The organism is Psychrobacillus psychrotolerans (genome assembly GCF_900115805.1).
In the GTDB taxonomy this organism is placed as follows: domain Bacteria; phylum Bacillota; class Bacilli; order Bacillales_A; family Planococcaceae; genus Psychrobacillus; species Psychrobacillus psychrotolerans.
This window is the reverse complement of the sequence record NZ_FOXU01000005.1, coordinates 1-57671: the sequence shown is the minus strand read 5'-3', so window position 1 is coordinate 57671 and position 57671 is coordinate 1. Positions and strand designations below refer to the sequence as shown.

At 36.7% G+C, this 57671-nt stretch carries 65 protein-coding genes, 6 tRNA genes, 1 rRNA gene, 1 pseudogene and 1 other annotated feature (1 of these 74 running past the window's edge); of the genes and pseudogenes, 15 read left to right on the top strand and 58 right to left on the bottom strand.

Features of this window, described 5'->3' with window-relative positions; translation table 11 throughout:
* The 8 genes and pseudogenes from BM260_RS11050 to BM260_RS11015 all read right to left on the bottom strand — a co-directional run.
* Positions 1-1327, bottom strand: partial view of an MATE family efflux transporter gene (locus BM260_RS11050; protein WP_245762704.1) — the 5' portion only. It extends 59 nt beyond the left edge of the window; 1327 of the gene's 1386 nt are visible here — the first part of the coding sequence; the start codon lies at positions 1325-1327; the stop codon falls past the left edge of the window.
* 160 nt (positions 1328-1487) lie between these two features.
* Positions 1488-1838 (bottom strand): hypothetical protein, encoded by a 351-nt coding sequence (locus tag BM260_RS11045; RefSeq protein ID WP_139219919.1) that lies wholly within the window; start codon positions 1836-1838, stop codon positions 1488-1490.
* A gap of 92 nt (positions 1839-1930) precedes the next feature.
* A complete protein-coding gene (locus BM260_RS11040) occupies positions 1931-2407 on the bottom strand; it encodes a glutathione peroxidase (protein WP_093537410.1) in 477 nt (158 codons plus the stop codon).
* Positions 2408-2412: 5 nt separating this feature from the next.
* A complete protein-coding gene (locus BM260_RS11035; protein WP_093537409.1) occupies positions 2413-2850 on the bottom strand; it encodes a MarR family winged helix-turn-helix transcriptional regulator in 438 nt (145 codons plus the stop codon).
* A gap of 19 nt (positions 2851-2869) precedes the next feature.
* On the bottom strand, positions 2870-3292 hold the full coding sequence (locus BM260_RS11030; RefSeq protein ID WP_093537408.1) for an organic hydroperoxide resistance protein: 423 nt from the start codon (positions 3290-3292) through the stop codon (positions 2870-2872).
* Positions 3293-3425: 133 nt separating this feature from the next.
* Complete coding sequence (locus BM260_RS11025) at positions 3426-3947, bottom strand: tubby C-terminal domain-like protein (protein WP_093537407.1); 522 nt, start codon at positions 3945-3947, stop codon at positions 3426-3428.
* A 181-nt stretch (positions 3948-4128) separates the two neighbouring features.
* Positions 4129-5031: an NAD-dependent epimerase/dehydratase family protein gene (locus BM260_RS11020; protein ID WP_093537406.1), complete on the bottom strand. Its 903-nt coding sequence runs from the start codon at positions 5029-5031 to the stop codon at positions 4129-4131.
* A pseudogene (locus BM260_RS11015) lies at positions 5028-5435 on the bottom strand (GDP-mannose 4,6-dehydratase); the annotation flags it as partial. The pseudogene BM260_RS11015 and the gene BM260_RS11020, both read right to left, overlap by 4 nt.
* Before the next feature lie 204 nt (positions 5436-5639).
* Between BM260_RS11015 and BM260_RS11010 the strand changes: the two are divergent.
* The 3 genes from BM260_RS11010 (at position 5640) to BM260_RS11000 (ending at position 7754) form a co-directional block, all read left to right on the top strand.
* Positions 5640-6011, top strand: a complete 372-nt coding sequence (locus BM260_RS11010) for a DUF4183 domain-containing protein (protein WP_093537405.1) — start codon at positions 5640-5642, stop codon at positions 6009-6011.
* 128 nt (positions 6012-6139) lie between these two features.
* Entirely contained in the window at positions 6140-6736 is a 597-nt protein-coding gene (locus tag BM260_RS11005; RefSeq protein WP_322788082.1) for a DUF1796 family putative cysteine peptidase, read from the top strand.
* Positions 6737-6788: 52 nt separating this feature from the next.
* Positions 6789-7754, top strand: coding sequence for a polysaccharide biosynthesis protein (locus BM260_RS11000; RefSeq protein WP_093537403.1), 966 nt, complete (start codon positions 6789-6791; stop codon positions 7752-7754).
* Between the two features lie 66 nt (positions 7755-7820).
* On the opposite strand, the gene BM260_RS10995 is transcribed toward BM260_RS11000, so the two are convergent.
* The 11 genes from BM260_RS10995 to BM260_RS10945 all read right to left on the bottom strand — a co-directional run bounded on the left by BM260_RS10995 (position 7821) and on the right by BM260_RS10945 (position 17212).
* Complete coding sequence (locus BM260_RS10995; RefSeq protein ID WP_093537402.1) at positions 7821-8723, bottom strand: DMT family transporter; 903 nt, start codon at positions 8721-8723, stop codon at positions 7821-7823.
* A 108-nt stretch (positions 8724-8831) separates the two neighbouring features.
* Positions 8832-10277 (bottom strand): magnesium transporter CorA family protein, encoded by a 1446-nt coding sequence (locus BM260_RS10990; protein WP_093537401.1) that lies wholly within the window; start codon positions 10275-10277, stop codon positions 8832-8834.
* Between the two features lie 121 nt (positions 10278-10398).
* The gene (locus BM260_RS10985; protein ID WP_093537400.1) at positions 10399-10614 is read right to left on the bottom strand and encodes a histidinol-phosphatase; all 216 of its coding nucleotides are present in this window, start codon (positions 10612-10614) and stop codon (positions 10399-10401) included.
* Positions 10615-10667: 53 nt separating this feature from the next.
* On the bottom strand, positions 10668-11132 hold the full coding sequence (locus BM260_RS10980) for a YndM family protein (protein ID WP_139219918.1): 465 nt from the start codon (positions 11130-11132) through the stop codon (positions 10668-10670).
* Positions 11133-11163: 31 nt separating this feature from the next.
* The gene (locus tag BM260_RS10975) at positions 11164-12102 is read right to left on the bottom strand and encodes a cytochrome c oxidase assembly protein (protein WP_093537398.1); all 939 of its coding nucleotides are present in this window, start codon (positions 12100-12102) and stop codon (positions 11164-11166) included.
* A gap of 6 nt (positions 12103-12108) precedes the next feature.
* Positions 12109-12528 carry a DUF2243 domain-containing protein gene (locus tag BM260_RS10970; RefSeq protein ID WP_245762719.1) on the bottom strand — a complete coding sequence of 140 codons (420 nt, stop codon included), beginning with the start codon at positions 12526-12528 and terminating at the stop codon, positions 12109-12111.
* Positions 12529-13008: 480 nt separating this feature from the next.
* Entirely contained in the window at positions 13009-13980 is a 972-nt protein-coding gene (locus BM260_RS10965; protein WP_093537396.1) for a hypothetical protein, read from the bottom strand.
* Positions 13981-14048: 68 nt separating this feature from the next.
* Positions 14049-14819 carry a hypothetical protein gene (locus BM260_RS10960; RefSeq protein WP_093537395.1) on the bottom strand — a complete coding sequence of 257 codons (771 nt, stop codon included), beginning with the start codon at positions 14817-14819 and terminating at the stop codon, positions 14049-14051.
* 41 nt (positions 14820-14860) lie between these two features.
* Positions 14861-15277 carry a hypothetical protein gene (locus tag BM260_RS10955; RefSeq protein ID WP_093537394.1) on the bottom strand — a complete coding sequence of 139 codons (417 nt, stop codon included), beginning with the start codon at positions 15275-15277 and terminating at the stop codon, positions 14861-14863.
* A gap of 836 nt (positions 15278-16113) precedes the next feature.
* Positions 16114-16671, bottom strand: a complete 558-nt coding sequence (locus BM260_RS10950; protein ID WP_093537393.1) for an isochorismatase family protein — start codon at positions 16669-16671, stop codon at positions 16114-16116.
* 22 nt (positions 16672-16693) lie between these two features.
* On the bottom strand, positions 16694-17212 hold the full coding sequence (locus BM260_RS10945; RefSeq protein ID WP_093537392.1) for a GNAT family N-acetyltransferase: 519 nt from the start codon (positions 17210-17212) through the stop codon (positions 16694-16696).
* A 338-nt stretch (positions 17213-17550) separates the two neighbouring features.
* Between BM260_RS10945 and BM260_RS10940 the strand changes: the two genes are divergently transcribed.
* Positions 17551-17841 carry a YiaA/YiaB family inner membrane protein gene (locus tag BM260_RS10940; RefSeq protein ID WP_093537391.1) on the top strand — a complete coding sequence of 97 codons (291 nt, stop codon included), beginning with the start codon at positions 17551-17553 and terminating at the stop codon, positions 17839-17841.
* Between the two features lie 41 nt (positions 17842-17882).
* Here the strand turns inward: BM260_RS10940 and BM260_RS10935 are convergent, their stop codons facing one another.
* Positions 17883-18431, bottom strand: coding sequence for a histidine phosphatase family protein (locus tag BM260_RS10935; protein ID WP_093537390.1), 549 nt, complete (start codon positions 18429-18431; stop codon positions 17883-17885).
* A gap of 215 nt (positions 18432-18646) precedes the next feature.
* Here BM260_RS10935 and BM260_RS10930 point away from each other — a divergent pair, with 215 nt between their 5' ends.
* From BM260_RS10930 to BM260_RS10920, 3 genes are all read left to right on the top strand, one after another.
* Complete coding sequence (locus tag BM260_RS10930) at positions 18647-19192, top strand: GNAT family N-acetyltransferase (protein WP_093537389.1); 546 nt, start codon at positions 18647-18649, stop codon at positions 19190-19192.
* 117 nt (positions 19193-19309) lie between these two features.
* Positions 19310-19693, top strand: a complete 384-nt coding sequence (locus tag BM260_RS10925; protein WP_093537388.1) for a potassium channel family protein — start codon at positions 19310-19312, stop codon at positions 19691-19693.
* A 146-nt stretch (positions 19694-19839) separates the two neighbouring features.
* Entirely contained in the window at positions 19840-20619 is a 780-nt protein-coding gene (locus tag BM260_RS10920) for an ABC transporter substrate-binding protein (protein WP_093537387.1), read from the top strand.
* A gap of 218 nt (positions 20620-20837) precedes the next feature.
* Here BM260_RS10920 and BM260_RS10915 read toward each other — a convergent pair whose 3' ends face one another.
* Together BM260_RS10915 and BM260_RS10910 are read right to left on the bottom strand one after the other, a co-directional pair.
* A complete protein-coding gene (locus tag BM260_RS10915; protein ID WP_093537386.1) occupies positions 20838-21143 on the bottom strand; it encodes a DUF3817 domain-containing protein in 306 nt (101 codons plus the stop codon).
* Positions 21144-21167: 24 nt separating this feature from the next.
* A complete protein-coding gene (locus tag BM260_RS10910) occupies positions 21168-21509 on the bottom strand; it encodes a zinc ribbon domain-containing protein YjdM (protein WP_093537385.1) in 342 nt (113 codons plus the stop codon).
* Positions 21510-21661: 152 nt separating this feature from the next.
* Between BM260_RS10910 and BM260_RS18435 the strand changes: the two genes are divergently transcribed.
* Entirely contained in the window at positions 21662-21811 is a 150-nt protein-coding gene (locus BM260_RS18435; protein WP_175454042.1) for a hypothetical protein, read from the top strand.
* A 173-nt stretch (positions 21812-21984) separates the two neighbouring features.
* Here the strand turns inward: BM260_RS18435 and BM260_RS10905 are convergent, their stop codons facing one another.
* The 3 genes from BM260_RS10905 to BM260_RS10895 form a co-directional block, all read right to left on the bottom strand.
* Positions 21985-23592 (bottom strand): thiamine pyrophosphate-binding protein, encoded by a 1608-nt coding sequence (locus BM260_RS10905; protein ID WP_093537384.1) that lies wholly within the window; start codon positions 23590-23592, stop codon positions 21985-21987.
* A 149-nt stretch (positions 23593-23741) separates the two neighbouring features.
* Positions 23742-24374, bottom strand: coding sequence for an FMN-dependent NADH-azoreductase (locus tag BM260_RS10900; protein ID WP_093537383.1), 633 nt, complete (start codon positions 24372-24374; stop codon positions 23742-23744).
* A 130-nt stretch (positions 24375-24504) separates the two neighbouring features.
* Positions 24505-25656, bottom strand: a complete 1152-nt coding sequence (locus tag BM260_RS10895; protein WP_093537589.1) for an MFS transporter — start codon at positions 25654-25656, stop codon at positions 24505-24507.
* Between the two features lie 98 nt (positions 25657-25754).
* Here BM260_RS10895 and yeiL point away from each other — a divergent pair, with 98 nt between their 5' ends.
* A complete protein-coding gene (gene yeiL / locus BM260_RS10890) occupies positions 25755-26420 on the top strand; it encodes a transcriptional regulator YeiL (protein WP_093537382.1) in 666 nt (221 codons plus the stop codon).
* Positions 26421-26573: 153 nt separating this feature from the next.
* Here yeiL and BM260_RS10885 read toward each other — a convergent pair whose 3' ends face one another.
* Entirely contained in the window at positions 26574-27629 is a 1056-nt protein-coding gene (locus tag BM260_RS10885; protein WP_093537381.1) for an LLM class flavin-dependent oxidoreductase, read from the bottom strand.
* A gap of 159 nt (positions 27630-27788) precedes the next feature.
* Between BM260_RS10885 and BM260_RS10880 the strand changes: the two genes are divergently transcribed.
* The gene (locus BM260_RS10880; protein ID WP_093537588.1) at positions 27789-28136 is read left to right on the top strand and encodes a winged helix-turn-helix transcriptional regulator; all 348 of its coding nucleotides are present in this window, start codon (positions 27789-27791) and stop codon (positions 28134-28136) included.
* An 83-nt stretch (positions 28137-28219) separates the two neighbouring features.
* Here the strand turns inward: BM260_RS10880 and BM260_RS10875 are convergent, their stop codons facing one another.
* The 5 genes from BM260_RS10875 to BM260_RS10855 form a co-directional block, all read right to left on the bottom strand.
* Positions 28220-28663: a GNAT family N-acetyltransferase gene (locus tag BM260_RS10875; protein WP_093537380.1), complete on the bottom strand. Its 444-nt coding sequence runs from the start codon at positions 28661-28663 to the stop codon at positions 28220-28222.
* Between the two features lie 27 nt (positions 28664-28690).
* Positions 28691-28885, bottom strand: coding sequence for a hypothetical protein (locus tag BM260_RS10870; RefSeq protein WP_093537379.1), 195 nt, complete (start codon positions 28883-28885; stop codon positions 28691-28693).
* A 32-nt stretch (positions 28886-28917) separates the two neighbouring features.
* Positions 28918-29373, bottom strand: a complete 456-nt coding sequence (locus BM260_RS10865; RefSeq protein ID WP_093537378.1) for a GNAT family N-acetyltransferase — start codon at positions 29371-29373, stop codon at positions 28918-28920.
* A gap of 113 nt (positions 29374-29486) precedes the next feature.
* Positions 29487-30074 (bottom strand): lipoprotein BA_5634 family protein, encoded by a 588-nt coding sequence (locus BM260_RS10860; RefSeq protein ID WP_093537377.1) that lies wholly within the window; start codon positions 30072-30074, stop codon positions 29487-29489.
* Positions 30075-30251: 177 nt separating this feature from the next.
* A complete protein-coding gene (locus BM260_RS10855; RefSeq protein WP_093537376.1) occupies positions 30252-31580 on the bottom strand; it encodes a TrkH family potassium uptake protein in 1329 nt (442 codons plus the stop codon).
* Positions 31581-31799: 219 nt separating this feature from the next.
* On the opposite strand from BM260_RS10855, the gene BM260_RS10850 reads away from it, so the two are divergent.
* Both BM260_RS10850 and BM260_RS10845 read left to right on the top strand, forming a co-directional pair.
* A complete protein-coding gene (locus BM260_RS10850; RefSeq protein ID WP_093537375.1) occupies positions 31800-32312 on the top strand; it encodes a methylated-DNA--[protein]-cysteine S-methyltransferase in 513 nt (170 codons plus the stop codon).
* A gap of 93 nt (positions 32313-32405) precedes the next feature.
* Positions 32406-32636, top strand: a binding site (T-box leader).
* 75 nt (positions 32637-32711) lie between these two features.
* A complete protein-coding gene (locus BM260_RS10845; RefSeq protein WP_093537374.1) occupies positions 32712-34073 on the top strand; it encodes a sodium-dependent transporter in 1362 nt (453 codons plus the stop codon).
* Positions 34074-34179: 106 nt separating this feature from the next.
* Here the strand turns inward: BM260_RS10845 and BM260_RS10840 are convergent, their stop codons facing one another.
* From BM260_RS10840 to BM260_RS10825, 4 genes are all read right to left on the bottom strand, one after another.
* Complete coding sequence (locus tag BM260_RS10840; RefSeq protein WP_407691712.1) at positions 34180-34749, bottom strand: YdhK family protein; 570 nt, start codon at positions 34747-34749, stop codon at positions 34180-34182.
* Between the two features lie 25 nt (positions 34750-34774).
* Positions 34775-37207 carry a heavy metal translocating P-type ATPase gene (locus BM260_RS10835; protein WP_093537372.1) on the bottom strand — a complete coding sequence of 811 codons (2433 nt, stop codon included), beginning with the start codon at positions 37205-37207 and terminating at the stop codon, positions 34775-34777.
* A 76-nt stretch (positions 37208-37283) separates the two neighbouring features.
* Positions 37284-37493, bottom strand: a complete 210-nt coding sequence (gene copZ / locus BM260_RS10830) for a copper chaperone CopZ (RefSeq protein WP_093537371.1) — start codon at positions 37491-37493, stop codon at positions 37284-37286.
* 15 nt (positions 37494-37508) lie between these two features.
* The gene (locus BM260_RS10825; protein WP_093537587.1) at positions 37509-37823 is read right to left on the bottom strand and encodes a metal-sensing transcriptional repressor; all 315 of its coding nucleotides are present in this window, start codon (positions 37821-37823) and stop codon (positions 37509-37511) included.
* 243 nt (positions 37824-38066) lie between these two features.
* On the opposite strand from BM260_RS10825, the gene BM260_RS10820 reads away from it, so the two are divergent.
* Together BM260_RS10820 and BM260_RS10815 are read left to right on the top strand one after the other, a co-directional pair.
* A complete protein-coding gene (locus BM260_RS10820; protein WP_093537370.1) occupies positions 38067-39014 on the top strand; it encodes a cation diffusion facilitator family transporter in 948 nt (315 codons plus the stop codon).
* Positions 39015-39044: 30 nt separating this feature from the next.
* Positions 39045-39359 carry an ArsR/SmtB family transcription factor gene (locus tag BM260_RS10815; RefSeq protein ID WP_093537369.1) on the top strand — a complete coding sequence of 105 codons (315 nt, stop codon included), beginning with the start codon at positions 39045-39047 and terminating at the stop codon, positions 39357-39359.
* Between the two features lie 55 nt (positions 39360-39414).
* Here the strand turns inward: BM260_RS10815 and BM260_RS10810 are convergent, their stop codons facing one another.
* The 4 genes from BM260_RS10810 to BM260_RS10795 all read right to left on the bottom strand — a co-directional run bounded on the left by BM260_RS10810 (position 39415) and on the right by BM260_RS10795 (position 42377).
* Positions 39415-40131: a ZIP family metal transporter gene (locus BM260_RS10810; protein WP_093537368.1), complete on the bottom strand. Its 717-nt coding sequence runs from the start codon at positions 40129-40131 to the stop codon at positions 39415-39417.
* 150 nt (positions 40132-40281) lie between these two features.
* Positions 40282-40701, bottom strand: a complete 420-nt coding sequence (arsC, locus tag BM260_RS10805) for an arsenate reductase (thioredoxin) (RefSeq protein ID WP_093537367.1) — start codon at positions 40699-40701, stop codon at positions 40282-40284.
* Between the two features lie 21 nt (positions 40702-40722).
* Positions 40723-42018: an arsenic transporter gene (locus tag BM260_RS10800; protein WP_093537366.1), complete on the bottom strand. Its 1296-nt coding sequence runs from the start codon at positions 42016-42018 to the stop codon at positions 40723-40725.
* Positions 42019-42032: 14 nt separating this feature from the next.
* Positions 42033-42377 (bottom strand): ArsR/SmtB family transcription factor, encoded by a 345-nt coding sequence (locus tag BM260_RS10795; RefSeq protein ID WP_093537365.1) that lies wholly within the window; start codon positions 42375-42377, stop codon positions 42033-42035.
* Between the two features lie 347 nt (positions 42378-42724).
* Here BM260_RS10795 and BM260_RS10790 point away from each other — a divergent pair, with 347 nt between their 5' ends.
* On the top strand, positions 42725-42991 hold the full coding sequence (locus BM260_RS10790) for a hypothetical protein (protein ID WP_093537364.1): 267 nt from the start codon (positions 42725-42727) through the stop codon (positions 42989-42991).
* Between the two features lie 311 nt (positions 42992-43302).
* Here the strand turns inward: BM260_RS10790 and BM260_RS10785 are convergent, their stop codons facing one another.
* From BM260_RS10785 to rrf, 19 genes are all read right to left on the bottom strand, one after another.
* Entirely contained in the window at positions 43303-44241 is a 939-nt protein-coding gene (locus BM260_RS10785) for a DNA/RNA non-specific endonuclease (protein ID WP_093537363.1), read from the bottom strand.
* A gap of 263 nt (positions 44242-44504) precedes the next feature.
* Positions 44505-46307: a glutamine--fructose-6-phosphate transaminase (isomerizing) gene (gene glmS, locus BM260_RS10780; protein ID WP_093537362.1), complete on the bottom strand. Its 1803-nt coding sequence runs from the start codon at positions 46305-46307 to the stop codon at positions 44505-44507.
* A gap of 420 nt (positions 46308-46727) precedes the next feature.
* Entirely contained in the window at positions 46728-48332 is a 1605-nt protein-coding gene (locus BM260_RS10775; RefSeq protein ID WP_093537361.1) for a gamma-glutamyltransferase family protein, read from the bottom strand.
* Positions 48333-48490: 158 nt separating this feature from the next.
* Entirely contained in the window at positions 48491-49003 is a 513-nt protein-coding gene (locus tag BM260_RS10770) for a type 1 glutamine amidotransferase domain-containing protein (RefSeq protein WP_093537360.1), read from the bottom strand.
* Between the two features lie 70 nt (positions 49004-49073).
* Entirely contained in the window at positions 49074-49685 is a 612-nt protein-coding gene (locus BM260_RS10765; protein WP_093537359.1) for an FMN-binding negative transcriptional regulator, read from the bottom strand.
* A gap of 148 nt (positions 49686-49833) precedes the next feature.
* Positions 49834-51186 carry a phosphoglucosamine mutase gene (gene glmM / locus BM260_RS10760; RefSeq protein ID WP_093537358.1) on the bottom strand — a complete coding sequence of 451 codons (1353 nt, stop codon included), beginning with the start codon at positions 51184-51186 and terminating at the stop codon, positions 49834-49836.
* A 33-nt stretch (positions 51187-51219) separates the two neighbouring features.
* Positions 51220-52494: a CdaR family protein gene (locus BM260_RS10755; RefSeq protein WP_093537357.1), complete on the bottom strand. Its 1275-nt coding sequence runs from the start codon at positions 52492-52494 to the stop codon at positions 51220-51222.
* Complete coding sequence (cdaA, locus tag BM260_RS10750; protein ID WP_093537356.1) at positions 52487-53320, bottom strand: diadenylate cyclase CdaA; 834 nt, start codon at positions 53318-53320, stop codon at positions 52487-52489. The genes BM260_RS10755 and cdaA overlap by 8 nt, the downstream gene beginning before the upstream one ends.
* A gap of 121 nt (positions 53321-53441) precedes the next feature.
* Entirely contained in the window at positions 53442-54068 is a 627-nt protein-coding gene (locus BM260_RS10745) for a zf-HC2 domain-containing protein (protein ID WP_093537355.1), read from the bottom strand.
* Positions 54069-54085: 17 nt separating this feature from the next.
* Positions 54086-54658, bottom strand: coding sequence for an RNA polymerase sigma factor SigW (gene sigW, locus BM260_RS10740; protein WP_093537354.1), 573 nt, complete (start codon positions 54656-54658; stop codon positions 54086-54088).
* Positions 54659-54865: 207 nt separating this feature from the next.
* On the bottom strand, positions 54866-55765 hold the full coding sequence (rocF, locus tag BM260_RS10735; RefSeq protein WP_093537353.1) for an arginase: 900 nt from the start codon (positions 55763-55765) through the stop codon (positions 54866-54868).
* A gap of 70 nt (positions 55766-55835) precedes the next feature.
* Entirely contained in the window at positions 55836-56426 is a 591-nt protein-coding gene (locus BM260_RS10730; protein WP_245762702.1) for a GNAT family N-acetyltransferase, read from the bottom strand.
* A gap of 105 nt (positions 56427-56531) precedes the next feature.
* Positions 56532-56604 (bottom strand) — tRNA-Ala (locus BM260_RS10725).
* A gap of 18 nt (positions 56605-56622) precedes the next feature.
* Positions 56623-56697: transfer RNA gene (locus BM260_RS10720), tRNA-Gln, on the bottom strand.
* 6 nt (positions 56698-56703) lie between these two features.
* A tRNA-Tyr gene (locus tag BM260_RS10715) sits at positions 56704-56787 on the bottom strand.
* A 20-nt stretch (positions 56788-56807) separates the two neighbouring features.
* A tRNA-Val gene (locus BM260_RS10710) sits at positions 56808-56883 on the bottom strand.
* Between the two features lie 132 nt (positions 56884-57015).
* Positions 57016-57088: transfer RNA gene (locus BM260_RS10705), tRNA-Thr, on the bottom strand.
* Between the two features lie 12 nt (positions 57089-57100).
* Positions 57101-57175: transfer RNA gene (locus BM260_RS10700), tRNA-Asn, on the bottom strand.
* Between the two features lie 403 nt (positions 57176-57578).
* Positions 57579-57671: ribosomal RNA gene (gene rrf / locus BM260_RS10695) — 5S ribosomal RNA — on the bottom strand; the annotation flags it as partial.

Genomic DNA, 57671 nt, shown 5'->3' with positions numbered 1-57671 from the left:
AACGTCTGCTTTTCCATCTAAAGAACATAATTGTAGCACGGGTCCATTCATCTGCTGCTATGGCTAACCAAACTCCAACTAACCCTAGATCGAGTACAAATATTAAAAAGTATCCTAACGGTAAACTCATCATTACCATTGACAAGGCTCCCACAAATACAGGAAAAGTTGCATCACCTGCTGCACGTAAAGAATTGATAATGACTATATTTATCGTCCGACCAGTTTCTAAAAGAAAACTTAATAATAGTACAGATGCACCTATCTCAATTATTTCTTTATTGTCAGTGAATAGTCCCATTAATGGATAGCGTAATACTATGACAATAGTCACCATTGTTACTGTAAAAATAACTGCCCATTTCACACTAAACCAGACGGATTTATATGCTTCCTCTTTTTCACTTGCACCTACAAGTCGCCCGACGATAATTGCTGTTCCCATTCCAATAGCAATTGCAAACAAGTATGTGAACATCGATATATTAACTGCATATTGTCTTGCAGCCAATGATTCGGCTCCTAAATAGGTCACATAGTACAGGAACACAATTTGACAACCCTGATACAAAATCTGCTCAAATGCAGACGGAAGACCGATCCGTAAAATTTTTGCAATATATTCTTTCGACAGAGTGAAATAATAATGCACTTGCACACGGTACTCCATTACCCGATAAAGCAACCAGAAAAAGACAAGCAAAGCTAGAAAACGACTTAATACAGATGAAATAGCCGCACCTTGTACTCCTAGTTCTGGAAAACCAAATTTCCCAAAAATTAATGCGTAATTTCCTATTACATGAAAAACATTCATACCAAGAGAAACAAGCATGGTCTGTTTTGTATATCCATGTACACGAATAATAGCTGCGAGAGCATTAATAATGGCTTGTAAAAAAATTGCTCCGCCAACAATTGTCAAATATTGATTTGCGTGTGCTAAAACATCGCCTTGCAAATTCATCGCAACCATCATTTTTTTGGAAAATAGAACAAAACCAATACTCAGGATTACTCCGACACATAAATTTAATGTCACTGCCAAACCTGATATCTTTGATGCTTCTACATAACGTTTCGATCCTAGATATTGAGAAACAACAATCGCCGCACCATTACCGACAACTTCTAATACCAATATTGCTATGTGAATATACTGATTTGCCGCGCCCACTCCTGATACTGCATCATCCGAGAGTGCACTGAGCATAAAAGTATCGGCTATTCCCATTAACATAAATAAAAATACTTCTAAAAATATCGGCCAAGTCAAAGTAAATAAGCTTAACTTTTCCCCTAAATTGTTCTTTTTAGTGACTACCACTGCTACTCCTTCTTTATCCTGAAATTTTTAATAAGAAGAATCTTACCATAGAAACTGATTTTCTCCTATTGGTTTTATTGACTTAATACTAAATTTCTCCTGATCCTTCATACAAAAATACACGTTTGACTATTGAGGAAGTCAAACGTGCAATTATCTATTATTCAATCCCTATATGTTTATGAATATACTCTTTAATCTCTGGAACAGATAACTCTATTTCATATGTCAAAAGATTATCCTTTACATAAGCTAATTTATTTCGCTCTACAGCATCAGATTGGATGTGTAAAATATTGTCTATATATAATATTCCTTCATTAGTAATCATTTGGTCATGGTCACTCAGCAAACCTTTGTTGTTTAGTGCTTCCTGAATACTAGTCAAATTATCTCCTAATGCCTTTGTTAAAACTTCCCCTAATCCGTCAGCATTTTTATCATTTTTTTCCAAGAAATTACAAACATAGTAAGCTAAAAGAATCTGTTCTTTCTCTACTAATCTCCCCATAGGTTTTCCCCATTTCATCTTTTTCACTATTATTCCTTTTTTCTCTCAAGATTAAACATAAAAAGTTAAATGGAGTCTTGTTTTGTTGAGGGTTATTCAGCAACTACTTTTGCAATGTCGGATTTTATCGATTCCGGACTATCCGTTGGTGCATATCTTTTTATGATATTACCATTTTTATCGACAAGAAATTTAGTGAAATTCCATTTGATGTTTTTTGACAATATCCCTTTACTATTAGATGTTAAATGTTGAAATAGTGGGTGCGCTTCTTTACCATTTAACTTAGTCATTTCATGCATTGGAAATGTAACACCATAGCTCATTCGACATGCTTGCTCGGCTTCTTCCGCGTTACCTAACTCTTGTTTAAATTGATTCGACGGGAATCCTAAAACAACAAGCCCTTCTTCTTTATACTCATTATATATTTTTTCAAGTCCATCAAACTGACCGCTTAATCCACATTTAGTTGCTGTGTTTACGATAAGCATTGGTTTTCCCTTATACTCATTTAATTCGTACTCTTGGCCGTCCGATTTTTTCACTTTAATATCATAGATACTCAAATTACTCACTCCTTAAGTTGATTTAGAAATGCATTTAACTCTTTAAGGTTAGTCATTAAAGTCTTGGCGTTAATATCTAAATAATTGCAGCTAGTAATTTTACTAATAATTGCCCGTTCGATTGGTTTTTCTTGCTCTAATGCCTTTTCTGTCAATGAAATGACGAATGCTCGTTTATCCTTGTCAGACTGCTCTTTGTTAAGCCATCCATTTGCAATCATTCGGTTAATAATTGGATTTAAGGTTCCAATTCCTAGACCTAATTGATTTCCGATATCCTTCACTAACAAGTTATTCTGTTCCCATAACGTGAGCAATACTAGATATTGAGAGAATGTTAAATGGAATGGCTCCAAAGTTCGTGCATACAACTTAGAAAAGTTACTAGATGCTTTATAAACCTCGAAGCATAGCTGCTGTTCCAACTTGGAAGGATTGTTCATGAAAATCACACCTAAATTATTATTTTACGATTATTTCTACATCAATGGAATTTTTTACTGCTTTTGAATATGGGCAGTAATCATGCGCTTTTTTCACATACTTTTCTTTCAACTCATGATCGTCTAACCCAAAAATCTCTACTTCTAGCTTCGCAGCTAATTTCACTCCGCCGTTTTCTTTGTCCGCAATCAATGAAATAGTAGCAGTAACTTCACTTTTTTCTACTTTTACTTTATCCTGTTCTAACACAAGCTCTAAAGCACTGTTAAAGCAAGAACTGTATCCCGCAGCAAAAAGTTGTTCTGGATTTGATGCTGTAGTCGCTTCCCCGCCTAAAGCTTGTGGTTTAGCAATGTCCAAATAAAATATATTATCTAATGAATGTACCTCACCTTGTCGTCCACCAGTATTTACAATAGTTGTTTCGTATAATGTTTTCATATTCTTTCCTCCTCTAGTTTGTATTGCGTTCCATCTAATTATCAGAATAAACTATATCGTGTACGATGTAAAATAATATGCATTACAAAAAAGTGTATGAAATTTTCCATCAGAAAATTCCACACACTTTTATTTAAGAACCTATAAACAATACACACTGACTAATCGCGATATAAAATCCGACATTATTTACAGGGGAGTTATCATTCACTTCAAGCTGAATTTTAAATAAATCATTAAGCTCTGCCTTCCACTTGGCGATCTCACTATCATTATAGATAAACTTAGACCAGTCTTCCATTTCCTTATCCAATTTTATCTGTACATTACCATCTGATATTAGTAAGTCTGGAACGAGCTCTTTCCATTTATCATAAGCAACTAAGTATTTATTCTCGTTAATATAGTCATAAACCTCAAAATAAACCCTACCTTTTCGAGATAGTTTTTTACACATGCAAATTAAATTCTCGTTACTATCGTAAACGTTATAGATAAGAAAGTAACGGTAATCCATTATTTTATCTAACCGTTTTTTTAAACCATTAGAATAATATCGTTGAAATATAAAAACAACTTCTCCTCTTTCATTGTAAACAGGGGTTTTCGGATTCTCTGCAATATTAACCGGTTGTTCGTATGTATAGTTAGCCATGTTTATTCCTCCTGTGAAAATTACTACATAACTCGACTAAATTATTTCCCGGGAAACAAATCCCTATTAAGGTCTAATAGATTTAGGCCCTTCTGAATCTATATGTAACAAAGCAATGCTCATGAATCATATTAGCTCATGAGCATTCAACAACATTATCTGCACTTATAGATTTTATCATCTATGCTAGCGATTTACGCTGGTAATTTAGAATATCTTCCATTGATTTATCGAAGGGGATAAAAGATGACATATTTTCTACTATAAGATTAGAAGAATGCATAATCTCTTTTTCTTCTAATTTATCTTCAATAGACTCCACTGTGAACTCAACACTAGAAATGGCCTGCAAACTACTAGTAATTTCTTTTAGGTATCTTGGCAGTCCCGAGGTTATATTATGCATACTACCAGATTGACTTTTATTAAAAATAATTTCATATCCACTAACTGCATCACGCACATCTAGAAAATCGCGTTGGGCCAACAAATTGTTTATCTTGAGAACTTTTTCTGACCCTAGTAATTCCATTTCTGCAACTTTTTTAGCTAAAATAGAGCAAACCCCGTTTGATTTTCCTGGACCTATTAAATTTGACGGATTCGCAATGACGATATCCATTTCATATAATAACTGCCAAGACCTTGCTACTAGTGTTTGTAAGGTTTTACTTAAGCTATATGGATGTTCTAAAGTTGTAATATCATTTATATCAAATTGAAGAGTAGACCCTACGACTACAACCCTACATTCAGGAATTTCGTGTCTAATCGCTTCCAGTAAATAAGCTGTGGACATTGTATTTACTTCTAAAGAAGCGATTGGATTTGTCCAGGATGAGGGTACATGGTTTTGCCCTGCCAAATGGAGGACTCTGTCTGGATTGTGCTTTTTTATCAAGTCCATTATTTCATTTCTATTTGTTAGATCACACGGTTCGATTTGTATTTGACTACCTTTTATAGTAAATGGCTTTCTAGAAACTCCAATTACTTCGTAGCCAGCTTGTTGAAAATGACGACAGGCATGAATACCTGTAAAACCAGTAGCCCCTGTTATTAATAACTTCGTCTCGTTGGTCATTCCATTAGCTCGTTCTCAAAATATGCACTAGAGTCACTTTCTAAATGCTTATTGAATGTATACGTTTCTTTTAGACCATCCTCGATTGTATATGATGGATTCCAATTTAACAGATTTCTAGCCTTTTCATTGCACAGGCAACTATGTTTAATATCCCCTTCCCTCGGTGCAGTAAACTCTCGTTGAATGGATATTCCATGAATCTCTGTTAATAAGGATAATATATCGTTTATGGAAGTCTTTTGTGAGGTACTTACCTGGATCGTTTCTTGATTACCAGACTCCAATGCCGCAATATTGGCAGCAACAATGTCCTTTACGTAGATAAAGTCTCTCGTTTGCTGTCCATCGCCATGTACATTGATATGTCCACCTTTTTGAAGTCGATCTAAAAATACAGAAACAACTCCACCTTCTCCTTTAGGACGTACGGTTGGTTTATCATTTCTTCCCCCCTAACATATAAATAAAGTTAGTGTATCCATGAAATAATAAAAATGTGTATACATTAGGTACTTCTTCTCATTTTCCAAAAACCGCTCAAATACCCATACCTGTCTCTGACTTTTAGTCATATGTTGAAAGAGAAATGAAAAAGAGGAACATGTTTGGCTTTAAAAATTGTTAAATTAGCTATCACGCCAAAACAAACGATTTCAACTTCACCCACTGTAGCACGCTACTTTCATGAGGTACCAGAAACTATCCATGAGGTTACCACGCATAAGATTAATGCATCCGATTTTCTAACTGATCAGGGGGAAATAGCGCAATCGTTGCCGGTTCTAAATTTAAACAACAGTTACTTTAATGTATATATAAATGGAGTATTACAGATGGATGAAAATTTCTCATATACAGCTGGAGAAGATGGAATTGGATCTTTACTTCTCTCTCTACCAGATGACTCAGAAATCCCTAAAGGTACTCCCATTATTATGGAGACGGTCAACTTTCATCCAGAGATAGTATCAGAATAGACAGGGAAACCTGTCTTTTTTTATTTGTCCTTTCTCTATTTTTCTCCGAAGCAATCTTAAATTATTTTTCTACTTATAGGAAACTAGCCCCTGCTCTATTTCATTCTCTAGCATTAACTATTAATAAGGTGCATGTACGCCTTGGCCTTGGGGACCTTTGCTTAGCTTCCATACAATTGAAAAAACACAACCTTAGACCATACTCAGGAGTACTAGATTGGATGGCTAGTATAGATCTATCTCAGGTAAATGAACTACTAGAAAATCGTTTTATAGGGTTTCTTGAATATGATAATCTACGTGTGATCGGTTACGCCGATGATTTTATATGCCTTTCAGATGATGGCTATAATCTTGTTTCCAATCATGATTTTGATGGAGAAAAAAATACATTAAATTATTTAGGGGGCTATGCAGAAGTAATGGAGAAGTACGAACGAAGAATTCAACGCTTTCTTTCAGAAATGGAAAATGCTAAAAGAATATTATTCGTTCGAACAGAAGGTACACTCGAGGATGCAGCTGTTTTACAAGACGTACTTTCCAGAATAGTAAAACACGACTTCAGTATTCTACTTATCAATCACACATATGTTCCAGGAATTGTAGAAAAAAGTTGGCCTTTAGATAAAGTTTGTTCGATTGAGTTTCCTAATATAGACAAATGGGAAGGAAATCACGACTTATGGAAAGAGGTGTTAAGCGGGATTCGTTTGCGCAAGTAGCTTAATGTGCAAAACGTTTCTAAAATCAAGCAATTATTAGGGAGGAAAAATGGTGTTTACCGATGCAACAATATTGATAACCGGGGGGACAGGCTCATGGGGAATTGAACTAGTCACACAACTTCTTCTTCTTGACCCTAGGAAAGTTATTATTTTTTCAAGAAACGAAAATAGACAAGTCATGATGCGCCAGAACTTTGAAGATACAAGATTACAATTTAGTATAGGGGATATACGAGACGAAAATGCTCTATCTTCCGCATGTGTTGGTGTGGATTATGTTTTTCACTTAGCCGCACTAAAACATGTCCCCGTATGTGAGGAAAATCCTTTAGAGGCTATTAAAACGAATATAGTCGGAACGCAGAATGTAATTGAAACTTCCATAAAGAACCAAGTCAAAAAAGTAATTTATGTTTCTACTGATAAAGCTGCAGATCCAGCTAATACGTACGGAATGACAAAGGCACTTGGGGAAAAGCTGATTCTTGGTGCAAACGAATTAGGTTCGCTCACTAGGTTCTTGTGCATTCGAGGAGGGAATGTGCTTGGAAGCAGTGGCAGTGTCCTACCAATTTTCATGAGACAACTAGAAGAAGAGAACAAAATCCGGATAACCGATAAAAGGATGACACGTTATTTTGTCACACCAAAACAAGCGATTAAAACGCTACTTCAAGCTACAGAGTTGGGAAATGGAGGAGAAATTTTTGTCATGTATATGAACGCTTGTAATATACTCGACTTGGCAGAAGTTCTCATCGAGTATTACAATAAGAAAAATGTTCACATCCTTGAAACCGGTGCTCGAGTCGGAGAAAAGACTCATGAAGTATTAGTAGCAGAAAACGAAATACCAATGGCCACCGTATTTAACAAGGATCTGATAAAAATTACCCCTGTGAACTCTACCAGCAAAACTTCTTCTATACCTTCTATTCTAGTAGATACAAAACAAAATTTAATGACAAAACAAGAAATTAAAGAACTATTAGTAGAAGGAGGCTTTCTAAAGTAAGTAAAAGTACATTTCAAATTGCCTTTAAAATAGTAAATAACAAAAAACTAGACTCGCCTAAATTGTCTAGTTTTTTTGTATTTCACTTTTAGGATACCTTTTCATCTGCTGTAGGATAAACAAAAACACACCGACTAGCACTAGAATACCACCAACAATTTGCCAGCCTACTAATCGTTCTCCTAGGAAAATAGCAGCAAGGATAGTTGCTCCTACCGGCTCTCCTAAAATACTCATAGATATCGTAGTAGCTGTTACATAATTCATCAACCAATTGTTTATCAAATGAGAAATAGTCGGTACTACCGCTAACAACACAAAAATTCCCCACTCTCTTGAATCATACCCTCCCATAGCAACACCTGCGAGTAGGTTATAGACAATGAGTGCAATAGCGGCAAAGCCAAAGACAGTGAAACTATAAATCCAATGGGAAACTACTTTCACTGCTTTTTGCCCGATCAATAAATATCCAACAACCGCAATCACACTTAGAAAAGAAAGTATATCGCCAAGAATGGCATTTCTACTTAGACCAAAATCGCCCCATCCGACCATCACCGCTCCTATTACAGCAATACCCATGGTCATAAGTGCGGATTTCGTAGTTCTCTCTTTAAACAAAATGACACCACCAACCAACGCGATAATCGGCTGCAATGCCAAAATAATTGTTGAGCTAGCAACTGTTGTCAGTTTTAAAGAACCAAACCATAGTGCAAAATGTAGAGCTAAGAACATACCTGCGACAAACAGTAATAGCCATTCTCTGTTTGTTAGTTTTTTAAACTCTGCCCTTTTAATCCATACAACTGGCAGTAATAGCAGGGTCGCTAAAATCATGCGATACATACTTAATATTGTTGCGGGCGCATGAGACCACTTGACGAAAATAGCTGCAAACGAAATTGCTATAATGGAAATGATTAATGGTAATACAATTGATTTGGATGCATTTGCTTGATTCACTAACTTACCCCGTTCTATTAATTTTCTTTGCTTATAAACTAATCTTAATATACTGGATAAAATTAAAATAAGAAATACAAAAAACTTCTCATTTTACAATAAGAAGTTTTAGGACTTATCTCTTTTCCACTTTCTGTATCTATCATAAATACCTTTACAAGTAGTGTAACCTATTATAGCGATCGCTAGACCAATTCCTGTTAATGCTGTAATAAGTGATATCCACTCAAAAAAGGAATATCCCGGAACCTTCGACCAATCTGTTTTTCCCTTCCAATCCTCAATAACAAGATTCATCCCATAGATACCCGAAACTACTGTGAATATAGTTAACATAAACAGCAATGAGTTACGTCGTTTGCTTGCTTGATTGTTTTGAGCCTTATATAGATCATCTACAGTTTGTCTTACCTCATCGAAAAGATCTTGTAAACGAAATACTTCCCGCAACTTCTGGGTAAGCTCTTTTCCTTCTGTTCTAGCCGAAACCTCTTCAAAATAATAGCGTGAATAGAATTTTGATATGAGTTCTATTAACTCCTCTACATATCTTTTATCCTTTGCCCAACTAACTTCACTATGTTCATAAGAAACTTTTAACAATATAATTTTATAATAGTAATGCAACATTAAATTATAATAATGCACACTCATAAATTGAGAAACACTTTGTTTTAACTGTTCTTTTTTCTTATTAGAGATAGTGACCTGAGTATGTTCAGAAGAAATTGTATATGTATGCGGTGCCCAACGATCATGAATACGTGCATCAACATAGCGGTTCACGTACTCTGGGTTGGAACTAGAGATAAATGCATTTCCGTCTATATCCTTACCATCTAAATGCGCCAAGCGGAACAGCTGATCTTTTGTAATTTCGGTTTTATCATCCGCTATTAGGAATACAGAAGTATGCATTCGCTCATCCTCAAAATAAGGAAGACTCCCGTAATAACCCGCTAATTTCTCATTATGGATGATATACGGCTTTAACGGTAAACAAATATAGTCAAAAACAAGTTCATTTGTATTATTGAACACTTTACCATCATGGTGGATTTTAGCACCTTTATCCTTGGGAAGCTTGGGTTCAAGCACACAAAAATGATCAATGCAATCCAATAAATTCGTCAATGTTTCCTGCTCTTGATCCATTGCTACCCGGATCGTAATGATACCGATACCGAATGGACACAAGACAATATCCATACTATTAATGATAAAATTTAGTTTATTGTCATGTACTTCGTATACAAACGAATCTTTAATTACTTTGGAGTAACGCAAAAATCCCCTATTTTTAATCGAAGGAGGGAAAAGCTTATCCTCAATAAATGGCAGAAAAAATTGATCCAATTCCTCATGTGAAATGTTAATATTTTCTCCATAGTACTTATCTTGTAGCTCTTCATTATCTAAAGTAAAAAACGTGTAATGATTCTTTTCAAGTTGTGCCATTAGCTCTTTCCGCTCTTTCTCTCGAAAAGAAAACGGAAAAAAATACGTCATATATGCATCAGTAATATTCAAGGGTTGGATTTCTATTTTATCCATTTAAGTTCTCTCCCTTGTTTGTCATTATTATTCTTTACCACCGTACATTCATCTATAAACCAAAATACAGTCATTCCTAAAGTTTACTTTAGGAATGACTGTATTAGCTAACTAATTGTTACTAAAGATTGTTGTTGTTGTTGTTATTGTTGTTGCGGTTATTGTTACGTTGGTTTTGGTTGTTGTTGTTTCTGTTTTGTTCGTTTTGGTTTTGCTCGTTTAGATTGTCAAAGTTGAAATCTTCACCGAACTCAGCTGGATTGTTTTGGTTATTGTTATTGCGATTGTTGTTGTTATTATTGTTGTTATTGTTATTTCGGTTATTATTGTTTCCCATGACTGCTCACCTCCCTGGCTGTATTAGATTGGTCCAAATAGTGAATTATATACTTACTTTTTTAACTTTTTATCAGTGCTTTTTTCTAGTGCTATCGAATCAGTATTGAATTCCTCAGCAAACTCCGTTTGGAGATTCGTTCGATTATAGTATCCAACCTTCTCATCAGGATTAACTTTCTTTGGTTCAAAGATATTTGTGTCCATATATCGATGCAACAAGAATTCTCCTATCATTAACAACAATGCAGATATAAAAGAAGCTGTCCCTAGAGCAATTGGTTGCTCATAAAAATATGATCCCAACAAGTAAATAACGGCATAGGCAATGACAAAGTCACTTATCCCCGCCCAAGTATTTCCTATTCTAGGTAATATAAAGACATCTCCTACATATCCTACTGCTGTTAGAACCACACTAGTAATGAGTATATCTGTAAAAGAAACGTCATAAAAAAGGCTTAAAACAATCCATAGCACCGCAGTTATCATGACAAACTTCATTAATAGTGCTTTCATATACACTATTTAAGCCCACCTTCCAAACGCTTTAAGTTTTTTTAGTTAATGGATCGGCCTTAGACTGTTGCTTTGCAAACCATTCATTTATTTCACGATAACTCATTCCTGCATTTGCATTTAACCTTTTTACTTCCTCAATGTCTGTCCCTGCAACTGTAAATTTTTTATTATTACTTATAGCAAACCCTTCCTTTCCATTATTGAATGTAGGTCGACTTTTTTTGTACCATTGATAAAACAAGATTATAAGTAGCCCTACCTCCACAGTGTCCCCACCATAGTACATAATCATGCTACCTAATTCCGCTTGATCACTTGGCACTCCCGTTGGAGGATTCCCATAAATATATTTGGAGAGAACGGAATGACCTGCTAAAGCCAATACAAAAACAACAGTCCGGTATAAGTAACTTTTTCTAAAGGGTGTCACATCAACATAAATGATGGAAATCGTAAATACATACCCAGCTAAGAAGATATGTGCATGAATAATCACATATAGGAGCATATTTTCGTGCATCATAAGAAATAAATCTGTTGTATAAAGCACCCACAAGCCACCAATATTTAATATAGAAGCAACAACTGGATGCTGAACAAGATGTAGAGGACGGCTATTACGTAAAATTTTAGTTAGTTTCCTTGCTGTTGGGATACGAATCGTACGAAGGAGTAGCGTCACTGGAGCCCCTAAAGCCAACAAAAGTGGTGCCAGCATCCCCAGTAATACATGCCCAATCATATGAGCCGAAAAATCTGTGTGCGATAAATCTGCGATGGGGCCAACTAGCGAAAGAAGCGCACATAATATACCAAAGCTCCAAGCAACCATACGGTACCCTGGCCATGTTTTTTTCTTTCGATTGGACAGAACTACCGCCAATATATATATAACAAATAACAGGATAAAAGGAATTGCTAAAAAAATTTGGAGAGTAGCAGCTGAATACTGTTCATGAGTATGCACCTAAAGTCAGCCCTCCTTTTTATGATTTGTCTGTTGTATTAAAATTGCTCCGATCAAAATCATTAAGGCAGCTAAAATATTCCATACCAAATCATAGGGTAGTATATCTACGCCATAGCGAATCTGGTGTAAACCCATCCATTTATGCTGAATAATACCGTCATACAGTTGAAATACACCTGCACCTAAAAGAATTCCACCAACCCATCTCTTCAACCAAAACGCATGTCGCCTATGAAGGTCTGCTAGTAGAAACGATGCTCCTATCGTAGCTATAAAACTAAACGCATGAAAGAGACCGTCCGACACTAATCCAATATCGGTAGTAGATTTATCATAAAAATGGTGCCAATGAAGAAGTTGATGAAAAACTACTTCATCTATAAATGCCACAATCCCAAGTCCAAATAAAATGCCTGTCCACATATTCTGTTTGGCATATGCTTTTTTGTTCGGATTTTGTTTAAAATCAGAGGAATCGCTTATTGAATTGGTCATTTTAAAACCCCTTTTTAGACTAGCTTTTCCTTTTCCATAAGGAATTAAACTTTTCTCCAGTGATTAGTGACTAATGTTAAGCGAAACAGAGATATTTTTGTAAGAATGAAACTGTTATTAACAGGATATCCACAGAAATTTCTGACAACTTAAAAATGTATTACCATCTATACATAGCTCCCCTAACCTAGGAAGAGCCTCTCTTTCACAGTATATCCCGTTGTGTTTTAGTCCATAAAAATTATCGTTAATTTAAACCCTTCCTTTAAATATGTGTATAAGTTTTCAAGAATTACTAGCTACCAATTATCCTTTACTCTCAGTATAAAAAAACTAAGACTTATTCTCTTCTAAAAAATAAATACCAGGGAAATCAACAATGTTAGTTGTTAATTTCCCTGGTATTTTTTATTTTTTAACTGCACTTAACTTTTGGTTTAATAAATATAAAACAGATTCAGTAAAATGCCCTGGAGCAACTCGTGACATCTCTTCGATTGTTTTATATTGTATTAGATGAAAGTGCTGATGTTTTTCTAGACCCGGTAAAATACTATTCAAAATTCCTCGAGCTTGCGAGTTCATCAGAATATCCGAGAAAGAGGTATTAATAGAGAATACGTCATCTGTAACTGCCAGTTCTTCTATTTGTACGTTAGAAGTGTTCGGCTTAACAAACCAATCCGTAACAGCGTAAATATCAACCTCGACAGGAGGAGACACAACAGGTTCTTTTTGCACAGGCGACGATGCCGCTTTAACTTCTTTTTCAGGAGCTTTTTCTGTTTCGGGAATCACTTCTGTCTCAGGTTTTGTCGTTGGTGACGTTTCTACTGCAGGGGCAGGAGTTGTTTCAGGGACCACTACTAGATCCGGAGCCGATGCAGGAACAGGTGCTGTTGCGGGCATTGGAACGGTCACTAATTTTAACTGCGCCGCTTGACCATCTAATTGTGCTTTTGCATTTGCTAAAATGATATCTATATTTTGCATAACCGCAGCTTGTTGCTCACTACTATCTATTTTCATACCTGCTTTTATGTTATTAGCATATTCTTGTAACGCTGTAATGCGAGTTTGTTTTTGAGTTGCTGTAAATTCAGCCAATTGTTTCTCTGCTAATTGCATCTCCGTATTTAATTGACCTTTCAATTGTCCCATCAAAACTTCTCTTTCAGCACCAATAGCTTGATCTATTTCTTTTATGGATTTATCTTGTTTTTTGGAGAACCAGTTCGCCATTACCTGTTGAACATCTACGTCAGCTAAAGCCGTTTTCATCCCTGTTCCTAAACCAATACTTAAAACCAAAATCCCACTTATTATGAGCATTTTTTTAATACGTCTAATTTTTTTATACTTTTCCGTTCTGCTTAACATGGTTTTTCCTCCTATTTGAAGAATAAGGACCTCAAAAGTATGAGGTCCTTATTTAGTATTAAAAGTATTTATTTAATAGCGTCAACGATACCTTGTAATTGGTCTTTATATTTATTTTCAAGTTTTTTTGCTTCTTTAACAATTAGTTCCTGTTGTTTAATAACTAATTTATTTCTAAGTTCAACAATTGCTTGTCTTACTTCAGCAGTTTTAGCAGTAATTGCTGCAATAATCTCTTTTTCAGTTAAATCACTTTCAGTTTTCAACTCTCTTTCTAGTGAACCTTTTGCAGTGGCAATTGCGGCTTCAAGTTCAGTAATAGCTTGTTCTGTTGTTTCTTTTAATTCAGTATCTATACCTGAAATAGCAGATGTCCCTAATCCTTCAATATATCCAGGTAATTCTGTTCTTGCATTTTTTAATGCTTCATTACCAGTATTTTGAATACTTTTATTTGCTTCTTTGAAAAGTTTATCAAATTGACTCTCCATTAAAGCTGAAATTTGATTTTTCTTCTCATTAACCGAATCGATATGCTCTGTAGCTTGTGCTGTTATAGAGGAGTTCTTTTCATCAATTTGTTCACCTTTAGTAGTTTCAATCCGGGCAGATGCAACTGCTTTACGTTCATTATATATGGTTGTTAAATTTGCATTAAAGTCGCCTACTTCCCCCACCGCAAAACCTTCAATAGCAGATTTATTATTTCCAAATTGACCATCATACCAAGATTTTAAGTTAGTTCCTGCATCTGATGCTCCGAATGCCGCTCCAGCTCCCGCAAATAGTGTTACTGCTACTGTTCCTGCGATTACTTTACCTTTAACTGTTTTCAACATATGAATATCCCCTTAGAATTATAGTTTTTTATGAATGAGTTCTACTTACCAAACACTTCTATTAACACTTCATCGATGTCTTGATCAATTTCTTTATCAATTGCTTCATGGTCAATACGTTCATCGATTTTTTCTTCCTTTAGCTCAGTAACTACTTCGTCCAACTGGCTTTTAGTTTCCTGTTGATACTCTTCGATACCAGCCTTTGAATCTTTTATCTGATTTTCAATTACCTCTTGAATAGTAGTTTGATAACTTTTAATTGTTTCCAATATGAAAGTATTTACATCTTCAAAGGTTTTTTCTACTTTAGCTAAACCAACTTGTCCTTCACTCTCCTTCTGGAACGATTGACTATACCATTTAGAAAGGGAGGTTCGCGGCAAGCCACTGGCGTAAATGGTACTGGATCCTAGTAGAATACAAAACACTAAAATAATTCCTACAACTTTTTTCATTGTTTACAACCCCTTTCGCGCTGCCCTCAATCATTGTATCCATATACCTGCTTTTTTATACCTAAATAATTTGAAATAATAACCTCCCATTAGTTCTTTAGTTTATTTTTCCTTCACTTCTTTTTCACATCTGATTAGTTAGTGACAGAAGATTAACATAATTATACTTTTGCTAAATTTGCGGATAACATCTTCTTCATAACTTCTACTTTTTCTACAAACAAAGTCATAACTTCTACAGTTGCGACTTATTGTAGGGGTATAAAGTTACAAAAAGACTCCTCCCTACTTCAAAATATACCTAAAAACAAGTCCAATTACTTATTACCAAATAAAAAAATACATAAGATTAATTTTACGCATTTCTTTTTACCTATATTAGATTCATTTCTTCCCTCATAACCAAATCCCTCTATGATGAACTCATCTTTTAGTGATGTCTAAATAAAATATATCAACTCTTTATCTTGCATCCATTGCTCCTACTATAAATTGATGTATTTTCAGACTTACAGGATAAAGACTTAGCGCTTCGGAAACTTTTTGCGATTCACGAAACTCCATAACTATCTGTTAGTTCCTCATTAGCAAATGTAGTGTTGGATATGTTGCTGAGATTTTCTATATAAATGGATTAGTGTAAAGTGGGGGTGCTAGCTGGTAAATTACTTAGTTCCTTTGTGTTTATGCTGGTACACATTCCTACCTAGTCTTTAATGGTATTGCTGTAGTATGAACAGCTAAAGGTCAAAAAAACTCCTCACCAATTTTAAGGTGAGGAGTTTATATTGTTATGCCATTTAATTAATAATGCCATAAAACACTTTTTACTACTCCTAGCGATGCGTATCATGTTGTGGCTGAAACAAATCCTCTTCAGCATTTCTAACCATTGAAAAGTTATCTACATTATAATGTCCATGCAGTATTTTATTGTGATGATTAATAATTTGCTCCGCTGAAAGAACAGATGACCCAGTTGTTGAATGTCCATCTCCAACTAATGTAACGTCTAATTGTGAAACGGTTGCAGTACGTACCGCTGTATCGATGCAATGCTCAGTCTGACATCCCATAATTACTACGTGTTTAATCTCGTGATCATCAAGATATTCCTTTAATCCAGTTCTATAAAATGAGTTCGTTGCAGCTTTATCGAATGTCTTCGAGTCTGCTGGTTGATTAATATCGCTGTGTACTTGAAACCCTTCACCTTTTCCTTCTGCCACATCTGTATCTCTCACAAAAATGATCAAAGCGTCTGATTCAGTTGCTTTCTTTATTACTAAATTGATATTTTCAATTAGCTTTTCTTTTTGAAATACACTAACCTCTTGGTCATTTCCTTCTATTAACTCCTGTTGCGCATCGATGATTAATAATGCTTGTTTCATAACCACACCTCTTTTTATTTTTTCAATTCCTGGACGAATCAAGCTCCCATTCCATTAAAAGACTACTATCTTCTAATTCTTTCACAACTCGAAACCCGCATTTTTGATAACACTTAATAGCTTGCAAGTTATTGCTTTTGACATCCAGTACCACTGTATTGATGCCTAGTCTGGAATTTAAATACTCTAACAAAGCACTAATCATCTGAGTCCCTATCCCTTTACCCCATAAATCAGATCTTCCGATAAATTGATCAATTCCATAGATAGGTTCTTTCAATGGATAGCCGTATATTTTTAACTGCTCTTTAGGAACTTTATAATATTGAATATAGCCTACCGATTCTTCTTTATATTCCACAATACAAGGCATTACGTAATGCTCTTTATTAATTCTCGGACCGTACTTTGCAATTATTTGTTCTAATGTCAGCCTCGGACCATAATACTCTATGACCAAATCATCATTTAGCCATTTTGCCATATAAGGAAAGTCGCTTTCTCTTATAATTCTAATAGTCACGTCATATTTATGAATCATAGCGCTCTCGCTTACTTGTCACAAAAATTCGGAAGATCTGCATGGATATAATACCCCTCCATTAATATTTGCCATTATCAAACAGTGAATCATCTGACTCCACACACTGGATGGTTACTTCAACTCATCGGTGATCAGTGGATTTTGCTTACTACATGAAACGAGTAAACGTGAGAGAAGTAATATAAGATAACAAAGCATTTTGGGGGATGAAAAAACATAGCTACCTACTTTTCTATAATTGTCTTATACTTCTAAATATTTCATATTATCATTCATCTCTGATAGAATATAATTCATACAATAAATATTAGAACGAATCTAAAGGGGAGTATGACATGAATCAAAAACGGTATCGCAGGCGTAATACGATGGCATTTACAGTACTTGCTTACTTTACGTTATTTGCAGGTGTTGTTATGTTCTGCATCGGGCTTTATAACGCAGACAATCTGCAGCTTAATGAAAAAGGATATTACATCGCAGTAATGATTTTGGTTGCAGTTGGAGCCATTCTTACACAAAAAGTTACTCGAGATAATGCTGAGGACAACGACATCATTGCGGAGCAAGAACAGGAACGACAAATGAGCAACAACCGAATCCCATCGAGTTCTAAAGAATCTTAATAAAAGTTTAAATCCTGTCGTTATTTTTACACAGGATTTTTTTATTGTTCTATTTTATTTATGTATATAACGCCATTAACTTGCTCCAATAAAAAAATATCTGGGTTTTTCATCTGTTGCCACTGAGCAAACCCAAAAGTTGGATCATAGTGATTAATGAGTAGCGACAAAATATTTCCGTGAGTAACAATTCCTACGCAATGCTTTTGTTTGTGTTCAAACACCTCCTCTAATACTTTTCGTATACGGGAAAGTGCATGATTACTAGACTCCCCACCTAAAAATATTAAATCTCTTTCTATAAACGTTCTCTCTAGTTGTTCTAACCAGTCCTCCATAGGTTCTGCACTCAACCTGCGTTCTTGTAAATTTTCATCTATAAGGACAGGAATTTTATTGCTTTCGGAAAACGGTTCAATAGTTTGGAGTGTTCTTTTGTAGGGACTTGAAATAATATAATCGATCTGTAATTTCTCTAACAAAGGAACTAACTGTATGGCTTTTCCTTTCCCTTCATTCGTTAACTCCGCAGATGGTTCTTGCCCCGTTGCCTCACAATGCCTGATTAAATAAATTTTCTTTCCTACCATTTAATCACCCCTTTACATTAAATTCGCTATTTCTACTTTTATTCCTGTTAAATATATAAATTTTCAGAATTATTATATATACTTAATTTAACTAACTATTGAGGAGTGATTAAGATGAAAAACGTTCTACAGGTGATTGAGAAGTAAAGTATTACACTTTCTCTTTCCAACCCAACAAACCTATACACTATTACAGGATGAAAAGAGGAATAATTTTGTACCAAGACAATGAATTAGTTATTAGACCTATTAAGCGTGAAGATTTAACGAGACTTTGGGAACTAATGTGCAAGGACGAAAAGCCAGAGTGGAAAAAATGGGATGCCCCCTATTATGAATATAAATCGGTACCGTATGACAAATTCATGGAGAAAGCAGATTCATATATAAATAGAGACGACTTTTGGGGGATAGAAGTAGATGGGTTATTAAGAGGAATTGTTTCTTACTACTGGGAGCATGAACCTTCAAAATGGTTGGAGATGGGTATCGGACTTCACGAAGCCGGCAGTTGGGGAAAAGGATTAGGAACGCGTGCTTTCAGACTTTGGATGAATCATCTATTCACTACACTACCACTTGTTCGAGTTGGTTATACCACTTGGTCAGGTAACGAGCGAATGATTCGAGTCGGCGAAAAACTAGGCATGACAATGGAGGCTCGCATTCGAAAAGTGCGGTACTATGATGGATATTACTATGATTCCATTCGAATGGGCATTTTACGAGAAGAATGGGATAACTCAGCAGCCAACAATTAATCTAAATTGTGTCAGACAGAGCAATATAGTAAAGAATCTACACACTTTTTCTAAGTAGAGTGGGACATTTATTGATATACTACTTAAATAACAATCTTATATGTAGGTGGAATCAGTATGTTGTCCTTTATTTTAACCGTTAAAAGATTTAGCGAAGCTTTAGTGAAGGCTTTTAAAACTCCGATGTTCTTATCTCTCTTTACCACGTTATTTCTGATCATTCTTTCTGGCACACTCTTCTATACAAATAAAGAAGGTTGGGGTGTCGTAGATGCCATATACTTCTGTGTTGTAAGTCTAATCCCAACTGGTGTAAATACAAACTTAACACCTGTAACCAATTTAGGTAAAATATTCACCATGCTATACTTGGTTGTAGGTACAGGGGTCATGTTTATCACACTACTTACTTTGGGAAAAACAATGATTAATACAAAAGCATTAGAAGAAAGAAAAACAGAGGGTAAAAAGAAGCTTAATGAGTATAGGAAGAAAAAATAACTATATGAGTATCAAAACCAAGGACGTTCAATTGAGCTCCTTGGTTTTTTTCTTTTAATTGTTTTAATTTATTAAAACGTAAAGGAGAACTCTTCTCTTACCACGAACTTATAACTTAGCTGAATAATTAAGGGAGGAACATTAAGATGCATGAAGTTATAGATCACCTTGGTAGAAATGTGATTCTTCCTCATTCACCTAAACGCATTATTTCTATATGCCCAGCCATTACAGAAACACTTTTCTCTTTAGGCTTAGAAAAAGAAGTAATTGGTCGCACTAAATATTGTATCTTTCCTAAAGGTACAGTTGACCAAGTCCCGATTGTAGGAGGAACAAAAGAAGTTGATTTTGAAAAAGTTAAAGCGCTTCAGCCCGATCTTATATTTGCTGAAAAAGAGGAAAACACGAAAGAAATGGTATTGGAACTTGAAAAAATAGCACCAGTTTTCGTGCTAGAGGTAAAATCTATACTGGATGCATATAGGCTCATCACTACACTTGGTGAAGCTACAAAGACTACAGAGACTGCAAACTTCCTTTTAACTTCCTGCCAAAAATCGTTTCAATCCGTAGTAGGTAAAGGCAACGGTAAAGCCGCATATGTTATTTGGCGGAAACCTTATATGGTCGTTGGTGGCAACACTTATATAAATGACGTGCTACATCAAATGGGCTATCAAAATCCTTTTACTAACGAAGGCTCTAGATATCCTGTTGTAACAAAAGAGCAGTTAGCTAATGCTCAACTTGATAAACTTTTCCTAGCTTCAGAACCATTTCCATTTCAACAGAAACATTTAACTGAGTTCCAATCATTTCTTCCCCATACAGAAATAATATTAGTGGATGGTGAGATGTTTTGGTATGGCTCCAGAATGCTGGTGGCTGGGGAGTATTTAGCAGAATTAGAAAGGGACATGTGAATTGGAGTTTATAATAATAATTGGCGGCATTATAATAGTTATTACTTGCCTGGCAATTGAAGTTAGTCTTAAAAAAACAATTGAACAAAATGAAAAAATAATAGAACTGTTAAAACAGTTGGAAGAAAAATAATTTCTATCTTATTATGAAACGGCGGGCGTTAGACTAAATACAAAATAGGCACCTTCCCAATTCGAGCATTGGGAAGGTGCCTATATTAGTTTTGAAAACGGGTTTCCATTTTTTTAAGCTGCCAGTCATAAATAAAGTTACCAAAAGGAATAAATGCCACTGCTAATGCTAGCAAAGACCAGATAATATTCCACTTTAATCGAATTTGTACATATAAAATAACAAGTACATACGAAACAAAGATAAAACCATGTACAGAACCAACTATCGTAACTGCCATTGGTATATCCATCCAATACTTTAAGGGCATCGCAATAAACAGAAGGACTACCAAGGATATCCCGTCTAATATACCTGCAATTCTTAATTGTCCAAGTGTGTTTTTCATCATACATTTATACCTACATTTCTATATTTATATCTTCTTCACAAATTCGGATTTTAGCTTCATCGCACCGAACCCATCAATTTTACAGTCAATATTATGATCTCCTTCTACTATTCGGATACTCTTTACCTTTGTACCTTGTTTTAACGTAGAAGAACTACCTTTTACCTTTAAGTCTTTAATAACCGTTACGGCATCCCCATCCGTTAAGATATTTCCATTTGAGTCTTTTACAATTTGTTGTTCCTCATTATTCTCACTATCCACCTGTTGAGACCATTCGTGAGCACATTCCGGACAAACAAACATATTTCCGTCTTCGTATGTATATTCAGAATTACATTTTGGGCAATTTGGTAAAGCTGCCATATTATATTCCCCCATTCCACTTATTAGTCTCCATTCTAAAGTATTGCTTCACTGCATTCAACCACATACTTATTCTTTAATGTCTAGATGTTTACCACATTCTTCCGATGGGTACTCAATCTTTAAGACTATAACATTAGGAGTGAGCTAATATGGAAGAAGAAAAACGTGTAGAGGTTCATCGCGAGGAAAGAACTGACTCAGGAATGGTTGGAGCTACTTTTATCAAATATGCAGCATATTTAATCATATTCTTTGGTGTTCTTTGGTTCTTAATCTCCTATGTGTTCCCGATGTTTTAATTCCAAATATGGAAGCGCCTATGTAAGCACTGATAAGCACTGGAAGGATTTCACGTAAAGGCATACCTTGCCTTTACTAAAATCCTGAAGTGACTCGAGGGGATAGGCGCTAGAACTAGACAAAATAGAAAAGCGATATCCCCATTCGTATTCCAATGGAGATATCGCTTTTCTTATTCTGTTTCCGGAAAGAAAGCTTGAGCAGTTGGAATATCCACTAAACTTGGCCCCGCATAGGCTATTGCACTCTGAATGACAGATTCTAGCTTGTCCTCATCATGGACTCGAAAGGCTTTCCACCCACACGCTTCGGCTATCTTAACAAAGTCTGGATTAGTTAGCTTAGTTCCTATTTCTTTTAAACCTGCTGCTTGAATTTTGTCACTTTCCATTTGTAACGAACCATTATTGAATACAATAACGGTAATATCTAAATTATACCGAGTAGCGGTCAAAAGGTCTGCTAGCACCATCTCGAGGCCACCATCACCTACAATAGCAACAACTTGTTCCTCTGGTTTCTCCATTTTCGCTGCGATTGCTGCAGGCAATCCAAAGCCCATGGAACGCCAATAACCCGAAAAAAATATGTTCTGATTACTTTGCCTAAAATTACGATTCATCCATACTGTTACATCTCCAGTATCAATTGTTAGGATTGCGTTTTTTGCAACTGATTTCTCTATGCCTCGTACTATACGTGAAGGGTGTAACGGGTAATCCGTGGCTTTCCCTTCTTGTTCGTTCTCAATAGCCCATTTAGTTTTAATCTGCTCAATACTATTAAGCCAGTCGGTATTCGGCTCATGTCCTGCGATGGTCTCATGAAGAAGTGGAACAACTTGCTCCGTTTTACCTTTAATAGCAAGTTCCACTGGAATACCACTTGTAGCACTTTCTATATGTGTATCAATTTGAATAATTCTCGCCTTTTCCGGAACATAACCTTCTGGCCACCAGGAAACACCAGCAAGAAGTACAACATCAGCGTCTTTAAAAACTTTCGGGGCATGAGGGTTTCCTCCTTCTCCAATCCCTTGGAGAAGATATGGAGTTGTCTCCTCAAAAAGTCCTTTTCCACCGAAGCTTGTAATAATGCCTGCTCCCCATAGTTTAGCTAAACCTTCAATCGCTTCAGTGGCTTTCCAGGCACCTGCTCCAGCTAATATCATCGGTTTCTTTGATGTTTTCATCAGGCTCGCTACTTTTTCCAAATCATCCCTTTGAAATGTCTCTGCTCCTTCAATTACTTGAGGAAGTGGTCGTGCCTCTACCTCGGTCTCTTTCTCAAATAAATCCTTTGGAATAGAAAGATGGGTAACCGCTCGTTGTTGCAATGAAATTTGAGTAGCTTTCTGTAGTAACTCAACAATTGCATCTTCACTAGCTAAATTTGCCGAGTAGGTAGCAAATGGTTTAAACAGCTCTTGTTGGTCTACATATTGTTGAAAATTGGTACCAATTTTATTTAATGGTGCTTGACCTGTGATAGCTAGTACTGGGGCTCTATCTGCATATGCATCTCCCAATCCATTTAGCAGATTTGTTGCACCTGGTCCCATTGTAGATGTACAAACTGCAAGGTTTCCGGTAAGCTTCGCTTCTGCAGAAGCCATAAATGCTGCAACCGATTCATGTTTCACTGCTATAAATTCAATCTGATCCTGTTTAGCTAATGCATCTAATAATCCAATAATTGTATCCCCTGTGACTCCATAAATACGCTTAACGCCGTAGTAAGATAGCTGATCCAATATCACTTCTGCAACTGTTTTTCTCATAGACTAACCACTCCTTTATATTCTCCTATACTTAAAAGGTGCCCTTAATCCTTATGAAATAAACTTTTATAAATTATATAGAATCGGTCGCAACAAAAAAAGCGTCCATAAAGTCTAGTAATAGACTTCATGAACGCTTATTGATCATTTTATACTAATTGTTTTGAAAGTTTTGTAGCAGCTGCTTTTACTTTTTCTAAGCCTTCTGCAACGATTGCATCTGCTTGTGCAGGCATAGCATTATGGCCTTCAATAATTACTTCGTCCACAATTTGCATACCGAAAACGCCACCTAATACATTTTTCATGTAGTTAACAGCCATTTCCATTGGTGCTGCTTCTGGTGCAGAATAAATACCACCACGAGCATTTAAGATAACTGCTTTTTTGTCCGTTAACAATTGCACTGCTTGACCATTTTCGTCGTATTTGAACGAGAAGCCAGCTTGGTAAATATAGTCAATAAATACTTGTAATGGTGCTGGAATTGTTAAGTTCCAAAGTGGGAATGCGAATACTACTACATCAGCAGCAGTTATAGCATCCATTGCTTTTTGTTTAGCCGCTATTAAACGAGCTTCTAATTCTGTTAACTCTAATCCCTCTGATAATTTACCAAATGCATTAAAAAGATCTTGTCCGATAAAAGGCATGTCTTCTGCAAATACATCATAAGTTGTTACGTTTGCGCCTTCTAGATTTGCCATAAATGTATCATACATTCTGCTAGAAATAGCTTCTGCAGAAGGACGGTTATTTGCTTTTACTACTAAAATATTCATTAATTATTTCCTCCAATGTTTTATTACCTTGGTAATCATAACAACTTATTATACTACTTTCAATTACTTTGAATTCAAAACGAATATAACTACTTTTTTGTCGTCACTAATTTTTCACAATTCCTTTAGCTTAGTAGCTAAATCTTCTACGTGTTACCAGAATAATAATCATTGCTGGAATTGTACATAAAATCATACCTAAAAAAGATAAACCTGGTTCAATTTCATATAGATAGCCACCAACAAATGTTAAAATAGCTGTGCTTAGGCTAAGTGCTAATCCGGAATAAATACCTTGCGCATTGGCAATTTGTTGTTTTGGTAAAGATAAATTCAAGTAGCGAATAAAAGCAATATGCGCCATTCCGAAAGATAGTGCATGTAGCGCTTGAGAAATGATAAACATTCCAACGCTAGGGAATAAGTAAATCATACCCCAGCGGATGGTAGAACCAATCCCTGCTAACAACAATAAGGAGGAAGGTCTCCACTTAGACAAAAAGGTATCTGCCTTCATGAAATACAAAACTTCAAAAATAACCGCAATATTAATAATCATACCGATATAGAAAGGATTTACATTTAAACCCTGCAAATAAATATATCCATAATTGTAATAGGCAGCATGTGCACCTTGAAGTAAAAAAACAACGACGAGTACAATCGGAAAGGTTTTCACTTTCCAAAGCTCCTTCATCGATAGCTTCCCTTTTCTATCTTGTGGGGAGGGAGTTACAAGTAAGACTGGCGGAGTCGGCATGAACTGCTTGATCAATAAAAATAATAATCCTATAATCATACTCCAAAGAATCGCTTGCTCTCCCCAAACCCCTGTTAACATACTTATAATAAGTACTGCAACTACAAACCCAATGGATCCATACGACCGACTTTTTCCGTAGTGCACCTTTCCTTGTCGTACAAGTGAAGAAGCCCCACTTTCAATGGCTGGCATTAACGTCGGATACACTAAACTAAATAATAGTGTGATCAGTAGCAAAGACATGCTAGAAGTTGCCGGTATATAGAGAACAGTTGCAAATAAAGCCAGTATAGTAAAGGTAATAATTATTTTTTTGCTACTCATAAATTTAGACATAAAAGGAAATAAAAACATTGTTGCGGCTGCACGTGCAATTAAACCAAATGCCATAATCATACTTGCATTAGCTACAGTTAAATTCTTCCCTTCAACTAACCAACCGGTCCAGTATGGTAAAAAGATTCCCCATGTAAAAAAGAAGACAAAAAAGCTCTGCGAAAGCCAACGCTGATTGTTTATCATTTTACAAAACCTCCATTCGCTAGATTGAATGTTAGCATGAGTCAAATTATAATAATAGGAGATATCTCATATATTTGAAGGGTGGATGACATTCCATGAATTTACTAAAGGGGTTAGAAAAGGAATATTACATAGAAAAATATACAATTCAATCACTTTTTTCTTTTGACATTTCTCCCTTTGTACAGGTTTTTCAATTTGAAAAGGGCAATTTTATCATTCAAGAAGGATCAGCACCTGAGTATCTCTTTTATATGGTAGAAGGTAAGGCAAAACTCTACGTGTCCCACAAAAATGGCAAAGTTTCATTGATCAACTTTTTAACCCCACCAATATTCATGGGAGAAATCGAGCTATTAAACGAAGAAAAGTATTCCAAAAGTATTCAAACTAGCTCAAAATGCATTTGTTTAGGAATCGCAATTGAAAAATGCAAAGAAAAACTACTAGCGGATGCTCACTTCCTGAAATATTTATGTATATTTTTAAGTAATAAATCAACTGCTCATTCTACCAAGTATACAAAGCATCAAGCGTATCCGCTAGAAAATAAACTAGCAGAGTTTATACTTTTATCCTCACACGAAGATATATACAGGGAAAAGCATACGGAAATCAGCGAGTACTTCGGCGTATCCTACCGACATTTACTGCATACATTTGCTCAATTATCAGAAGCAGGTATGATAGAAAAAATAAAAATGAGTTACAAAATATTAGATAGAGAAAAGCTTCAGGCGTTAGCCGACGAAATCAAATAAAATACGCCGTAAATGAGCCAATCCTATCGATTAGTGAAAACGTTATGATATCTTTTTAAGACAGCTTTCTAGAGGAAGCACTATTACAAAAAACACCTTGTAACGAATTTCTAATCGCCCCAAGGTATATCTATTATTACTATTGATTTAATACTACTTAGCTGTATATTTTTTAATAGCAGGCAGAATCTCAGTGCCTATAAGTTCAATATTCTTCATAAGTTTCTCGAAAGGTACGCCGCCAAAATCCATTTGTCCGATATATCTTTGATGACCAAATACTTCATGCTGGTATAGAATTTTTTCAATGATTTGCTGTGGACTTCCGATATTCATGACATTATGCGGGTCTGCTCCTAACGCAAATGCGTCTCTTGGATAACCACTGCCATTCGATAATTTCATCCCTTCATTGATATAAGGATAGTATTCGTTTTGTGCTTGTTGTGTCGTTTCTGCTGCATAGAAGAAACCAGCAGTTGCTACTGGAAGTTCAGCAGGATTATAGCCACTACTTTTAGCTGCATCGCGATATGCATCAATGGAGCGTTTAAAAGAAGACGCTGGTCCTCCTAAAGTAGCTAAAAACATTGGGACACCAGCATGCCCTGCCTTAATCGCACTTGCAGGATGTCCACCGACTGCACGCCAAATGGGTAGTGAACCGTCTTGCGGGCGTGGGATAACACTTGCATCTTTCAATGGCGCTCGGAATTGTCCACTCCAATTGATGACATTCTCTTGGTTTATCTTCAATAATAACTCAAACTTTTCTTCGTATAATTCCTCATAATATCGAACATCAAACCCTAACAATTCGAATAGACCTATTCTAGATGCGCGTCCAGCTACAATTTCTGCACGTCCTTTGGATAGCAAATCTATTGTGGCAAAGTCTTCATAGACTCGAACTGGATCTGACGTACTGATGATTGAGGATGAACTCGCAATCTTAATCTTATTAGTTGCTTGTGCAATTGCTGCCAAAACAACTGTGTGAGCCTGTGTTGCAAAATATTCCTGGTGACTCTCTCCAACACTGAAAAAGTCAATTCCCGCCTGCTCTGCTAACTTTGCCAACTCTATAATTTCATGTATGCGCTGCGCTGCAGAGATACGTTCTCCTGTATGCGGATTTGGCATATGATCCCCTAATGTATATAACCCAAATTCCAATCCTTTGCTTTGATCAATACGATATTTTTCCATTTACCTCACCCTTCTAATTAAATACTTTTCTCCATTTACGATGTTAATAATATTACCTCTACGAGTAGTATAATATTGAAAGTCAAAATACATAAGTACGCACAAAAAAGTGGTATAGTATACTAAATGATACTAATGAGAGGAGATTGCATTATGGGGATAGAAATGCAACCAGAGCTTTGCAAAGTAGACGACGCTTTAGGTATTCTAGTGGGAAAATGGAAACCGATTATTTTATTAATCCTATTACAAGAAGGTACAAAAAGATTCAGCGACTTAAAACGTAGTGTACCTGGCATTACTCAAAAAATGCTAACAAAACAGCTTCGAGAGTTAGAAGAGGAAGATATTATTACACGCAATGTCTACGCTCAAGTCCCACCGAAAGTGGAATATTCCATGAGTGAGTATGGAAGAAGCTTAGAACCCATTTTGATGGCTATGCATGAATGGGGAACTGCACATACTCTTCATAAAACAAAAAAAGTACAACAACAAACAGGTTGACTTGCGATTGATTCTCATGATATTTCAACTAATGCCATAAAAATCGGCCCCTAAAAAAGGAGCCGATTTTTTATGTACAATAACTAGTTCATTTCTCCAGCTGGCATTACCATATCAATATGAGGAATATTATCCTCCAAATATACCTCTGACACTGTTTCAAAACCAAAGGACTTATAGAAATCCTCCAAATGAGCTTGAGCCTGAGCATAAATAGCCATTCCCGGATAAATAGTTTCGATATATTCCATCCCCCTAGCTACAAGCTCTCTACCTAAACCAGATTTTCTATGTTCTCGGTCAACTAAAACTCTACCAATATGGATCATATCTTCTTTCGGGAACACACGCATGTATGCACTTAGTTCATTATTTTCTTCTTTAAAAATATGTGTACTAATAAGATCTACATCGTCTACTTCCGGATAAGGACAATTCTGCTCCACTACAAAAACCGCCACTCTTACTTTATAAATTCGTTGTAATTCCAATGCACTCATCTCTTCAAATGCCATATAATTCCACATACCCACCACTCCTTACGATAAATCCTATTATATACCATCAATGAGATTACCGATAACTCTTCCTAGGCCTCTAACTAACCAGAAACCCATTCGGAAGGGCAGAAGAAGTAACTCTGGTATCCAAAAGAAAACATCAAATAAAAAGTCACCAAAAGTATAATGATCACTATACTTTCTACGTTCCTTTCTAACTTCTTTCTTATTCTCCCAGCGCTCACTCAATTATTACCACGCCCCCAATAAAAGATTTCATTTCATCTATGCCCATCTTTTCTCGCTTGTATGTACCCATAATAAGTACATGTTCCATGTTGGTTTAAATCCTTTACTTCAAAGCCACATTTCTCATAAAAACTAAAATTATTAGCAGATGTATGAGCGAACCAATCGCCGTGAGGAAGCTTTTGCACACATAATTGTACAAGCTTTTGGCCAATTCCTTTTCCTCGATATTCCGAATGCACTGCTAAATCCATAATATTTGCTGCCATTATTTGATCGGAAATAACTCTGACCATTCCAATCATTCTTTCATCCTCCCAAACGGTATATGCCCAGGTAGAATTTTCAAATATTAAAGTGAACTTCTCTTTCTGCCAGTCTGGTGTATGCTTACTCCAACCCGCATCTTTAAAGAGTTCCTCTACATATTCGGCAGGGATCCCCTTTGTTCCTTCCCTAATAACGAGCCCTTCAAAATAGTGATACATTCCATACTGCCCCCTTCATGTCATTAATATATATACTACATGTAGGTAGTTATTTCCTTTTTTACATCTATCCAAAAAAAGACTGCCCATGGATATGGACAGCCCCTACTTAACTAATCATTAAATCTCACAAGTGTTCTTTCTTCTACACCATAATCACTTAATCCGTCTGCACTAGGATCTTTGTCATACTCTAGTAAAGCCATCATTTTTTCTGTTCCTTTAATCGAAGCCCAATCAGCATCATTTACGATTAGAAACATGTCTGCATATGCTCTTCCTCTTCCAATGACATTGTTCCCCTCATATTTTACGTTTAACTCCATGCCCTCTAGGTTAAGTGCTGCTGGCTCTTTCTTAGCAAAAAGTATTCCCTCGCCTACCGCTACTTTCGGAAGAGATGAAATTACTGCTGTTTTAGCTTTTTCTTGATTTGTTATTTCTCTTATTAATTTTTTCTTTACAAGTGATTGAGCAGTTTCGTCTTTTAAGACAAGGATACGTTGCCCATCATTTTCCACAATTTTAATCTTGTACTGATCTTCCTTTACTAATTCATCCTTCTCTCGCTCTAAAGAATCGATGATTTGTTGTTCTTCCCCATATAGAATTACTCCATTTGCTTTTTCGAACATACCGCACCCTGTTAACACTGTTGATATTAAAAAGGCAGTTAGACATACCATAAGTAATTTTTTCATTTTAATTAGCTCCTTTTCTATTTTCTTAAACCTTCCTTGCTACTGACTTTAGTATAGGAGAAATCGTTATTTCCAGCATTCGCTTTAGATGACGTTAGCATTACATTTTTGCAACATTGCATTTTTACGCAAAAAAAGAAGAGTCGTCTATTTTAAAGTAGACGACTCTGTTTGAAATTATCCTGTGAAAACCTGATCATACGGGTATCGATAATGAACGTTCTTTGGCTTCATAAGTATGAAAAACAAAGTTAGAGGACCAATTCTCCCGATAAACATTACCATACATAAAAGCACTTCACCTACATCACTAATTTGTGAGGTTATCCCCATTGATAGTCCAACTGTTCCAAAAGCCGATACAACTTCAAATGCTAGAGGTAAGAAGGAGATCTTTTCGGTAACAGTTAATAGAAATAAAAAGAAACAGACTATAAATAAACTTATCGTTGAAATCGCTAGAGATCTTATAACTGTCTCCAAACGAATAGACCTTCCAAATAATTCTGGCTCACTACGTTTACGTAAAAAAGAAAATGTTGCTAATACGATTACGATAAATGTTGTTAGCTTTATACCAGACGCTGTCGATGCACTACCTGCTCCTATAAACATTAAAACCATCGTGACGAGTATAGTCGGATCTTCCATATCACCGTAATTTAATGTATTAAATCCTGCTGTACGAGGACTTACACCTTGGAAGTAGGATACCATTAGTTTATCCTGTAATGGCATAGAGCCAATTGTTGCCGGATTATTATATTCCAACAGGAAAACAAAAGCGATAGCTATAACATTGATAATGATGGTTCCTACAACCATCATTTTCGTATGAAGGGACCATTGCTTAAATGACTTTTTCTGTTGAATATCCACTACTACAGTAAACCCGATTCCGCCGATTATAAATAATAATGATAAAACGATATTCACAATAGGGTCATGCGCAAAGCCAATGAGGTTATCAGGAAATAAGGCAAACCCAGCATTATTAAATGCAGAGATTACATGAAAGACACTTAAATATAAAGCTTCCTTAAATCCGAAAGTCGGTATCCAGTGTATAGTCAAAACCAATGTGGCGAAAAGTTGAACCGATAGAACGAATGTTAAAATCAGCTTCACTAGCTTTATAATGCCGCCAACTGAGTTTTGATTGAATGATTCTTGTATATAAATACGGTTTTGGAAGCCTATTTTCTTCTTTAACAGTATTAGTATAGCTACTGCAAATGTCATTAAACCAATGCCACCACATTGAATAAGTACCATTAATACAACTTCTCCAAATATAGTCAATGTACTCCCAGGGTCAAAAACACTAAGCCCTGTCACAGTAGTCGCCGACGTAACTACGAATAATGCGTCTATCCAAGATATATGGGTGGTTGTTGCAATAGGCAATTTTAACAAAAGGGTTCCAACGAATATTAAAAACAAAAAACTTCCTGCAATAATAACAGGTGGCGACATAGTCCTTCTTTTCCTTTTAAGAGTTTGCATACGAGCACTTCCTAGAACCAGATTTGAAAAACCTATTTCTTGAAGAGAATTTGAAGGTAATAATACTCCGAAGTATTGAACTTGTAAATATATTTTTTAGCTCGAAAGGTACCATCCCACAGACTAATATAAAACTAATCGCCGTTCTCCAAAGATAGAAAAAACATTCTATATCATATCTATGTTATAAATAAAGAAACTATCAATGGAGGTGCAGGAATGGAGGGAAATAAGGAACAGATTGTGTACTGGACATTCTTAAATTGCGGACCATGGGAGATGTATATTGCCGCTACTACAGAAGGTCTTTGTTATGTTGGTTCACAGCATGCGCCATTTGAAGAACTTGTTAAATGGGTAAAGAAACGACTCCCTAGTTATATACTTTCGGAAAATGAGGATGTACTGAAATCTTATGAAACGGAACTGACGGACTATCTGGAGAGCCGACGTACAGAATTCACAGTGCCAATGGCTCTTCATGGTACAGCGTTTCAACAAGCTGTTTGGAAAGTGTTGCAGGAAATCCCGTATGGTCAAACAGTTTCGTACACGGATATCGCTCACCAGATACAGAAACCTAATGCAGTTCGTGCTGTTGGCACTGCTATTGGTGCAAACCCTTTATTAATCACCGTTCCTTGTCACCGGGTCATCGGAAAAAGCGGAAAATTGACCGGATACAGGGGTGGTTTAGACATGAAAGAACAGTTATTAGGGATTGAAAAGTAGCAAGACCCCTTGTGTTAAAATATTTACTTCAAAATAAAAAGGTTGACCAATAGGTGGTATCATACTATAATTTCGTTTAATATTATTTATATTAAACGAGCGACGAAAAGAACTATATTAAGCCGGTCTCCCTGTTGGTAGAGAATCAGTGGTTGGTGAAAACTGATACAAAGATTAGGTGAATTTCATTCTTGGAGCTTTTTTTATACTACATCAAAAAAACGACGTAGTATAAGAACGGATTAAACCGTTATTTTAACCAAGTGGGAAACATAGATTTGTTTCCAATTAGGGTGGTACCGCGTGAATAGCCACGTCCCTATCGTAAAAGATAGAGACGTGGCTTTTTTGTCTTTTCATATAGAATAGACATAATAAAAATAGATTGGAATGGTTCGTTTGCAAACATCAGAGCAATGGTCATCAAAGATTGGTTTTATCCTATCAGCTGCAGGATCGGCTATCGGAGTAGGGGCAATATGGAAGCTCCCTTACGTAACAGGCATTAGCGGAGGAGGGGCATTCTTCCTTCTTTTTATATTATTTACTTTGTTTATGGGATTTCCGTTATTATTAGCTGAGTTTGTCATTGGGAGAAGCACGCAAAAAGAAGCGATTAGTGCATATCGTAGTCTTGCTCCTAATACTAATTGGCATTGGATCGGAAAGTTAGGAGTATTCACCAGCTTTCTTCTATTGTCTTTTTATAGTGTAATTGGTGGTTGGATTCTAATCTATTTTGCTAAAGGGATGTTTGGTGGAGTAATTAGTGAGGGTGCAGATTATGGGTCCGTGTTTAACACGACCATTGGAGATCCTCTCATAGTTATTATTGCTCAATTTGTATTCTTGGCTATTACAGTTGTAGTGGTAGCTAATGGGATACAAAATGGTATTGAAAAAGCAAATAAAATTTTGATGCCCGCTTTGTTTGGACTATTTATCGTTCTTATCATTCGCTCCCTTACACTAGATGGCGCTATGGAAGGTGTGAAATTCTTTCTAGCCCCTGATTTCTCGAATATCACATCCCAAAGTGTGCTATTTGCGATGGGACAAGCTTTCTTCTCTCTAAGTGTCGGCGTGTCAGTAATGGTTACTTATAGTTCTTATCTCTCTAAAAAAGAAAGCCTTATACAACCAGCTATTTCAATCGTTTCAATGAACTTGTTGATTGCATTATTGGCAGGGTTAGCTATTTTCCCCGCTGTTTTTTCACTAGGCTTAGAACCAGCTGAAGGTCCTGGTTTGCTATTTGTTGTATTACCTGCTGTTTTTGATCAAATTGTTTTTGGAGAAGTCTTCTTAATAGGATTTTTAGCATTATTTTTATTTGCTACATTAACCTCGGCCTTTTCTATGTTAGAAATAATTGTAGCGTCTTTAGTCAAAGGAAAACAAGAGAAGCGAACAAAGTATGCGTATATCATTGGACTATTAATATTCATAGTAGGAATCCCATCCGCATTATCTTATAGCGTTTTTGCTGATATTCTTATTTTCTCGAAAAGTCTATTTGATTCCGCCGATTATTTAGTTAGTAATATTTTAATGCCATTAGGAGTACTTTTAATCTCTATTTTCATCTCACATAAGATTGAGAAAAGTACTTTACGAGAAGAACTATTACAGCATTCTCGCTTAGGTGCTACTGCATTTAATATATGGTTTTTCATAATGAAGTTCGTCATTCCATTAGTAATTATTATTGTATTCCTTGATGTAACTGGCTTACTGGATAAATTAATTGCAATCTTTTAATATATACTATCTGGAAAAGTAGTGTTTCCAAGCTTTCTACTTATACAATTAAATATGTTGAAAGAGCTTATTCTATAAAGGAATAAGCTCTTTCAATTCTTAAATCTTATCTGTTTTTTGTTTCTTTTGTAGATAATTCACTTTCCGTAACCCATTTGTGGTTTTTCACTATTTCTCCACCTGAAGTTGGTGTGTAATCGACCATATATACAGTTGTTAGTTCTGCTGAATCAATATCTGCAGCAGCACCTTTCATTCCAGCCATGTGGTCAGCTTCAATCGTAACCTTTGTCCCCGGCTCTAAAATTTTATCTCCAGCATCTTTCAACTCTTCTTGAATGACCCACTTATGATTTTCTACTCTTTCACCGCCAGATATTGGTGTGTAGGAAATGATATAGGCAATCGTATCATATGCACCAACGATAGTTGCCTCTGCACCTTTCATTCCCTCCATATGATCTGTTTTAAGAATGGCTTGACTTCCAACTTCATAGGTCGGATTATCAGCTACTTTCACGCTTTCTGGGACTTCCCCTGTACTAGAGTGATTCATGCCTGAATGATCCAGCTCGATGTTTTCATGTTTACTTGCTTCCTTGTCATCACTGGCACATGCCGACAACGTAAATGCAGTTGCTAATGAGACAATTCCAATTACTATTTTATTCATCATTATCCTCCTACCTTGAAATTCGTTCTTATCCGTTAGGTCTATTCTTTTCTAGTTTCACTTTTTGAAGACGCAATGCATTCAAGACAACTGATACAGAACTAAATGCCATTGCTGCTCCTGCTACCCAGGGTGCAAGTAAGCCTACCGCTGCAATCGGTATACCTAATACGTTATATCCAAACGCCCAGAATAGATTTTGTTTAATATTCCTCATTGTCTTATGACTCATGATAATAGCATCTGCTATGCTATTTAAGTCCCCTCGGATCAATGTGATATCTGCAGCCTCCATTGCAACGTCGGTTCCTGTTCCAATAGCCATACCTATATCCGCAACTGCTAATGCTGGCGCATCATTAATACCATCTCCAACCATCGCGACCTTCTTACCAGCAGCCTGTAGTTTTTTTACTTCTTCCGCTTTTCCTTCCGGAAGTACCTCGGCAATAACATGATCTATACCGACCTCTCGACCAATTGCTGTTGCTGTACGTTGGTTGTCACCTGTCATCATAATTACTTCAATATTCATATCATGTAAACGCTTGATAGCTTTCTTAGAAGTCTCTTTAACGGTATCGGCAACAGCTACTAGACCTGCATACTGCCCCTCAATACTTGCAAGCATTGCTGTTTTCCCATTAGCCTCAAGCTCCTCCATCACAGGTAATATATTCAAAATATCAACATTGTAACTATTCATGAGTTTTCGAGTACCTACAAGTATCTCTTTGTTATCAACAACTGTTTTCACTCCATATCCTGGAATTGCTTCAAAGCTTTGAACTCCCTTAAGTAATATTCCTCTGTCTTGGATACCTTTTACAATTGCTTCTGCGAGTGGATGTTCCGATTGTTTTTCAGCGGCACCGATTAAAGAAAGAAACTCTTCTTCCCCTATGCCACTTGCCACAACTATATCCGTTAGTTCTGGTTTACCATTTGTAACAGTTCCTGTTTTATCTACAATGACTGTATCGATATGATGAGTAGTTTCTAAATGCTCTCCGCCTTTAAACAAAATCCCGAACTCCGCTGCACGACCTGACCCAGCCATAATAGATGTAGGGGTAGCAAGTCCTAGCGCACATGGGCATGCAATGACAAGAACGGCAATCAGAGCTTCCAGGGCAGGCGTGACTTCACCTGGATTCACCCATATTATCCATACTAAAAAAGTGAGTATCGCAATACCAATTACAATTGGCACGAACACACCAGAGATTTTGTCAGCAAGCCTTTGAATCGGAGCTTTCGATCCTTGCGCATCCTCTACTACTTTAATAATTTGAGCAAGCGCAGTATCTCTACCAATCTTTGTAGCTTTCATTTTTAGAAAGCCATTCTTGTTAATAGTTGAACCAAATAATGCATCACCAATAGCTTTGTCCACTGGAATACTTTCGCCAGTTAGCATAGATTCATCGATAGCAGTATTTCCTTCTACAACTTCGCCATCAACTGGTATCTTTTCACCAGGCTTTACTAATATAGTATCTCCCATTACAACTTCCGCTAGAGGTATTTCTATTTCAGTTTCATTTCTAATTACTAAGGCAGTCTTAGCTTGAAGTCCCATAAGTTTTTTAATAGCTTCAGAGGACCGCCCTTTTGCTTTTGCTTCAAACAATTTACCTAATATAATAAGAGTGATTAGCACCGCACTCGTTTCAAAATATAGATTTGCTGTATGGTGTTCACCCGTAGTAATAATTGCTTGATAAACACTATAAAAATAAGCAGCGGAAGTACCCATTACTACTAAGACATCCATGTTGGCACTACCGTTTCTTAATGCTTTATATGCACTTACATAAAACTGTCTCCCAATGATAAATTGGACAGGTGTTGCCAAAGCCATCTGCACCCATGGATTCATAAGGAATTCAGGCATATATATAAATGATGTGAACGAAAAATGACCGACCATCGTCCACAATAATGGGAGAGACAAAATCGCAGAGATAATAAATTTTTTCTTTTGTTTTTGAATGGCTTGTTCTCGGTAGTCAACTGCCTGTTTTTCATCCTCTTTATTGATGGCCCCATACCCTAATTTCTCTACTCGCCCTATAATATCTGCAACTGAAATCTGAGCAGGGTTATATTCTACCGTTGCATTTTCTAGTGCCAGATTAACGTTCGCCAAGGTTACTCCCTCTAGCTTGTTAAGCCCTTTCTCAATTCTTGTAGAACATGCAGCACAGGTCATTCCCGTAATGACAAACTCTTTGTTTTCCTTGACAACACCATACCCTAAGTCTTGTATTTTCTGTTCAAAGTCTTTATTACTCAATTTTTCAGGATTGTATTTAATCAATGACTTCTCCAGTGCCAAGTTTACATTGGCTACTTCTACACCATCCATTTTATTTAACCCTTTTTCGATTCTAGTAGCACAGGCAGCACAGGTCATTCCAGTGATTTGTAAACTAGTTTCTTTTGTTTCACTACTCATTGTAACCTCTCCTTTATACCACCTGGGGGTATAATTATTTGAAAGAAAGAGAGTGCTATTTAGCACTCTACTGTCCTTACACTATATCGTAGCCTTGATCATCAATTGTTTCTTTAATTACCTCTAGTGACACTTTATCTTCTTCAAATGAAATGTCTACTTTTCCTGACTCTAAGTGAACTTTCACTTCATTTACTCCATCTAACTTCCCTACACTGTTTTCAACAGAACTAACACAGTGACCACATGACATTCCTTGTACGTTTAATGTTACTTGGTTAACCATTTAAAATTCCTCCTCTTATTTTTTCATTAATTTTTGTATGGTAACTAATAATTCATCGAGTACTTCATCATCGCCTTCTGCTAGCCTGTCGACTACGCAGCCTTTTAAATGCCCTTGTAAAAGTACTTTTGCTACACTATTTAGCGCGGACTGAGTTGCAGAAAGTTGAGTAATAATATCATCACAATAGACGTCTTTGTCTACCATGCCTTTTATCCCTCGGATCTGACCCTCAATACGATTTAACCGATTCGTTAAATCTTTTTTTATATGTTCAGGATGATGACTTTTTCTACAAGAATTATCAGAAGTGATTGTATTTTCTTCCATTACACTATCCAACTCATCAACCTCCTATACTTCTTATTCACATTGTATAGTACCTATAGGGGGTATGTAAAGTATTACGTTTTATGAATTTAGCGTAAATGTAAAAAACTAAGTGTCAGAAGAATTCCACCAATAACGGTGAGTATATTGATTGACAAAGTACTTAAATGAACATAATCTGTATATATGAATATATTATCATATAACGTTTAATAGAAATGTAAAAATAACGGAGGGATTAATATGGCGGATAATCATAACCATGCACATGGGGCAAATAAGAAAGTATTATTGATCTCATTTTTTATTATTACCACCTATATGGTTGTAGAAGCTATAGGCGGATATATGACAAATAGTCTAGCCCTACTATCAGATGCTGGACATATGTTAAGTGATTCTGTCTCACTAGGGATTGCCCTATTGGCATTTACATTTAGCGAAAAAGCAGCAGATGCTAACAATACTTACGGCTTTAAACGGTTTGAAATTCTAGCAGCGGTATTCAACGGTGTAACGTTGATATTAATTGCACTATTTATATTTTATGAAGCATTTGAACGCTTTACTAATCCACCAGTAGTCGCAACTACGGGAATGCTTGTTATTAGTAGCATCGGGTTAGCTGTCAATATTCTTGTTGCGTGGATTATGATGCGTGGCAGTGATACGAAAGATAATTTAAATATGCGCGGGGCATTTCTTCACGTGATTAGTGATATGTTAGGCTCTGTCGGTGCAATTATTGCAGCCTTATTAATCATGTTCCTTGGTTGGGGTTGGGCGGATCCATTAGCAAGTGTCATCGTTGCAGCACTAGTTTTACGCAGTGGTTACTATGTGACGAAAGCTTCTTTACATGTACTGATGGAGGGTACACCGAGAAATGTTAGTGTAAATGACGTCGTTAAGACAATTGAACAGACAAACGGAATCATAAGCGTTCATGATTTACACATTTGGTCTATTACAAGTGGTTTAAATGCTCTTTCCTGCCATGTCGTAGTCGAAGATCAATTGATGATTGTAGAAGGCGAAAAGATGCTACAGAAAATTGAGCATGATTTAGGACATAAAAATATTCAGCATGTGACGATTCAGTTTGAAACAGCTTCTCACAACTGTGATAATTCCATTTTATGTACCGCTAAAGCAGAAGGACCTGATCCACACGCACATCACCACCACTAATATAAGTGATAAACGGAGGTATGAAAAAGTATGCGAGAAGAAGTACAAACGAACCCACATGATTTGGATGAAGAAACGCTGTTTGTCGTATCCCAGACATTTAAAGCTTTAGGTGATCCAACACGTATTCGGATATTAAATTTACTTTGCTGCAAAGAGTATTCAGTAAATGATATTGCAGAGGAACTAAACTTAGGGCAGTCTACGGTATCCCATCAACTTCGGTTTTTAAAAAATTTACGTTTAGTAAAATTTCGACGTGAAGGCACAACCTTATATTATTCAAGTGCTGACGATCACATTATGAATCTGTTGCATCAAGCGATTGACCATGCAAAACATTAATAATGTAATCTCTCCAGCTAGATCTTACGGTATTATTTTTCACTTAAGAAGAACGTTATATAAAGTAAAAATACAATCCTATACATCCAAAGCTAATAGTAGAAATTAGTAATACATTGGAAGTATCCTTAATCGCTTCCATAATTACTTCTTTCACAATAATCATATAGATTGTACCCGCAGCCAAACTAATTGAAAATGACCATAAAAAAGGATTCCCGTTTCCTAATGTACTGCCAAAATAAGCTCCCAATCCTACAGGAGCTGCAACAAGTAAGGAAAATATGAACCAGGACCAAATCTTCTGACCAGCTACAAACAAAAGAGTAAATACAATTATGCCTTCCGGTATATTATGGAGGAGAATGGCTTGAAGCATTGAAAATTCTACTGCTGTATCATGTGTAGAACCCAAAACAATCCCAATCGGCAAATTGTGGAATGAAATACTGAGTAATAAGAGGATTCCTACCTTCGGAGGAAGACCCTTACGCTGATCCGCGGTTTTTCCAAGTAAGATTGTCAAAATAATATGTGCTGCTTCAAATAATAGGATTCCCACAACAAAACCAAATATGAAAGTAATCCAATTTCCTAGCTCTATTGCTTCTGGTGCAATTTCAAAACTCAATATGCCAAGAGTTAGCCCCGCACAAACACTGTAAACAAAATCTGTTTTGTTCTGGAAACCCTTCGTGCTCCAAGCTATATACCCACCTATACTAAAGCCAATCGCAGTACACAAATAACCAATAACCCAGATGAAAGACACTTAACCATCCTTATGATTTGTTTTTACTTTATATGGGTTTTCTAAGGTATTTATGAAGATCTCTAAAATTAATATTTACTTCTGAAGGGTAAATAAAAAGAACTTGAAGGTTCAAGTTCTTTTTAACTCTTGTACTTACCATACATTAAATCAATTCCCAGTTTCAGCAAAACGCTTAATTCTTTCACCAACTTCATCACGAACTCGTTGGAAGGTTGTCCACTTCTCTTCATCCGTTCCTTCTGCTTTAGCAGGGTCTTCAAAGCCCCAGTGATCACGTTTTACATGTGGTGGTGTCATTGGGCATTTATCTGCAGCATCGCCACAAAGGGTCACCACAAAATCTGCATTATTGAGTGTTTCCATATTTATCATATCTGAGGTCTGGGTAGTAATATCAATTCCGATCTCATTCATAGCTTTAACAGCTTTCGGGTTTAAACCATGTGCTTCAATGCCCGCACTTAGAACTTCCCACTCGTCACCTAAATATCTTTTTCCCCAGCCTTCTGCCATTTGGCTTCTGCACGAATTTCCAGTACATAAAAAGTAAATTGTTTTTTTAGACATAAATTAAGTACCCTCCTTTAGTTAGAACGATTTTAACGAAATGTAAAGACCTAATAAGGTAATGAATAAAATTGGAATCGTTAAGACAATACCTGTTTTAAAGTAAGTGCCCCATGATATCTTTACACCCTTTTGAGATAAAACATGAAGCCAAACTAAAGTTGCAAGAGAACCAATCGGTGTTATTTTGGGCCCTAAATCAGAACCAATCACGTTAGCATAAATAAGTGCTTCGCGAATGGTACCAGAAGTATTCGTTTCAGCAATCGCTAATGCATCAATCATTACGGTTGGCAAATTATTCATCAGGGATGACAGGAAGGCTGCAATGAAGCCCATTGACATCGTTGCTGCGAATAGACCTTGTTCTGCAGCTACCTCAATCACACTTGCTAACACACCAGTCAGTCCAGCATTCCCTAGACCGTAAACGACCACATACATGCCGATTGAGAAAAACACAATATTCCATGGCGCTCCTTTAATAACAGTTCTTGTATTAACCGCATTACTTCTTCTAGCCATTAAGATGAAGAAAATCGCTACTATTCCAGCAACTATGGAAACTGGAACTTGGATAAACTCACTACTAAAATAACCAATAACTAATAAAGCCAGTACAAACCATGAAAGATGGAACATTTTAATGTCTTTAATAGCCTCTTTTGGTTCTCTAAGTTTGGATAAATTATATGATCTAGGAATGCTTTTTCTAAAATAAAATAGTAATACACTGATAGTTGCAATCAGTGAGAATATATTAGGAATAATCATTCTTGTTGCATATTCAACAAAACCGATATGAAAGAAATCAGCTGAAACAATATTAACAAGGTTACTAACAACAAAAGGTAACGAAGTCGTATCTGCTATAAACCCACTCGCCATAATAAATGGGAAAATCATTTTTTCGTTGAAATTTAAATTACGAACCATTGCCAAAACAATTGGAGTTAATATTAACGCTGCTCCATCATTCGCAAAAAAGGCAGCAACTAAAGCACCCAACACACTTACATATATGAACATCTTAAACCCATTGCCTTTTGCAACCCTTGCCATATGTAATGCAGCCCATTCAAATAAGCCAATCTCATCTAATATTAAGGAAATAAGTATAATTGCAATAAACGATAGAGTAGCGTTCCAAGTAATGTCTACTACTTCGAGGACATCACTAAAACCAACAACTCCCACTAATAACGCTATAACGGCTCCTCCACAGGCTGACCATCCAATATTCAAACCTCTTGGCTGCCAGATTACGAAGATAAGCGTTATTATAAAAATTAATGATGCTAAAATAACTGGTGACAAAATACAAACCTCCCTTATTCACATGAGATGCGTAATCCCTGTTTTTCTAATTGTTGTAGTTTAAAATCTTGGTTTGGTAGGTGGTCCATCAAGCTCTGAACAAATGGAAGAATATCACTATCCCTATTTAAAGAATAAATAATCCATTGACTCCTTCTGGTTTCACACACTAATCCAGCTTCTTTTAACTTCTTTACGTGCTGGCTAATAGCGGGTTGACTCACTTTAAATATTTCAACGAATTCACAAACACAATAATCATGTGCCTCTAACATTTTGAGCATTGTTAACCTTGTTTTATCTCCTAACAATTTTAATATCATTGCAGCTTTCTCTATTTCAATTGTCCATAACTCCATGAGGTACCTCCTTAGATCAGTAAATGACTATTATATAAGCATCTCCTTATATAATAGTTTGCTTATGTATGAATTTCAACTGTTTTTATATGACATTAAAAAAGAAACACATCATTTCATTGTTCATGGCTTGTTTAACCATTAAAAATAAGGACACCAAACGCTATCTGATTGACACCCTATTTTTATGCAACATTGATAGTCTTCCACACGAACTATGGGGGAAAATCTTCAATTAATTTAATTGCAACGTACTAGTTACTATAATTTGTGAGCAGATAGCTAGTTGGGAAAGATGTGCTGAACGTGTTAATATGGAAATACGCCTAAATTATGGAGGTTATTTTATGAATATTGAGTGGGTATTAATTACATCTTTCATTTTATTAATCTTGGGATTATCACTTATTATTTTTGGTCAATCTAAGAAGATCCACGTTTTGAAGGTAGAGAATCAGAAACTGCGCCCCAAAGAAAACAATGATGAATTAATCGCTTTGGTTCGCGAAAAATTAAAAACTCTTGGTGTTGTTAAAACCGTGAAGTATCTAAGGGAACATAGAGGCATGTCCATGATAGATGCTAAGCAACTTGTTGATACCTTTAAAAATTAATTTACGCTAATCAGATGCAATTGCTAATATCGCCTATGGTCTGATAAAACTTAATTGCTTCGTAAGGTTAACCAGATTTTACTGGTTAACCTTATTTTAATACGATTCAATATATTAGAAGCCAGCGTTGACCTTTTAGAAGATAGGTAAAAACTTTTCTTTAGTAATGAATCTCAAAGGGTTACCTTTCTAAACACCAATAAAAAACTGGTTAGGGCAACCTAACCAGTTTTACGTCACGACAGAATATTTGAGAACTGCCAATTACCATTAAGTTGGTAACCTATATCTTTTCTCAAAGTTCTAGGGTCTCACTCACCAACCATACCGTCCTTATCAGCATCGTGCATATATGGATATATCCAATGATCACTCGTTATTGGCATACTAAAACCTGCTGCTTTTGCTTCTTTAATCGTCACCTGTCCATTACCATTTGTATCAACACTAGTAATATCGCCGCTTGTAGTTGAACTAGTTGACTCAGCAGGTTCACTACCAGTTAGACCGAGTGAGGAATTTACCTCATCAGGGTTTACATTGTCAAATTTATCAACGATTTCGTTACCCTTTACAGTATAGGTATACTGATAACTGGAAGGAATTTGCGTTTCCGTATTCGGATATGTGATAATTGCTTCGAAATTAGTAGCTCCAGCTGCTCTACGGATCACGTCTTCCATATAAGCTTGATCACCATGTCGGTTGAGCGTACTATCTTGTGGGGTAATATTATAAGCATTCGATACCCCTCCGAGAGAATCAGCAATTATATGTCCTTCATCTAAAACGTCACTTTCGACGCCAGGAACCTTTGCCTCATCACGATAGTATCTGCCAGACGATAATACAGGTTCTTTACTGTCATCTTGTAAAATGATTTGGTCCGCAATGACACGTACTAGTTGTCCGTACTCATTAGTAAATGCCCAATATTTACGGTCCCCATAACCAATATCAACAACGACTTTAGGTTCACGATGTCCAGACAAATCACCACCATCAACTTCAATAAGTTTGTATCCTGAAAAAATATCATTATTTGATTGTGCTGGTGTCTCCTTTACTTCTGGTTCATCAATAACCGTAGAGTTAGCTTCTTCTTTTTCACTATTTATATTTGTCTCAACTGTGGTTGCTTCTTGTAGGTCTGTTTCTACATCTGTAACGGATGCATCTTCTAAGTTGGTACAACCAATCATAAAGATGGTTGTTAAAAGTAAGATTATATAGCTCATTTTCTTTTTCATTTGGGACTCTCCTATAATTGCTTCATACTGTTCATTCTAAAAATCTGGGAATGTTGACTTATGGATAATAGAGAAAAGATACCTTACAGGCATCCACTTGATTCAAGTAAAGCACCAGATAGTTCGAGCGTATTTGTAAAAAGACATTAGTATTCAACAAAAAATCACCTCTCTGTTAAACTAGAGAGGTGTTTTAGCATTCTTTTATAAATTTCGATAACCTATTTTAATGTCACTGGACATCAAAATATATTACTTTAACTCTATTCAACTGTTACTGATTTAGCTAGATTTCTAGGTTTATCTACGTCGCAGTCTCTGTGCAATGCTGCATAATAGCTGATAAGTTGTAATGGAATTACGGCTACTAGTGGAGCGAAGAGCTCGTTTACTTTTGGCAGTACGTAACGATCTCCTTCTTCCTCATGGCCTTCCATTGCAATAATACATGGGTTAGCGCCACGTGCAACTACTTCTTTCACATTACCACGAATATTAAGGCTTACTGCTTTTTGTGTAGCTAGAGCGATGATTGGTGTACCGTCTTCAATAAGAGCGATAGTACCATGTTTTAGCTCTCCTCCAGCAAATCCTTCTGCTTGGATATATGAAATTTCTTTAAGTTTTAATGCACCTTCTTGGCTTACGTAGAAATCTACGTTACGACCAATGAAAAATGCATTTCTAGTAGTAGCTAAAAACTCTTTCGCGATTTCTTCCATTTCTTCTTTAGAATCTACAATTGCTTGAACAGCATTGGCTACAATTCCTAATTCTTTTACAGCATCATAGTCTAATGTTTTCCCTTGAGCAAGTGCGTATACAGAAGCCGTTACCATTAAAACAGCAACCTGTGCAACATATGCTTTAGTGGAAGCCACAGCAATCTCCGGACCAGCATGAAGTAAAAGTGTGTGATCTGCTTCACGGGAAAGAGTAGAACCTGGTACGTTAGTCATCGTGATCGTTGGGTAACCTAATTTTTTAATCTTTACAAGAACTTGTCTGCTATCCGCAGTTTCTCCTGATTGTGTTAGGAACATGAAGATTGGTTTTTCAGAAAGTAGTGGCATATTATAACCGAATTCACTAGAAATATGAACCTCTACTGGTATACCTGCAATTTTTTCAAAGTATTCTTTTCCGATTAACCCACCATGATAGCTCGTTCCTGCCGCAATAATGTACAGGCGGTCAGCGTCTTGCAGTGCTTTTAAAATAGCAGGATCAATTTCAAGTTCCCCTTGCTCATTTTGATAAGCTTGAATAATTTTACGAATAACAGCTGGCTGCTCATCGATTTCTTTTAACATATAGTGAGGATATGTTCCTTTTTCAATATCGCTCATATCTAGTTCTGCTTTATATGGTGCACGTTCAACTTTTGTGCCTTCCAATGTTTGAATTTCTACAGAATCTTTGCGTACGATTACGATTTCTTGATCATGAAGTTCCACATATTGCTCAGTTACTTGAAGCATCGCCATTGCATCCGAAGCTACAACATTGAATCCTTCTCCAACACCAACTAGTAATGGTGATTTGTTTTTTGCTACATAAATAGTGTCTTCGTCTTCATTATCCAGTAAAGCAAGTGCGTACGAACCATGTATTAAATGCAATGTTTTGCGAAGTGCATCAACTGTAGATAATCCGTCTTTAGAAAAACGCTCTATAAGTTGTACAATTACTTCTGTATCTGTCTCAGAAGCCATTTCCACGTCCGATAAATAAGCTTTTTTCATCAAATGATAGTTTTCAATTACTCCATTATGCACTAATGTGAAGCGTTTAGTTGTACTTTGATGAGGATGTGCATTTTCATGGTTTGGTACTCCGTGAGTTGCCCAGCGAGTATGACCAATTCCAATAGTTGCCGCTACTTCTGTATCTACTACGCCACGTAAATCCGCAATTCGACCTTTTTCTTTAAATACCATAACTCCATCTTCGTTAAGCACAGCAATACCTGCTGAATCATAACCGCGGTATTCTAACTTCTCTAACCCTTTTAATAAAATTTCTTTTGCATCTATTTCTCCAATATATCCAACAATTCCACACATAATTTAAATTCCTCCGTTTACATTCATGTCAAAATAAGCTCCCTACACAAGGCGTGTAGTAGCCAATTAAGCAAAGAATGCCTTCTATTCCACCTGTCATTCGATCACTCGAATGTTTTATGAAAAAGAATAACAACCGGGCAAATACGGTCGGGAGGCATCCGCCGAAATTTCGATAACCTCCACCTCGTCTGCTGAAGATGATTTTCCGTCCAATTTCTTCAGCTCTGGCGCTATAATTGTTTTCTATATTTTACGCGTTACCTGTCCTCCACTTCTACGCGGTTACTAATACTAGATTAGCAACTTCTACATTATATATGTTCATAGTATGCTCGTCAATTTAATGGGTGTAGGGGACTTTAACCGACTAAAAGAGCCATTACTATGGTAATGGCTCTTTTAACACAAGATAATCTCTTACCATGCTGCAATTGAACCATCCGTACGAGACTCTGTTCCTCCTTGTAGAACCCCAGTTTCAGCATTACGCCAAATAATCTGACCTCTGCCGAATGTCCCACCGTCCGAAGCAATCTGAACTTGATGCCCTTTTCCTATTAGACTTTGTACAAGATAGCTAGGGAATTCTGGTTCTACATGAATTACTTTCCCTTTTATCCACTGCCAACGAGGCATATCTAATGTAGCCTGTGGGTTTAGCATATAGTCTACTGTATTCGTCACAACCTGGAAATGCCCTTGTGGCTGCATATATCCACCCATTACTCCGAAAGGTCCTACCGCCTTCCCATTTTTGCTTAAGAAGCCTGGAATAATAGTATGTAATGTTCTTTTCCCGGGCTTTAATATATTTGGGTGCGCGACATCTAAAGAGAAGTCATGCCCTCTATTTTGCAAAGCGATTCCTGTATTCGGAATAACTATCCCTGATCCAAATCCCATATAGTTACTTTGGATGTAAGAAACCATATTACCTTCTTCATCTGCTGTCGCTAAATATACCGTTCCGCCTTTAGGGATGTCATAGATTTCTGGATTGCCAGCTTCTTCGTTTATTACGTTGGATCTTTTATTTGCGTATTCCTCTGATAATAATTGTTCTACGCTTATCGGCATTTCCGCAGACTCCGTTATAAAAGCTAACCCATCTGTGAAAGCTAACTTCATCGCTTCTATTTGATGGTGGAGAGTTTCCTTACTTTGCCATCTCGGTTCCCCTAAGTGCTTGTATATATTCAGTGCCATTAATGCAACCATTCCTTGTCCATTTGGCGGGATTTCCCAAACATCATAACTCTTATAGTTGACCGAAATAGGCTCTACCCACTCCACCTTGTATGTACGAAGATCTTCTTTCGATAAATAGCCTCCATGTTTTTTCATAAACGTATCGATTTTGTCGGCAGTTTCCCCCTCATAAAAGTCACGGGCATTCGTTTCTCCTATCGCTCGAAGTGAACGTGCGTGATTAGGAGAGTTCCACATCTCGCCTATTTCTGGAGCTCGTCCATTTGGTGCAAAGGTTTCAAACCAAGCATTAAATTCCTCTGAAGTAAATGTAGTTTTATATTTATCATAGGCTAGTTTCCAGTATTTTCCCAGGATTGGAGTTAACGGGTATCCTTCTTCTGCGTATTGAATAGCAGGTTCTAAAACTTCTTGGAGCGAGAGTTTACCAAATCTTTCTGATAAGGCAGCCCAAGCAGCAGGAACTCCTGGGACGGTCACAGGAATCACACCGTGAACAGGCATTTCATCATACCCTTTTTCTCTTATCGCTTCTGGGGATATCGACTGCGGTGCAGGACCAGATGCGTTTAAACCGTAGAGCTTATCTTTTGTCCATACTAATGCAAAAGCGTCTCCGCCAATTCCGTTAGAGGTCGGTTCTACAACGGTAAGTGCTGCTGCCGTAGCAATTGCCGCATCAATTGCATTACCACCTTTTTTTAAGATATCTAATCCTGCCTGAGCAGCTAAAGGCTGTGAAGTTGCTACCATACCCTTTTTAGCAAATACCGTATGACGCTTTCCTTGAAACGGGTGATGTAAATAATCCATATGAACTCCCCCTCATACCTTTATACCGATATGATTTAATTCCTTAAGTATAATGAAAGAAACGCCTAAAATAAATAAGAATATTCTATCAATTAAAAGAGCATCTTCCAATAAAAGAAGATGCTCTTAATAATTTTATATAGTTTATATTACTATAATTAACCTAACAGCTTAACGATTTCTCTATTAAACGCTGGAATATCGTCTGGTGTACGGCTTGTTACCAATTGATTTTGACAAACGAATACTTCTTCGTCATGGAATTTTACACCGGCATTTTCTAAGTCCACTTTGATCGACTTATATCCTGTCGCATCTCTACCATCTAACGTCTTCGCAGTGATGAGTAATTGTGGACCATGACAAATTGCAAACACTGGTTTTTTCTCATCCATAAAATACTTCGCAAATTGAACAAAACGATCATCTGCTCGTAAAATATCTGGTGAAAATCCTCCAGGTATAAATAATGCGTCAAAGTCTTCAGGTTTTACTTCGTCAATGCCATAATCGATTTTCACCGTAGCTTCGCCGTTTTTCCCTGTTACCTCTTTACCTGCTTCTTTTTCAATTGCAAATACCTCATGTCCTGCATCGTTTAGTGCTTGTGCTGGACCTGTGTATTCTACGTCCTCAAACATATTTGTGATTAATGTTGCTACTTTAGCCATTTCCTCACTCCTTAATTGTTTGTACACTCTTACTATTCCACTAAACTTTACCTGATAAACATAAAATTTTTTAGCGTAACTTTTTCATTTCCTGAGCCACTTGATGGGCTTCAGGTGAAGTTTCTTGATGAAGCTGCGTTATGATGTTGGCATAATCTCTGTCATTTCGATTCTGGCTCATTTTATAGGCTGCTTGAATGTCTGTAACGGTAAGTTTGAATCCAACTATACCTTTCAATTCCCGTTCAAGAAGCTCAGGTGATAGTGTCTCCCACAATACCGGATGTTGTCGATGATGCTCATATACGTGTAGAAGCGTCTTCAAATCGTCTATTAGTTCCTCTTGCGTTTGGAGACTAACATTCCCATACACATGAACGGACTGATAGTTCCATGTCGGGACTTGCTGCTCTTCATACCATGAAGAAGAAATGTAGGAATGAGGTCCCTGAAAAATTATCAAGGATTCCTGCTCCTCATTAAGCGTGCGCCACTGTCGGTTACCATATGCCAAATGCCCACTTACCACAATTTCTTCTCCTTCGCGTTTAACCATTACAGGAATATGCGTTGCTACTGGTCTCCCTTTATCTGTTGTAACCAATGTTGCAAACGTGTGTTGCTTAAGAAAGGACCAAATTTCTTTCTCGTCATCTACCTTAAATCGTTTAGGAATATACATAGTTACCTCCTTTATTTGTCTATGGTCTTTTAGAAACTCACTCACTTTTATTCAAAATATCATAAAATCCCTAACTCTTCGAAAAGAGAAAGGGATCGATATTAGTAATTTACATAGCTCGCAGAGGTTGAAATGTGATTCTTTACACTTATTCTTCAAGTCCCATTTCAGCTTTTACAACTTCTACGATGCGGTTTACGTAGGTTTCGCATTCCTGTTCAGTTGCTGCTTCTACCATTACGCGAACCAATGGCTCCGTACCCGACGGACGTACAAGGACACGACCATTTCCAGCCATTTCACTTTCTACTTCACTAATAATAGCTGCTACTTTTTCATTTTCTGTTACAGCATGCTTATCTGTCACTCGAACATTTATAAGTTTTTGTGGATAGATTGTCATTTCAGCAGCAAGCTCGGAAAGTTTTTTCCCTGTTACCTTCATAATATTCACGAGCTGTAACCCAGTCAACAAACCGTCACCTGTAGTATTATAGTCAAGGAAAACGATATGTCCTGACTGCTCCCCACCTAGGTTATAGCCATTCTTTTTCATTTCTTCTACTACATATCTATCTCCAACCGCTGTTTTTACACTAGTCATATCATGTGTTTCTAATGCTTTATAGAAGCCCATATTACTCATCACTGTGGAAACAACTGTCCCGTTATTTAAACGTCCATTTGCATGAAGATGTTTGGCACAAATATACATAATTTGGTCACCATCTACAATTTGTCCTTTTTCATCTACTGCAATTAGACGATCTCCATCCCCATCAAAAGCAAGCCCTACATCTGCTCCTTTTTCTAGAACAAACTTCGCTAAGTTTTCTGGATGCGTAGAACCAACACCATCATTAATATTCAACCCATTTGGTGAAGAACCCATTGTAGATAGATCAGCATCTAAATCAGCAAATACATGTGTTCCAAGAGACGATGTTGAACCATTTGCACAGTCAAGAGCTACATGAATTCCTACAAATTCCTCATCTATTGATTGTTTCAAGTAATGAATATACTTTTGACCACCCTCGAAGTAATCAGATACAGAACCAACATCTGCCCCAGTTGGACGTGGTAATTCATCTATATCTTGGTCTAAAAGCTGCTCAATTTCTTCCTCTTGTCCATCAGATAATTTAAATCCATCCGACCCAAAGAATTTTATACCATTATCTGCCATAGGATTATGAGATGCAGAGATCATTACTCCGGCACTTGCACTCATAGCTCTCGTTAAATAAGCTACAGCTGGTGTACTAACAACACCTAGACGCATTACTTCAACCCCAACAGATAATAGACCAGCAACTAGTGCTCCCTCTAGCATATGACCAGATATACGAGTATCTCGACCAATTAACACTTTTGGACGATCTGTTACATCTTTCGTTAGTATATAACCACCAACTCTACCTAATTTAAATGCAAGTTCTGGTGTTAGCTCTGAGTTTGCTACTCCTCTAACTCCATCTGTACCAAAATATTTTCCCATTTATACTCTCTCCTTAAAATCCTGTTGTACTATCTATAAAGATTCTTTAACTGTTAGGACTGCTTCTTGTTCAGAAGTTTGCCATTCTACATCAGAAGAACCCTCTACTTGTATAGGGAGAGTACTTTCTCCGACTTCGGAATTAGTTGCTTCTACATATACAGATAGATTATTTAATTGAAGCTTATTTAAGGCCTCTGTTGTCCCTTTAGCAACGACTGTCACGATGCCATCCGTAGGTTTTTCAAAAAAACTTATCAGTTGCTCAGGTAAGCCTCTTACGGTTATAGGTACTTGCTCAAATGACTTTTCTGAAATAGTAGAAACAGGTTCTTCCTGTTCCACCGTTTCTTCTGAATCAGGGTCATTCACAACCGTAACATCGCCAGTAATCTCTATTACCTCTTTTGACAGTTTTGTAACCCCTTCTGGTAAAGCTAATTTCATATCAAAGCTACCAGACTTCTCTATTTTACTTAGATCTACATCAACATTTAGTTGATCTATTTTATCAAGGACTGCTTTTGGTCCATATAATCGAATTGAATCTGTCTTTGTAGTGAGCTCATTTATGGTGACCCCTTCTTTGGGATTACCTTGTTTTACTAGAGCTAACGGTACCACTTTACTATACTCTTCTATTTTCACACTTACGTGAACAGAGCTTGGTTCAACGATAACGTCTAACTTATTTAAGTCAAGATCGAGTACTTTGACTGTTGTATCCTGTTCAAAGGACTTATTCATGCCTTGATCTCCTGCGACAGTTGCTTTTACATAACCTATGCTATTGATAACACTTTTTGCTCCAGTAATGGTTACTTTTTGTGGTTTTACTTCGTAGGACTTCACTACATAGTTTTCAGCCAACAGTCCTTCATTCATATCTGTTTCAACATTAAACTCTCGAGAAATACGCTCTTCAATCACTACATCTACATATTGAGGATCTGTTCGCACATTTAGCTTTTCTATGAAGTTTTCAGTTGAAACCGGAACTCGATGAGTACCTATAGTTAGTTCCCGAAGATCTACAAAAACTTTAAAATCTTTCATCAACTTAGCCGATAATACTAAGTTTTTAGGACCTTCAACATTTACGTTGACGGTCTTTGGTGGACCAGTTACAACCAGGTTTTCATGGTCATAATAAACTTCTAGAGGGATATCACGAATGACATCAACGTCATTACCACTTGCATTCTTATTATCGCTTTCTAATTCACTTCTCACACTTATAAAAAGTGCGATTGCTAATATTAGTGCAGTTATCCGCAAGAACCATGGATTATTCATCATTTTATCCATTTTGTTTCCCCCTCCATAACCATTTAGAAGAAGTTACTTGCTCTTCCACTGGAAACCAAAGGCGAGTTAAATGGGTCTCAAATTCCTCTAACGATAAATCTCTTCGTAAATCTCCATTGGAGGTTAAACTAATCGCCCCAGTTTCTTCTGAAACAACAATCGTTATCGCATCTGTCACTTCACTTAAACCAATTGCAGCTCGATGCCTCGTACCTAATTCTTTCGATATGAAAGGACTTTCAGACAAAGGCAAATAGGATGCTGCTGAAGCAATTTTATCTTTTTTTATAATAACGGCCCCATCATGAAGTGGCGTATTTGGAATGAATATATTAATAAGAAGCTCTGATGTGATATAAGAGTTTAACGGAATACCCGTTTCTATATAATCGGTCAAACCAGTTTCTCTCTCTATGGAGATGAGGGCACCAATTCTTCTCTTTGCCATATAACTAATCGATTTCGTCATGGCTGTTATGAGTCGACCTTGTTCTTCTTCCAGCTGCATGGTGCTTCTAGAGAATAACTTCCCTCTACCGATCTGTTCAAGTGCTCTTCTTATTTCCGGTTGGAAAATAATAATAATAGCTAAGAATCCAAACTCAATTACTCGATCCAATAACCAGTCAAGCGTATTTAAGCCGAAAAAGTCCGTCACAACTCTTGCAATAACAATCACAAAAATTCCTTTTAACAATTGAACTGCTTTAGTTCCTTTAATCAAGGTAATAACCTTATAAATAACAAACCATACAAATAAAACATCCAAAATATTTACAATAACGTTTACTGGCATAAGGTCTGTAAATTGCTCCATAAACGACATGTGGCATCCCCCACTTTTCCTCACTAATCCATTCTAAATAAGTATAACATAATTACGATAATCCCTCGCTTTTGGAACACAAAAAGTCTATCCAATAATATTTATGGATAGACTTTCATTTCTATTTGTCCTCTTTTTCAAAGAATGACACAACATTCTTCGCACCGTCTTTAATGTGGAACCATAGCCAGTCAAATACTTCATTGATTTCTTCACTAGTTCCGGTAACATTCGCAGTAGAAGCCATATATGCAGTTCCATTGATAATCGTTAAGTTTCCATCTAATTCTCCGTCAATCTGAACATCCCCGTTTCGAACAACCAGATCTCCCTTAACGACTTGTCCTTCAGGTATAATAACTGTTTCTCCTTCTACAAGAACGTTTTCTTGCTTAGTAAAGGAAAATTGTTGCTCATCATTAAAGTTCGTAAAAAGTGCACTACTCATCAATAATAAGAACATTGCAGCAGCTGCAAGAACTGGATGACGTCGCAACCATTTACTAACCCCTGCAGAAGATTTTTCTTTCGGCAATCTAGCTATAACCGAATGATTGAAATCATTTGGTGCCTCTATGTGAGCAGCTCCTTTGACGAAAGCAACAACATCGCTTAACTCATGCATATGAGCCTGGCAAGCTTCGCATGATTGCAAATGAGATTTAAGTTCCAGCTCATGTTCACGGCTGATTTCACCATCTAAATATTCGTGCATAAAGTGAACAATTCGTTCTGGACACGCATTCATCTTGATTCCCTCCTATATTATATATGAGGCTGTCTGCTTAACTGTTTTCTAAGCGCTTCTCGTCCTCTATGAATCCTTGTTTTAACTGTTCCAAGTGGCAAATCTAATATCTCGCTTATTTCTTGCAAAGATAATTCTTCCATATACTTTAATACAATAGCCGATCTATATTTATCGGGAAGTCTACTAATTTCATACTGTATACGCTCCTGTAGTTCCAGTTTCATGAGTTCTTCTTCTGGAAGTTCATCAGAGGCTGCAATTTGAGAATACATATCAAGGCCTTCTGTACCTCTTACTTCTGCATCTAAATAGTAATCCGGCTTTTTTTTACGAATACGATCAATACATAAATTAGTAGCAATTCTATACAGCCAAGTTGAAAATTTTCTTTTTTGATCGAACGTATGAATATTGATGAAAGCACGGACAAACGCCTCTTGAGCTATATCTTCTGCTTCATGACGGTTCCCAAGCATCCTAAAGCACACTTGAAATAGTCTATGCTGATACAGGTCGACAATCTCCGCGAATGCGTCTTTATCACCCTTTAATACTTGTTTTATTCGTTTATTCACTAACGCATCCATCGTGATATCTCGCCTCCGCCCCATGCGGCTGTCTTACCTTTACGTATGAAGGTATCCACAGGTTTCATTTATTTATAATATCTTAATATTATCAAACTTTTCCAACTTTGTCTGGATTATCAAAAAGAAAAAGCAGACAACATGTCCGCTTTTTCTTTTCAGCTATTTAACTTATCTATGAATAATGTCGGTCCCTATATACCCTTCTTAAATAAGGCTTTCTCCTAATAGTGATCCCATTAGTCCTACTGCTACATCAGCTGTTTTATTTTTTTCATCCAAAATTGGATTTACTTCTACGAATTCAGCAGAAGTGATCATATTTGAAGCATAGAGCATTTCCATTGCTAAATGACTTTCTCGATATGAGATCCCACCAGCCACGGGAGTTCCTACGCCGGGTGTATATAGTGGATCTAGACCATCTAAATCGAGTGAAAGATGCACTCCATCAACCTTACGATCCACAAAATACTGAATGGCTTGTGTCATTACTTCAGACATTCCAAGCTTGTCAATTTCATGCATAGAAAATACTTTAATACCTTTTTCTTTGATCAGTTCACGTTCTCCTGGATCTACCGAACGAGCACCTATAATAACAACATTCTCTGGTTTAATCTTCGGTGCAAAATCTCGAATATTCACTAACTCCTCATGTCCTAATCCAATACTTACTGCAAGTGGCATCCCATGAATATTACCAGTCGGCGATGTTTCAGCAGTATTTAAATCGGCATGTGCATCATACCAAATAACTCCCAAGTTTTCATAGCGATCTGCCAATCCAGCAAGTGTTCCTATAGCAATACTATGATCCCCGCCAAGGACTATTGGAAAATTGCCTTCCCCAATAATATCGTGAACTCGGTTAGCAAGTATTGTATTAGCTGCAACCACTTCTTCTAGATTACGTAATTTCGTATTTTGAGATGTCTCTCTTCTACCTATTGCAATGTCCCCTACATCATCTACAGAGTGACCAAGCTCTTGAAGTCTCTCCACTACCCCAGCATATCGTATAGCACTCGGTCCCATATCGACACCTCGTCTATTTTGCCCTAGATCCATTGGGACCCCGATAATTGATATATTTAATTTATTCATAATTTTATGCCCCCTTTAGTTCTTACATCTATTGTAAATGCTAGAGGGTGTTTGGCTCAACCAAGCATAATTACGAATATTTATTCATTAATTGAACTAGCTTGTATTTCACTTCCGACCATTCGCTATCTATAATAGAGTAGACAACCGCATTTCGAACAAAACCGTTAGATCGTATCCGTTCATTTCGCAGTATACCCTCTTTTACACCGCCAATTCGTTCAATTGCCCTTTGAGAAGATACATTTAACTCATCTGTTTTAAACTGAACACGAATTGTCCCCATTTGCTCAAAGCAATACTTTAACAATAAATATTTACACGTCGTATTTACGTGTGTACGCTGATACTGTTTCCCATAGTAAGTAGAGCCTATCTCGCAACTATAATTTGTCTGGTCTATTCCATAAATACGAGTGGTACCCATAATTTCTTTTGTTTCTGTATTTTCTACTACAAATGCAAGAGCAGTTCCCTCTACATTCATTTGGTGAATGCCAACTGCCAACCACTTTTCTAGCTGTTGCTTGTTTTCTATTTTATTTAACATAAATTCAAAAATTTTGGGTTCATACAGTTCCCACAATGCTCCACTATCTGAAGTTAGTAATGGACGTAAGGTTACATCCCCATAGGTTAGTGTCTCAGTCAAATTGTACACCTCGCTTTTTATTTCATCATAAAGGAAAATGCACTATATTGAAAAGTATTTTCACCCACAAAAAAACTCTCTCAACTTTAGGTTGAAAGAGTTTTACTATATTTATGGAGCCTAGCGGGATCGAACCGCTGACCTCCTGCGTGCAAGGCAGGCGCTCTCCCAGCTGAGCTAAGGCCCCAATACAATTTGAAAAAGTTGGCTGGGGTACCTGGATTCGAACCAGGGCATGATGGAATCAAAATCCATTGCCTTACCGCTTGGCTATACCCCATTAAACTGGTGGAGGGGGACGGATTCGAACCGCCGAACCCTAAGGAGCGGATTTACAGTCCGCCGCGTTTAGCCACTTCGCTACCCCTCCAAAGCTAAATTTAAATATTATGGTGGAGGATGACGGGCTCGAACCGCCGACCCTCTGCTTGTAAGGCAGATGCTCTCCCAGCTGAGCTAATCCTCCTGGGTTTTATAGGAAAAACTATTATACATTCTGTTGAAAGTATTTTCTTATTTAAATGAAAACCAGACAAGAACTATAATATCATATATCTGACATTAGGACAAGTTTTTTCCTTAAAATAAATTAATGGGAAGCTTCCAACCGGATTTGAACCGGTGACCTCTTCCTTACCATGGAAGCACTCTACCTACTGAGCTATGGAAGCAAAACAAAAAAATGGCTCCGAAGGTAGGACTCGAACCTACGACCAATCGATTAACAGTCGATTGCTCTACCACTGAGCTACTTCGGAACGTTTAATTATTTTAAAGTACAAGTATAATTATAGCAACTCTATTTAAAATTTCAAGCCTGTATTAAAAGTATATTTCAACAACTTATGTTGCTCTAAAATATATCTTTGACTAGCATATATTTAGATTTTTTTATGTTAATAAAACAGGAATTTATAAATTTTAATCGTTTGTATTCACTAATAGTTACCTAAGAAAAACACGAAAAGTCGTTGTCGACTCTACCAATAATGTTTTTCTTTGCACGCATTAAAGTATTCGTAAGCGACAATCGTTCGCTTCTCACGTATACCTATGCTCCTAGCCCTCTCTATTTTCTCAGTAACTGTCTGCAGCTTATTTTAATTCTGTAAACAAAAAGAAGTCGTTACCGATTTTACTCGGTAACGACTTCTTTGTGGTGCCCAGCGACGTCCTACTCTCACAGGGGGAAACCCCCAACTACCATCGGCGCTGAAGAGCTTAACTTCCGTGTTCGGTATGGGAACGGGTGTG

What these genes read in the sequence shown, in the direction of transcription:
- BM260_RS10855 (WP_093537376.1), bottom strand. Translation starts at nt 31,580, where the DNA reads ATGCAAACTCTTAAAAGGAAAAGAAGGACTATGTCGCCACCTGTTATT.
- BM260_RS10840 (WP_407691712.1), bottom strand. Translation starts at nt 34,749, where the DNA reads ATGATGAATAAAATAGTAATTGGAATTGTCTCATTAGCAACTGCATTT.
- glmS (WP_093537362.1), bottom strand. Translation starts at nt 46,307, where the DNA reads ATGTGTGGAATTGTTGGATATATTGGAGAAATAGATGCAAAAGAAATT.
- BM260_RS18435 (WP_175454042.1), top strand. Translation starts at nt 21,662, where the DNA reads ATGGAAGAAGAAAAACGTGTAGAGGTTCATCGCGAGGAAAGAACTGAC.
- BM260_RS10980 (WP_139219918.1), bottom strand. Translation starts at nt 11,132, where the DNA reads ATGAAAGCACTATTAATGAAGTTTGTCATGATAACTGCGGTGCTATGG.
- BM260_RS10835 (WP_093537372.1), bottom strand. Translation starts at nt 37,207, where the DNA reads ATGAGTAGTGAAACAAAAGAAACTAGTTTACAAATCACTGGAATGACC.
- BM260_RS10990 (WP_093537401.1), bottom strand. Translation starts at nt 10,277, where the DNA reads ATGGATAAAATAGAAATCCAACCCTTGAATATTACTGATGCATATATG.
- BM260_RS11030 (WP_093537408.1), bottom strand. Translation starts at nt 3,292, where the DNA reads ATGAAAACATTATACGAAACAACTATTGTAAATACTGGTGGACGACAA.
- BM260_RS10915 (WP_093537386.1), bottom strand. Translation starts at nt 21,143, where the DNA reads ATGATGAAAAACACACTTGGACAATTAAGAATTGCAGGTATATTAGAC.
- BM260_RS11020 (WP_093537406.1), bottom strand. Translation starts at nt 5,031, where the DNA reads ATGACCAACGAGACGAAGTTATTAATAACAGGGGCTACTGGTTTTACA.
- arsC (WP_093537367.1), bottom strand. Translation starts at nt 40,701, where the DNA reads ATGTCTAAAAAAACAATTTACTTTTTATGTACTGGAAATTCGTGCAGA.
- BM260_RS10970 (WP_245762719.1), bottom strand. Translation starts at nt 12,528, where the DNA reads ATGTGGACAGGCATTTTATTTGGACTTGGGATTGTGGCATTTATAGAT.
- BM260_RS10905 (WP_093537384.1), bottom strand. Translation starts at nt 23,592, where the DNA reads ATGAGAAAAACAGTTGCAGAAGTGATATTGGATCAGCTATCTTACTAC.
- BM260_RS10985 (WP_093537400.1), bottom strand. Translation starts at nt 10,614, where the DNA reads ATGGGAAACAATAATAACCGAAATAACAATAACAACAATAATAACAAC.
- BM260_RS11035 (WP_093537409.1), bottom strand. Translation starts at nt 2,850, where the DNA reads ATGAACAATCCTTCCAAGTTGGAACAGCAGCTATGCTTCGAGGTTTAT.
- BM260_RS10955 (WP_093537394.1), bottom strand. Translation starts at nt 15,277, where the DNA reads ATGAAAAAAGTTGTAGGAATTATTTTAGTGTTTTGTATTCTACTAGGA.
- BM260_RS10765 (WP_093537359.1), bottom strand. Translation starts at nt 49,685, where the DNA reads ATGTATATTCCTAAACGATTTAAGGTAGATGACGAGAAAGAAATTTGG.
- BM260_RS10755 (WP_093537357.1), bottom strand. Translation starts at nt 52,494, where the DNA reads ATGGATAAAATGATGAATAATCCATGGTTCTTGCGGATAACTGCACTA.
- BM260_RS10885 (WP_093537381.1), bottom strand. Translation starts at nt 27,629, where the DNA reads ATGGAAAAATATCGTATTGATCAAAGCAAAGGATTGGAATTTGGGTTA.
- BM260_RS10825 (WP_093537587.1), bottom strand. Translation starts at nt 37,823, where the DNA reads ATGGAAGAAAATACAATCACTTCTGATAATTCTTGTAGAAAAAGTCAT.
- BM260_RS10900 (WP_093537383.1), bottom strand. Translation starts at nt 24,374, where the DNA reads ATGAATATTTTAGTAGTAAAAGCAAATAACCGTCCTTCTGCAGAAGCT.
- cdaA (WP_093537356.1), bottom strand. Translation starts at nt 53,320, where the DNA reads ATGTCGTTTATGGAGCAATTTACAGACCTTATGCCAGTAAACGTTATT.
- BM260_RS10940 (WP_093537391.1), top strand. Translation starts at nt 17,551, where the DNA reads ATGAATCAAAAACGGTATCGCAGGCGTAATACGATGGCATTTACAGTA.
- BM260_RS10820 (WP_093537370.1), top strand. Translation starts at nt 38,067, where the DNA reads ATGGCGGATAATCATAACCATGCACATGGGGCAAATAAGAAAGTATTA.
- glmM (WP_093537358.1), bottom strand. Translation starts at nt 51,186, where the DNA reads ATGGGAAAATATTTTGGTACAGATGGAGTTAGAGGAGTAGCAAACTCA.
- BM260_RS10865 (WP_093537378.1), bottom strand. Translation starts at nt 29,373, where the DNA reads ATGTATCACTATTTTGAAGGGCTCGTTATTAGGGAAGGAACAAAGGGG.
- BM260_RS10945 (WP_093537392.1), bottom strand. Translation starts at nt 17,212, where the DNA reads ATGATTCATAAATATGACGTGACTATTAGAATTATAAGAGAAAGCGAC.
- copZ (WP_093537371.1), bottom strand. Translation starts at nt 37,493, where the DNA reads ATGGTTAACCAAGTAACATTAAACGTACAAGGAATGTCATGTGGTCAC.
- BM260_RS10960 (WP_093537395.1), bottom strand. Translation starts at nt 14,819, where the DNA reads ATGTTGAAAACAGTTAAAGGTAAAGTAATCGCAGGAACAGTAGCAGTA.
- BM260_RS10775 (WP_093537361.1), bottom strand. Translation starts at nt 48,332, where the DNA reads ATGGATTATTTACATCACCCGTTTCAAGGAAAGCGTCATACGGTATTT.
- BM260_RS10745 (WP_093537355.1), bottom strand. Translation starts at nt 54,068, where the DNA reads ATGAATGCGTGTCCAGAACGAATTGTTCACTTTATGCACGAATATTTA.
- BM260_RS10935 (WP_093537390.1), bottom strand. Translation starts at nt 18,431, where the DNA reads ATGGTAGGAAAGAAAATTTATTTAATCAGGCATTGTGAGGCAACGGGG.
- BM260_RS10860 (WP_093537377.1), bottom strand. Translation starts at nt 30,074, where the DNA reads ATGAAAAAATTACTTATGGTATGTCTAACTGCCTTTTTAATATCAACA.
- BM260_RS10920 (WP_093537387.1), top strand. Translation starts at nt 19,840, where the DNA reads ATGCATGAAGTTATAGATCACCTTGGTAGAAATGTGATTCTTCCTCAT.
- BM260_RS10815 (WP_093537369.1), top strand. Translation starts at nt 39,045, where the DNA reads ATGCGAGAAGAAGTACAAACGAACCCACATGATTTGGATGAAGAAACG.
- BM260_RS11025 (WP_093537407.1), bottom strand. Translation starts at nt 3,947, where the DNA reads ATGGCTAACTATACATACGAACAACCGGTTAATATTGCAGAGAATCCG.
- BM260_RS10910 (WP_093537385.1), bottom strand. Translation starts at nt 21,509, where the DNA reads ATGGCAGCTTTACCAAATTGCCCAAAATGTAATTCTGAATATACATAC.
- BM260_RS10925 (WP_093537388.1), top strand. Translation starts at nt 19,310, where the DNA reads ATGTTGTCCTTTATTTTAACCGTTAAAAGATTTAGCGAAGCTTTAGTG.
- BM260_RS10965 (WP_093537396.1), bottom strand. Translation starts at nt 13,980, where the DNA reads ATGTTAAGCAGAACGGAAAAGTATAAAAAAATTAGACGTATTAAAAAA.
- BM260_RS10770 (WP_093537360.1), bottom strand. Translation starts at nt 49,003, where the DNA reads ATGGCTAAAGTAGCAACATTAATCACAAATATGTTTGAGGACGTAGAA.
- BM260_RS10795 (WP_093537365.1), bottom strand. Translation starts at nt 42,377, where the DNA reads ATGGAGTTATGGACAATTGAAATAGAGAAAGCTGCAATGATATTAAAA.
- BM260_RS10950 (WP_093537393.1), bottom strand. Translation starts at nt 16,671, where the DNA reads ATGAAACAAGCATTATTAATCATCGATGCGCAACAGGAGTTAATAGAA.
- BM260_RS10850 (WP_093537375.1), top strand. Translation starts at nt 31,800, where the DNA reads ATGGAGGGAAATAAGGAACAGATTGTGTACTGGACATTCTTAAATTGC.
- sigW (WP_093537354.1), bottom strand. Translation starts at nt 54,658, where the DNA reads ATGGATGCGTTAGTGAATAAACGAATAAAACAAGTATTAAAGGGTGAT.
- BM260_RS10875 (WP_093537380.1), bottom strand. Translation starts at nt 28,663, where the DNA reads ATGTGGAATTATATGGCATTTGAAGAGATGAGTGCATTGGAATTACAA.
- rocF (WP_093537353.1), bottom strand. Translation starts at nt 55,765, where the DNA reads ATGAATAAATTAAATATATCAATTATCGGGGTCCCAATGGATCTAGGG.
- BM260_RS10790 (WP_093537364.1), top strand. Translation starts at nt 42,725, where the DNA reads ATGAATATTGAGTGGGTATTAATTACATCTTTCATTTTATTAATCTTG.
- BM260_RS11045 (WP_139219919.1), bottom strand. Translation starts at nt 1,838, where the DNA reads ATGGGGAGATTAGTAGAGAAAGAACAGATTCTTTTAGCTTACTATGTT.
- BM260_RS10785 (WP_093537363.1), bottom strand. Translation starts at nt 44,241, where the DNA reads ATGAAAAAGAAAATGAGCTATATAATCTTACTTTTAACAACCATCTTT.
- yeiL (WP_093537382.1), top strand. Translation starts at nt 25,755, where the DNA reads ATGAATTTACTAAAGGGGTTAGAAAAGGAATATTACATAGAAAAATAT.